The sequence below is a fragment of the Idiomarina sp. genome (assembly GCF_048265525.1).
Lineage (GTDB): Bacteria > Pseudomonadota > Gammaproteobacteria > Enterobacterales > Alteromonadaceae > Idiomarina.
In genome coordinates, this window is record NZ_JBLXBI010000001.1 from 1,093,975 (window position 1) to 1,138,219 (window position 44,245).

49 protein-coding genes and 4 tRNA genes (1 of these 53 cut by a window edge) are annotated in these 44,245 nt (G+C 46.5%); 24 read left to right on the plus strand and 29 right to left on the minus strand.

The genetic code is table 11. The annotated features are described in order from the left end of the window. Positions 1-799 carry the 5' portion of a glutamate--tRNA ligase gene (gltX, locus tag ACN0TF_RS05280; protein ID WP_417441058.1) on the minus strand. Its footprint begins 608 nt before the window's first position, so the window shows 799 of its 1,407 coding nt (coding positions 1-799); its start codon is at positions 797-799; the stop codon falls past the left edge of the window. Positions 800-992: 193 nt separating this feature from the next. Here gltX and ACN0TF_RS05285 point away from each other — a divergent pair. Together ACN0TF_RS05285 and ACN0TF_RS05290 are read left to right on the plus strand one after the other, a co-directional pair. Then, positions 993-1,068 (plus strand) — tRNA-Val (locus ACN0TF_RS05285). A 35-nt stretch (positions 1,069-1,103) separates the two neighbouring features. After that, a tRNA-Val gene (locus ACN0TF_RS05290) sits at positions 1,104-1,179 on the plus strand. Between the two features lie 36 nt (positions 1,180-1,215). Here ACN0TF_RS05290 and ACN0TF_RS05295 read toward each other — a convergent pair. After that, on the minus strand, positions 1,216-2,091 hold the full coding sequence (locus ACN0TF_RS05295) for a LysR family transcriptional regulator (protein WP_417441059.1): 876 nt from the start codon (positions 2,089-2,091) through the stop codon (positions 1,216-1,218). Between the two features lie 131 nt (positions 2,092-2,222). Here ACN0TF_RS05295 and ACN0TF_RS05300 point away from each other — a divergent pair, with 131 nt between their 5' ends. Together ACN0TF_RS05300 and fghA are read left to right on the plus strand one after the other, a co-directional pair. Next, positions 2,223-3,341, plus strand: coding sequence for an S-(hydroxymethyl)glutathione dehydrogenase/class III alcohol dehydrogenase (locus tag ACN0TF_RS05300; protein ID WP_417441060.1), 1,119 nt, complete (start codon positions 2,223-2,225; stop codon positions 3,339-3,341). An 11-nt stretch (positions 3,342-3,352) separates the two neighbouring features. Next, positions 3,353-4,189 carry an S-formylglutathione hydrolase gene (gene fghA / locus ACN0TF_RS05305; protein WP_417441061.1) on the plus strand — a complete coding sequence of 279 codons (837 nt, stop codon included), beginning with the start codon at positions 3,353-3,355 and terminating at the stop codon, positions 4,187-4,189. 64 nt (positions 4,190-4,253) lie between these two features. Here the strand turns inward: fghA and ACN0TF_RS05310 are convergent, their stop codons facing one another. Next, entirely contained in the window at positions 4,254-6,092 is a 1,839-nt protein-coding gene (locus tag ACN0TF_RS05310) for a methyl-accepting chemotaxis protein (protein ID WP_417441062.1), read from the minus strand. A 187-nt stretch (positions 6,093-6,279) separates the two neighbouring features. Between ACN0TF_RS05310 and ACN0TF_RS05315 the strand changes: the two genes are divergently transcribed. The 7 genes from ACN0TF_RS05315 (at position 6,280) to ACN0TF_RS05345 (ending at position 11,700) form a co-directional block, all read left to right on the plus strand. Beyond that, positions 6,280-7,560, plus strand: a complete 1,281-nt coding sequence (locus tag ACN0TF_RS05315; protein ID WP_417441063.1) for an acetyl-CoA hydrolase/transferase family protein — start codon at positions 6,280-6,282, stop codon at positions 7,558-7,560. Between the two features lie 87 nt (positions 7,561-7,647). Beyond that, positions 7,648-8,337, plus strand: coding sequence for an aspartate/glutamate racemase family protein (locus tag ACN0TF_RS05320; protein WP_417441064.1), 690 nt, complete (start codon positions 7,648-7,650; stop codon positions 8,335-8,337). A 13-nt stretch (positions 8,338-8,350) separates the two neighbouring features. Next, positions 8,351-9,034: a DNA-3-methyladenine glycosylase I gene (locus ACN0TF_RS05325; protein WP_417441065.1), complete on the plus strand. Its 684-nt coding sequence runs from the start codon at positions 8,351-8,353 to the stop codon at positions 9,032-9,034. Positions 9,035-9,130: 96 nt separating this feature from the next. Next, positions 9,131-9,748 (plus strand): outer membrane beta-barrel protein, encoded by a 618-nt coding sequence (locus ACN0TF_RS05330; RefSeq protein WP_417441066.1) that lies wholly within the window; start codon positions 9,131-9,133, stop codon positions 9,746-9,748. 159 nt (positions 9,749-9,907) lie between these two features. After that, positions 9,908-10,621 carry an SIMPL domain-containing protein gene (locus ACN0TF_RS05335; protein WP_417441067.1) on the plus strand — a complete coding sequence of 238 codons (714 nt, stop codon included), beginning with the start codon at positions 9,908-9,910 and terminating at the stop codon, positions 10,619-10,621. 51 nt (positions 10,622-10,672) lie between these two features. Further along, complete coding sequence (locus tag ACN0TF_RS05340) at positions 10,673-11,278, plus strand: DUF502 domain-containing protein (RefSeq protein WP_253620338.1); 606 nt, start codon at positions 10,673-10,675, stop codon at positions 11,276-11,278. 44 nt (positions 11,279-11,322) lie between these two features. Next, positions 11,323-11,700: a YchJ family protein gene (locus ACN0TF_RS05345; protein WP_417441068.1), complete on the plus strand. Its 378-nt coding sequence runs from the start codon at positions 11,323-11,325 to the stop codon at positions 11,698-11,700. On the opposite strand, the gene ACN0TF_RS05350 is transcribed toward ACN0TF_RS05345, so the two are convergent. From ACN0TF_RS05350 to ACN0TF_RS05370, 5 genes are all read right to left on the minus strand, one after another. Next, positions 11,697-13,961, minus strand: coding sequence for an EAL domain-containing protein (locus ACN0TF_RS05350; protein ID WP_417441069.1), 2,265 nt, complete (start codon positions 13,959-13,961; stop codon positions 11,697-11,699). The genes ACN0TF_RS05345 and ACN0TF_RS05350 overlap by 4 nt on opposite strands. A 72-nt stretch (positions 13,962-14,033) precedes the next feature. After that, complete coding sequence (locus ACN0TF_RS05355) at positions 14,034-14,540, minus strand: DUF2919 family protein (protein WP_417441070.1); 507 nt, start codon at positions 14,538-14,540, stop codon at positions 14,034-14,036. Next, complete coding sequence (locus tag ACN0TF_RS05360) at positions 14,470-14,688, minus strand: DUF2061 domain-containing protein (RefSeq protein WP_011235021.1); 219 nt, start codon at positions 14,686-14,688, stop codon at positions 14,470-14,472. The genes ACN0TF_RS05355 and ACN0TF_RS05360 overlap by 71 nt, the downstream gene beginning before the upstream one ends. Positions 14,689-14,787: 99 nt before the next feature. Continuing rightward, positions 14,788-16,821 (minus strand): excinuclease ABC subunit UvrB, encoded by a 2,034-nt coding sequence (uvrB, locus tag ACN0TF_RS05365; protein ID WP_417441071.1) that lies wholly within the window; start codon positions 16,819-16,821, stop codon positions 14,788-14,790. Continuing rightward, on the minus strand, positions 16,814-18,172 hold the full coding sequence (locus ACN0TF_RS05370; protein ID WP_417441072.1) for an MATE family efflux transporter: 1,359 nt from the start codon (positions 18,170-18,172) through the stop codon (positions 16,814-16,816). The genes uvrB and ACN0TF_RS05370 overlap by 8 nt, the downstream gene beginning before the upstream one ends. Before the next feature lie 133 nt (positions 18,173-18,305). On the opposite strand from ACN0TF_RS05370, the gene ACN0TF_RS05375 reads away from it, so the two are divergent. From ACN0TF_RS05375 to ACN0TF_RS05385, 3 genes are all read left to right on the plus strand, one after another. Further along, positions 18,306-19,493 (plus strand): pyridoxal phosphate-dependent aminotransferase, encoded by a 1,188-nt coding sequence (locus ACN0TF_RS05375; RefSeq protein ID WP_417441073.1) that lies wholly within the window; start codon positions 18,306-18,308, stop codon positions 19,491-19,493. Positions 19,494-20,211: 718 nt separating this feature from the next. Further along, positions 20,212-20,288 (plus strand) — tRNA-Asn (locus ACN0TF_RS05380). Between the two features lie 22 nt (positions 20,289-20,310). Next, positions 20,311-20,387: transfer RNA gene (locus ACN0TF_RS05385), tRNA-Asn, on the plus strand. 17 nt (positions 20,388-20,404) lie between these two features. On the opposite strand, the gene ACN0TF_RS05390 is transcribed toward ACN0TF_RS05385, so the two are convergent. Together ACN0TF_RS05390 and ACN0TF_RS05395 are read right to left on the minus strand one after the other, a co-directional pair. Then, positions 20,405-21,436 carry a glycosyltransferase family protein gene (locus tag ACN0TF_RS05390; RefSeq protein ID WP_417441074.1) on the minus strand — a complete coding sequence of 344 codons (1,032 nt, stop codon included), beginning with the start codon at positions 21,434-21,436 and terminating at the stop codon, positions 20,405-20,407. Beyond that, the gene (locus tag ACN0TF_RS05395) at positions 21,433-21,942 is read right to left on the minus strand and encodes a phosphatase PAP2 family protein (RefSeq protein WP_417441075.1); all 510 of its coding nucleotides are present in this window, start codon (positions 21,940-21,942) and stop codon (positions 21,433-21,435) included. The genes ACN0TF_RS05390 and ACN0TF_RS05395 overlap by 4 nt, the downstream gene beginning before the upstream one ends. A gap of 194 nt (positions 21,943-22,136) precedes the next feature. Here ACN0TF_RS05395 and rsxA point away from each other — a divergent pair, with 194 nt between their 5' ends. From rsxA to nth, 7 genes are read left to right on the plus strand one after another with little or no spacing between them, the layout of a single operon-like run. Then, a complete protein-coding gene (rsxA, locus tag ACN0TF_RS05400) occupies positions 22,137-22,718 on the plus strand; it encodes an electron transport complex subunit RsxA (protein WP_034821882.1) in 582 nt (193 codons plus the stop codon). Beyond that, entirely contained in the window at positions 22,718-23,299 is a 582-nt protein-coding gene (gene rsxB / locus ACN0TF_RS05405) for an electron transport complex subunit RsxB (RefSeq protein WP_417441076.1), read from the plus strand. The genes rsxA and rsxB overlap by 1 nt, the downstream gene beginning before the upstream one ends. Continuing rightward, complete coding sequence (gene rsxC, locus ACN0TF_RS05410) at positions 23,296-24,966, plus strand: electron transport complex subunit RsxC (protein ID WP_417441077.1); 1,671 nt, start codon at positions 23,296-23,298, stop codon at positions 24,964-24,966. Before rsxB ends, rsxC begins: the two co-directional genes overlap by 4 nt. Further along, entirely contained in the window at positions 24,963-26,015 is a 1,053-nt protein-coding gene (gene rsxD / locus ACN0TF_RS05415; RefSeq protein WP_417441078.1) for an electron transport complex subunit RsxD, read from the plus strand. The genes rsxC and rsxD overlap by 4 nt, the downstream gene beginning before the upstream one ends. Position 26,016: 1 nt before the next feature. Continuing rightward, on the plus strand, positions 26,017-26,658 hold the full coding sequence (rsxG, locus tag ACN0TF_RS05420; protein ID WP_417441079.1) for an electron transport complex subunit RsxG: 642 nt from the start codon (positions 26,017-26,019) through the stop codon (positions 26,656-26,658). Next, on the plus strand, positions 26,655-27,335 hold the full coding sequence (locus ACN0TF_RS05425; RefSeq protein WP_317498825.1) for an electron transport complex subunit E: 681 nt from the start codon (positions 26,655-26,657) through the stop codon (positions 27,333-27,335). Before rsxG ends, ACN0TF_RS05425 begins: the two co-directional genes overlap by 4 nt. 25 nt (positions 27,336-27,360) lie before the next feature. Next, on the plus strand, positions 27,361-27,996 hold the full coding sequence (nth, locus tag ACN0TF_RS05430; RefSeq protein WP_417441080.1) for an endonuclease III: 636 nt from the start codon (positions 27,361-27,363) through the stop codon (positions 27,994-27,996). A 5-nt stretch (positions 27,997-28,001) separates the two neighbouring features. Here nth and ACN0TF_RS05435 read toward each other — a convergent pair whose 3' ends face one another. Continuing rightward, on the minus strand, positions 28,002-28,898 hold the full coding sequence (locus ACN0TF_RS05435; RefSeq protein ID WP_417441081.1) for an OmpA family protein: 897 nt from the start codon (positions 28,896-28,898) through the stop codon (positions 28,002-28,004). A gap of 128 nt (positions 28,899-29,026) precedes the next feature. On the opposite strand from ACN0TF_RS05435, the gene rnt reads away from it, so the two are divergent. After that, on the plus strand, positions 29,027-29,674 hold the full coding sequence (rnt, locus tag ACN0TF_RS05440; protein ID WP_417441082.1) for a ribonuclease T: 648 nt from the start codon (positions 29,027-29,029) through the stop codon (positions 29,672-29,674). 67 nt (positions 29,675-29,741) lie between these two features. On the opposite strand, the gene ACN0TF_RS05445 is transcribed toward rnt, so the two are convergent. Then, the gene (locus ACN0TF_RS05445) at positions 29,742-30,347 is read right to left on the minus strand and encodes a peroxiredoxin (RefSeq protein ID WP_011235036.1); all 606 of its coding nucleotides are present in this window, start codon (positions 30,345-30,347) and stop codon (positions 29,742-29,744) included. A gap of 159 nt (positions 30,348-30,506) precedes the next feature. Further along, positions 30,507-30,845 carry a Grx4 family monothiol glutaredoxin gene (locus ACN0TF_RS05450; RefSeq protein WP_011235037.1) on the minus strand — a complete coding sequence of 113 codons (339 nt, stop codon included), beginning with the start codon at positions 30,843-30,845 and terminating at the stop codon, positions 30,507-30,509. A gap of 201 nt (positions 30,846-31,046) precedes the next feature. Between ACN0TF_RS05450 and ACN0TF_RS05455 the strand changes: the two genes are divergently transcribed. Beyond that, on the plus strand, positions 31,047-31,628 hold the full coding sequence (locus ACN0TF_RS05455) for a superoxide dismutase (protein ID WP_322406091.1): 582 nt from the start codon (positions 31,047-31,049) through the stop codon (positions 31,626-31,628). A 51-nt stretch (positions 31,629-31,679) separates the two neighbouring features. On the opposite strand, the gene ACN0TF_RS05460 is transcribed toward ACN0TF_RS05455, so the two are convergent. From ACN0TF_RS05460 to blaOXA, 5 genes are all read right to left on the minus strand, one after another. Continuing rightward, positions 31,680-32,675, minus strand: coding sequence for an alpha/beta fold hydrolase (locus ACN0TF_RS05460; protein ID WP_417441083.1), 996 nt, complete (start codon positions 32,673-32,675; stop codon positions 31,680-31,682). A 123-nt stretch (positions 32,676-32,798) separates the two neighbouring features. Beyond that, complete coding sequence (gene lepB, locus ACN0TF_RS05465) at positions 32,799-33,293, minus strand: signal peptidase I (protein WP_417441084.1); 495 nt, start codon at positions 33,291-33,293, stop codon at positions 32,799-32,801. A gap of 7 nt (positions 33,294-33,300) precedes the next feature. Then, entirely contained in the window at positions 33,301-34,758 is a 1,458-nt protein-coding gene (locus ACN0TF_RS05470) for a DUF6892 domain-containing protein (protein WP_417441085.1), read from the minus strand. Between the two features lie 23 nt (positions 34,759-34,781). Next, positions 34,782-35,156 (minus strand): hypothetical protein, encoded by a 375-nt coding sequence (locus ACN0TF_RS05475; RefSeq protein WP_417441086.1) that lies wholly within the window; start codon positions 35,154-35,156, stop codon positions 34,782-34,784. 47 nt (positions 35,157-35,203) lie between these two features. Further along, positions 35,204-36,007 carry a class D beta-lactamase gene (gene blaOXA / locus ACN0TF_RS05480; protein WP_417441087.1) on the minus strand — a complete coding sequence of 268 codons (804 nt, stop codon included), beginning with the start codon at positions 36,005-36,007 and terminating at the stop codon, positions 35,204-35,206. A 216-nt stretch (positions 36,008-36,223) separates the two neighbouring features. On the opposite strand from blaOXA, the gene ACN0TF_RS05485 reads away from it, so the two are divergent. Then, entirely contained in the window at positions 36,224-38,584 is a 2,361-nt protein-coding gene (locus ACN0TF_RS05485) for a DUF748 domain-containing protein (RefSeq protein ID WP_417441088.1), read from the plus strand. Between the two features lie 33 nt (positions 38,585-38,617). Here the strand turns inward: ACN0TF_RS05485 and ACN0TF_RS05490 are convergent, their stop codons facing one another. From ACN0TF_RS05490 to ACN0TF_RS05540, 11 genes are all read right to left on the minus strand, one after another. After that, positions 38,618-39,385: a zinc-dependent peptidase gene (locus ACN0TF_RS05490; RefSeq protein ID WP_417441089.1), complete on the minus strand. Its 768-nt coding sequence runs from the start codon at positions 39,383-39,385 to the stop codon at positions 38,618-38,620. A 41-nt stretch (positions 39,386-39,426) separates the two neighbouring features. Further along, entirely contained in the window at positions 39,427-39,741 is a 315-nt protein-coding gene (locus ACN0TF_RS05495; RefSeq protein ID WP_417441090.1) for a hypothetical protein, read from the minus strand. After that, on the minus strand, positions 39,738-39,974 hold the full coding sequence (locus tag ACN0TF_RS05500; protein ID WP_114981973.1) for a hypothetical protein: 237 nt from the start codon (positions 39,972-39,974) through the stop codon (positions 39,738-39,740). The genes ACN0TF_RS05495 and ACN0TF_RS05500 overlap by 4 nt, the downstream gene beginning before the upstream one ends. Beyond that, positions 39,971-40,291, minus strand: a complete 321-nt coding sequence (locus ACN0TF_RS05505; RefSeq protein ID WP_417441091.1) for a hypothetical protein — start codon at positions 40,289-40,291, stop codon at positions 39,971-39,973. The genes ACN0TF_RS05500 and ACN0TF_RS05505 overlap by 4 nt, the downstream gene beginning before the upstream one ends. A 178-nt stretch (positions 40,292-40,469) precedes the next feature. Next, complete coding sequence (locus tag ACN0TF_RS05510; protein ID WP_417441092.1) at positions 40,470-41,066, minus strand: DUF5610 domain-containing protein; 597 nt, start codon at positions 41,064-41,066, stop codon at positions 40,470-40,472. A gap of 127 nt (positions 41,067-41,193) precedes the next feature. After that, on the minus strand, positions 41,194-41,538 hold the full coding sequence (locus ACN0TF_RS05515; RefSeq protein WP_417441093.1) for a hypothetical protein: 345 nt from the start codon (positions 41,536-41,538) through the stop codon (positions 41,194-41,196). A gap of 167 nt (positions 41,539-41,705) precedes the next feature. After that, entirely contained in the window at positions 41,706-42,149 is a 444-nt protein-coding gene (locus tag ACN0TF_RS05520) for a DUF1801 domain-containing protein (protein ID WP_417441094.1), read from the minus strand. A 53-nt stretch (positions 42,150-42,202) separates the two neighbouring features. Then, positions 42,203-42,373: a ketopantoate reductase C-terminal domain-containing protein gene (locus ACN0TF_RS05525; protein ID WP_417441095.1), complete on the minus strand. Its 171-nt coding sequence runs from the start codon at positions 42,371-42,373 to the stop codon at positions 42,203-42,205. Between the two features lie 36 nt (positions 42,374-42,409). After that, positions 42,410-42,547: a hypothetical protein gene (locus ACN0TF_RS05530; RefSeq protein WP_417441096.1), complete on the minus strand. Its 138-nt coding sequence runs from the start codon at positions 42,545-42,547 to the stop codon at positions 42,410-42,412. 544 nt (positions 42,548-43,091) lie between these two features. Beyond that, the gene (locus ACN0TF_RS05535; protein WP_417441097.1) at positions 43,092-43,391 is read right to left on the minus strand and encodes a hypothetical protein; all 300 of its coding nucleotides are present in this window, start codon (positions 43,389-43,391) and stop codon (positions 43,092-43,094) included. 96 nt (positions 43,392-43,487) lie between these two features. Beyond that, entirely contained in the window at positions 43,488-43,772 is a 285-nt protein-coding gene (locus ACN0TF_RS05540; protein WP_417441098.1) for a DUF6881 domain-containing protein, read from the minus strand. Positions 43,773-44,245 lie beyond the last annotated feature (473 nt).

A 44,245-nucleotide genomic window follows, 5' to 3' on the forward strand; every position in this document is an offset into this window, starting at 1 on the left:
AGCCTAAACGTGCTAAGTAATTTACGACCGCTTCAGGTACGTAACCGTCGTCACGATATTGCATAACGCTGACTGCGCCATGACGTTTCGACAGCTTCTTACCATCATCACCTAAAATCATCGACACGTGAGCGTATTGCGGTACCGGTGCGCCCAGAGCTTTCAGAATATTAATTTGACGCGGGGTATTATTAATATGGTCTTCACCACGCACCACGTGCGTAATATCCATATCCCAGTCATCAACCACCACACAGAAATTATAAGTCGGTGTACCGTCGGTACGGGCAATGATCAAATCATCCAGTTCAGTATTGGCGAATTCAATGCGCCCGCGAATGTGATCATCAAACGCAACACTGCCTTCTTGCGGATTACGAAAACGAATGACGTACTTATCACCGCCAACATTCGGGTTGTCTCTACAATGGCCATCATAGCGAGGCTTTTCACCGGCAGCCATTTGCTCTTCACGCATTTTTTCTAAGCGCTCGGTTGAGCAATAGCATTTATAGGCTTTGTCTTCTTCCAGTAGTTTATCGATTAACTCTTTATAGCGCTCAAAACGCTGAGTCTGATAATAAGGTCCGCGATCCCAGCTTAAACCTAACCATTCCATACCCTCTAAAATGGCATCAATAGCAGGCTGAGTTGAACGTTCACGGTCAGTGTCTTCTATACGCAGTACGAACTCGCCGCCCTGCGCTTTTGCGACTAACCATGAATACAATGCCGTACGGGCACCACCAACATGCAAATACCCAGTCGGGCTGGGGGCAAAACGCGTTACCACACTCATGTTTGTTCCTTTCTTTAAAACCAGTCAATTTTATGGGCGCAAGTTTATCAAGACTGAGCGCCTGACGCATCTGCTATTCGAAATGATTAAAATGTCAGCAAACGAACACAAGTTGGCAATTTTTATTTGACAGTTTAGATCTGCGCCCTATAATGCCACCTCGCAACGACGCAGAAGTGTCACAGTGAAAAATGGTTGCTTAGCTCAGTTGGGAGAGCATCGCCCTTACAAGGCGAGGGTCACTGGTTCAAGCCCAGTAGCAACCACCACTTCTCTTCTTCCGTCAATTGCAGACCTTCAGGATGGTTGCTTAGCTCAGTTGGGAGAGCATCGCCCTTACAAGGCGAGGGTCACTGGTTCGAGCCCAGTAGCAACCACCACTTTTTTACTCCTTCAGTTCTCTATTTCTCCAATATTCAATTTTCTGATAAATTTACTGACAAATAATCCAGCAACACCCGTACTTTGGGAATCACCTGACGGTTTTCCGGATACAACGCCCATATACCGTCATCGGGTTGCCGGTAGTCCGCTAATACTTCTTCTAGCTGTCCGTTAGCTAGTGAGTTCGTTACATAATAGTCCGGTAGCATAGCCAGTCCCAGGCCTTTCATAGCAGCATCACGAAGCGCCAGACCATTATTGCAGTGCAGGTATGATTCCGGACGAACCGTTTCCAGTTTATCCTCAACCTGAAAACGCCATTGTCTGACCGTTCCGGTAAAACAGCGATGCGCATCCAGTGCGTTAATATCTTGCGGGCGACCAAACTCTTCAAAATAAGCAGGAGAGCCCACTACAAAATGTCGACGCGAGCCAAGTTTGCGGGCACGTAACCGGGGGTTACCCAACTGCCCTAATCTAATTGCAACGTCGTAGCTTCCCTCTATTAAATCGACCTGCTCGTTGGTTAACTGAAAATCCAGGCGGCATTCTGGGTAAATATGTAAAAAGTCATTCAACAAAGGTGCAATAAAGCGCTCACCATAATAAACCGGTGCCGTAATGCGAATGAGGCCCTGCGGCTGCTGTGTTCGCTGTTGAATGGCCTGGTCAGCGTCTCTTAAGCTGGCGACCAAATGCTGACAATGAGGTAAATAAAGCTTCCCTTCTTCCGTTAAACTGACACTGCGGGTTGAGCGGTACAGCAGTTGCATCTGCAACCTGTGCTCAAGCGCCGCTATATTGCGACTGACCTGTGCCACAGATAACCTGAGTTGCCGGGCTGCCGCAGTAAAGCTCTGTTGCTCAGCCACTGCCGCAAACTCACTAATTCCCTGCCATGGCTTCATTCTGCACCTATTATTTCATTTATGAAAAAGTAATTTGTAAAAACAGTAGATTACCTGCTAATGAGAAAAAGTTAAACTTACGCTACGCTTTTACCTAATAAGATGAAAATCAAAGACTATAAGGAATTATTATGGAAACCATTAAGTCACGCGCCATGGTTGCCTGGGGCCCCGGCGAACCGCTGAAAGAAGAAATTATTGATGTTGCACCACCGAAGAAAGGCGAAGTACGGGTTCGTATTATAGCAACAGGTGTTTGCCATACCGATGCTTACACACTTTCCGGTAAAGATCCTGAAGGCATTTTCCCTTCTGTGCTAGGTCACGAAGGTGGCGGTATTGTTGAATCTGTCGGTGAAGGTGTCACCTCGGTTGAAGTGGGTGATCATGTTATTCCTCTATATACCGCGGAATGTGGTGAGTGTAAATTCTGTACCTCTGGTAAAACCAATCTGTGTCAGGCCGTTCGTGCCACTCAGGGTAAAGGCTTAATGCCCGATGGCACCAGCCGCTTTTCAAAAGACGGCGAAACCATTTATCACTATATGGGCACGTCAACCTTCTCTGAATACACCGTTCTACCAGAAATTTCACTGGCTAAAATTCCGAAAGACGCTCCTTTAGAAAAGGTATGCCTATTAGGTTGTGGTGTTACCACCGGCATGGGCGCGGTTAAAAACACCGCCAAAGTCCAGGAAGGTGACACAGTTGCTGTATTTGGTTTAGGTGGTATTGGTCTGGCCGTTATTATTGGTGCCGTACAAGCCAAAGCTTCACGCATTATCGCCATTGACGTAAACGACGACAAGCAAACGATCGCCAAAGAGTTAGGCGCAACCGACTTCGTTAACCCAACCGAACACGACAAGCCTATTCAGGAAGTTATTGTCGATATGACTGACGGTGGTGTGGACTTTTCATTTGAATGTATTGGTAACGTTGACGTTATGCGCGCCGCGTTAGAGTGCTGCCATAAAGGCTGGGGCGAATCCGTAATTATTGGTGTTGCCGGCGCTGGCGAAGAAATCTCGACCCGCCCTTTCCAGCTGGTTACTGGCCGTGTATGGCGTGGTAGCGCCTTTGGTGGGGTTAAGGGCCGTACCGAACTGCCTGACTATGTAAAACAATACATGGATGGTAAGTTTGATTTAGACACCTTTATAACTCATACCATGCCGTTAGAAGAGATTAACGAAGCGTTCGACTTAATGCATGAAGGTAAGTCGATTCGTTCAGTTATTCATTATTAATGGAGTCTGTAATGAAACAAGTTAGCGAAACCCGCTGTTTCGGCGGACGCCAGTTACGCTTTGAACATGACTCTGAAGTACTGAACTGCGCTATGCAGTTCAGTGTCTTTTTGCCATTACGCGCAGAAAAAGCAGAAGTTCCGGCGGTTTATTTTTTATCGGGCTTAACCTGCACTGACGAAAACTTTTCCACTAAAGCCGGTGCGCAACGGGTAGCAACGGAACTCGGTATTGCCTTAATTGTACCGGATACCAGCCCGCGTGGAGATAACGTAGCTGATGACCCGGACGGGGCTTACGACTTAGGCTTAGGCGCCGGTTTTTACGTCAACGCCACTCAGGAGCCATGGAAAAACCATTATCAGATGTATGACTACATCGTTAAGGAGCTTCCTGGACTGGTCGAAGCGGAATTACCAATTAACGATAAGCGCGCTATAGCAGGTCATTCCATGGGTGGCCATGGTGCCTTGGTTATTGGTTTACGTAACAGCGACCGCTACAGCAGTATCTCTGCTTTTTCGCCTATTACTAACCCAACACAGTGCCCCTGGGGTGAAAAAGCCTTTAGCGCTTATTTAGGCGATGATCGCGACCAATGGAAGCAATACGACGCTGTTGAGATTATTAAATCGAAAGGTCAGACATTGCCAATTCGAGTAGATCAAGGTTTAGCTGATGGCTTTTTAGAGGAACAGCTGAAACCTGAAAACCTGAAAGAAGCCATTGCTGAAGTAGAGGGTGGTGGCACCGTTCACCTACACGACGGTTACGACCACAGCTACTACTTTATATCCTCGTTTATAGAAGCCCAGCTTCGCTTCCATGCGAAGTATTTAAACGCGTAACACGCCGCCGACGTAGCCTGACATTTATGTCAGGTGAGATATCTCCCCTGATGTGAACATCAGGCTACACGCGGAATTTGATAACCGCCTGACGCAATTGCTCGGTTTGTTTACGAACCTGGGCAACTGCGTCGGCATTTGACTGCGCATCATTCGCGGCTTCCACACCGGCGTCCCGCACACGGGTAATATTTCTGGCCGTTTCATCCACAACCGCCGATTGTTCTTCAACTGCCGTTGCGATAGATGCAGAACGGTCGTTAATTTTTAAAAGCTCCATATGGATGCGATTAAATAACTCATCCGACTCCGATGAATGCTGAGCACTCTCTTCACCCAGTTCATTACACTCCTGCAAGGTCTTCACTATTACCTGTGTCTGCTGGTTCAACTGGCTGGTAATAGATTCAATTTCACCAATGGATTTTTGCGTGCGTGATGCCAGCGTACGGACTTCATCAGCAACAACCGCGAAGCCACGCCCCTGCTCTCCGGCTCGGGCAGCCTCAATAGCCGCGTTAAGTGCCAGTAAATTCGTTTGTTCCGCAATCCCGTTAATGACGGTGACAATTTGAGTAATAGACGCACTGCGTTCTGCTAAGGTATTCGCTTCGCTCACACTGCTGTTTAAACGCTCCGCAAGATAACGAACCTTTTCAACACCGGCCTGTACTGAAGTACTACCATGCTTAGCCTGGTCGGACAAACTGTTCACCTGCTCTGCAGTGTCTTCCGCATCATTGGCAATAGTATGAGCCGTGCTCCCCATCTCGTTGATAGCGGCTGCCACCTGGTCAACTTCATGCGACTGCATATCCAGGTTTTCAGACGTGTGAGTGACGGTATCCGACACCTGCTGGGTTAACCCGTTAACCGTCTCGACTGACTCATTAATTTGCTTAATGACGTTACGGAAGTATCTCAGAAGTTCATTAAAGCTATCGACTAAATCACCCAGCTCGTCACTACGGAATTTTTCTGATACCAGAGTTAAGTCATTGCTACCTTGGACTTTTTTCATGTCCTCACGTAGCTGAGTTAACGGCTGATTAATTGAGCGAATAACCCAGAACAGCATAGCAACGACGATAAATGCAATTGCAGCAAAGACCACAATAGGAACCCATTTCATGGTTGCCTGACGTGACTGAAGCAACTCATTGAGATTCTCATCTAACTCAGCTAACGAACTCTCCATATTACTGGCAATAGTTCTGACTTCACCTTTAATGCCGGACTCTTCATCCAAACCAATTTCTTTCGACAAGCTGGCGTAACGGCCAAAGTCACGACGATAAGCGTCAACTTTGGAAGCCAGATTCGGCGATGCCGATAGCTCGGCTTTCAGCTCATCCAGTAAATTGTTAACTCGGCCCAGGTACTTGTCGTCAAAACGCAGCATAAAGTCTTTTTCGCTACGGCGTATCTGCAACAAAGTTACCAACAATTCAGTTCGGTCGGCTGTATCAATAGCTTGTTCCAGCTCATGCGTTGCCGTTCGCAGCGCGCCATAGGCTCCACTATTCTCGTCCAGCCCCCGCTGCTTAAACGCAACAACTAAACGATTAAAGTTTTCTTCATATTGCGATATCTGCTCACCAAGACCATCAATGAGTCGCGTAGAGCCCTCATCAGCGACTAACTGGTTAAGTTGTTCTAACCTTTCAATCGTTATACTAACTTCTTGCTGTAGTTTATCCGCGTAACTTTCATCCATTCGCAACAGGAAATCTTTTTCGGCACGACGCACTTGTAATAAACCGTTATGCACAGATTCCCGCAATTCACTGGCGCGATGCAGCTGACTAATTTGAGACTGAAAAAACATCATCAGCATTAGTAGTATGATAAAAGCAGCCGTTGTTACCGCACCGACAGAAAGAAGTTTATTGCGAATTGACATAAGGTAAGCCCATGTTTAGAAACTGGCGAAATAATAGTCATTGAACAAATGTTCTGCAATGATCTATTTTGTTAACAACTTTAGCTAAGTGACACGCTATGTCAAAGTAAGAGGTATCACTTACTAGGTAAATACCCTTATTTCAGAACCAGTTATAATCGCGCCAAGCTCAAAACAGGATGCAGTAATGAAAGTTAATTCGGCAATACAAGCGTTATCAGTTCTCAACGATGGAGATGTTATTTGGTGTCAGTCGATGGCGGCAACTCCCTACAAATTATTAGAGGGTCTAAAGGAAGTAGCCAAACAGCGTGTAAACTTAACGCTATTGCAATTGCATACGGAATACAGCGAAGCTTTAGGTGACCCGGAATTAAACGGGCATCTCAGACAACGAGCATTTTTTGTCGGAGCATCAACCCGCCAGGCTGTTAATCAGGGACTGGCCGACTACGTTCCCATTTTCCTGTCCGAAATTCCGAAGTTATTTCGCTCAGGCGAACAACCGCTGGACGCAGCCATTATTCAGGTATCGCCGCCAGATAAACACGGTAACTGCAGTTTAGGTATTTCGGTAGAAGCAACGCGAGCCGCCCTGCAAGTTGCAAAGAAGGTTATAGCCTGGATAAATCCGAATATGCCACGCACCCATGGCGATGCACTGGTTCAACTTAAGCGCTTCGATCGCTATTTTGAAGAAGCGGCACCTATTCCCGAGCATAAACAACCGCAACAAAACCCTATTACACAAAAAATAGGTGAACAAGTTGCCGGACTCATTAACGACGGTGACTGCTTACAAATGGGCATTGGAGCGATACCCGATGCGACTCTGGCTTGTCTGCATCATCATAAAGACTTAGGTATTCATACCGAGATGTTTTCAGACGGTGTGCTGCCCTTAGTTGAGCGCGGCGTTATTAATAACAGTCGCAAGCGTAAACACCGAGGACGCATTGTCACCACCTTTGCGATGGGATCTCAGGCATTATATGACTTTGTGGATGACAACCCGGAAGTGTTCTTCCTTGATGTTGAATACACTAACGACACTTCGGTTATTCGTCAGAACAAACAGGTTATGTCGATTAACAGCGCACTGCAGGTTGATTTAAGCGGTCAGGTTTGTGCTGACTCAATTGGCACTCGCATTTATTCCGGCGTTGGTGGGCAAATGGATTTCGTTCGCGGCGCCAGCTTATCCGAAGGCGGTCGCTCAGTTATTGCGCTGCCGTCAACGGCTTGTGGCGGAAGCGTATCGCGCATTAGTTCACTGCTAGCACCGGGAGCCGGAGTCGTAACAACTCGCGCGCACGTCCATTACATTGTGACCGAGCACGGTATCGCGAATTTACGAGCGAAAAGCATGAGTGAACGCGCACGGGAGCTTATCCACATAGCCGACCCTAAATTCCGTGAAGAACTGGCTAAAGCGGCCTACGACGACTGGGGACTGAACATAAGCTAGACTGTTTTCATCTAATATCAGCGTTAACTTAACGCCCAAACTGCGCTAGGCTATTTTTAAACAGCCTATTGCGGAACGGAGGTCTGAATGAAAACAGTCGGTATTATTGGTGGTATGAGCTGGGAATCAACCAGTACTTACTACCGACGCCTGAATCAGCTAATCAACGAACGGCTTGGTGGTCTGCACAGCGCAGAGCTCTTGCTTGCCAGCGTTGACTTTGCGCCTATTGAAAGAATGCAAAGTCAGGGCGACTGGGATGCAGCCGCGCAGGCTCTTATCGGTAAAGCCAGACAACTTGAGTCCGCGGGTGCCGAATGCATTGTTATAGCGACAAATACAATGCATAAAGTGGCACCTCAGATTGAAGCCGCCGTAAACATACCCTTACTGCACATTGTTGACGCGGTAGCCGCTCATCTCAAACAAAATAGTGTCCATAACGTTGGACTGCTTGGTACCCGTTTCACCATGCAGCAACCTTTCTATAAAGAGCGCCTGGAACAAAACAATGTACAAGTTCTGGTGCCAGAGGAAGAGGACAGCATTACCGTCGACAGCATCATTTTTAAAGAACTTTGTCACGGTCAGTTTACTGAAAAAGCCCGGGAGCACTACCTTCGCATTATTGATTCGTTAGCCGAACGAGGCGCGCAAGGTGTTATTCTGGGATGTACGGAAATAGGTTTACTGGTTCAGCAAGAGCATTCGGCTTTGCCATTGTTCGATACCACGGAACTTCACTGCCGTGCTATTGCCGACTGGATGTTGAAATAACAGCAGGTTAACCATGACAAACCTAACCACAGACTTTTCTCAATTTTATGAGCGCGCTTGCCAGCGTAAAGGCGACGAAAGCGCTATGCTCGCACGCATGCCCAAAATAACGCCTGTAAGCGAGCTGAAACAGCTGGATGACCGGGTCATTTTATCAACCATTACCCGTTGTATTTTCCGCGCCGGTTTTGTCTGGCGCATTATTGAAGCAAAATGGCCGGGCTTTGAAGAAGCCTTTAAAGGCTTTGTACCTCTTTACTGGCAACAAGTGCCACCAGAAGTCTTAGAAGAACTTTCAAAAGATGAACGTATTGTCCGCAACCAGCAAAAGATAAACACCGTGCCCGCTAACGCACGCATGATTGTGGAAGTATCTGAGGAATACGGCAGTTTTGGTCAGTTTCTGGCGCAATGGCCATCGAGCCAGCAAGCCGGGTTGCTGCATTATCTTAAAAAGAACGGTTCACGCTTAGGCGGCGTTACCCCACAGTATGTTTTGCGCGAGCTTGGCTGGGATGGTTTTATTCTTTCTAATGACGTTGTCACCGCATTGACCAACTACAAGCTAATAGACGCTTCCCCCACCAGTCAAAAGGGAATAAAACAAGCCCAGAGCGCATTCAACCGCTGGCACGAACAAACCCAACTACCTTACAGTCATTTGTCACGAATTCTGTCTTACAGTATCGGAGATTAGACGTCGGTCAATCTTCAGATAGGTTAAATATAAACAAATTGAAGCACTTAGCTATTAAAGGTATATTGCCCGCTTTTCTCAACCAAGGAGCGATTTATGAGAAAAACTGTAATTGCATTGGCAATGCTGACCTTACCTGGCGCTGTTCTAGCTGAGTCCCCTAACTGGAATAAAGTTGATGCGTCCTATCTTGATACCGATGTTGGCGTTGACGGAGCTGGTGATCTTTCTTTTGACGGATTCCGAGTCGGCGGTTCGGCCGCTATTAACCCGGATCTGGTCGTTTTAGATAACCTTTTCGTATTTGCAGATTTCGACTCTGTCTCCAATGATGACTCAGGTTTCGATTTAGACATCGATTTTCTGTCCGCAGGTATTGGCTCGTACAAACACTTAACGGAAACGACAGATTTATACGCGACGGCGTCTTTTGAACGTGTTGAGAGCGAGGCTTCAGCTTTTGGACTTTCAGAGTCTGGCTCTGACAAAACCTGGGGTGTAGGCATTGGACTTCGTTCTATGCTGACTCCGAACGTTGAAGTTGACGCAAAACTTGATTATGTAGCGTTTGACGAAGAACTTGTTCGCTTTAACCTTTCCGCTTTCTATCACGTTACGGAAAACTTCTCTTTCGGTCTTGGCTATGAAACTCATAGAGAAACTCAGGACCTGGATGTTGACAGCTTAAGCGCAACTGTCCGCTATTCATTCTAATTCGCTGAACGGTTCTTCCCCCCCCCCGTTGCTTAACAGCAGCGGGGGGCAAATTCCCACTGGATAAATCGCCGCCTATCACCTATAAATAGATGGGCGAATAGTCGTATGGCAGTCCGTTATCGCAAGCCAATTTTTTCAAACACTCTGGGGATTTTGATGAGCTCAACCAAAAATACTCTGATATTAGGCATCTCGCTAATCATTAGCTTTATCGTTATTGGCATCATCGGCTCAAATGCCGTGCTTGAGCATAAATCGATGGAGCGCAGTGTGACCGTAAAAGGCTTGTCTGAACGAGAATACCTTGCCGACACCGTTATCTGGCCTATTCAATTTACCGCGGCCAGCAACGATTTATCAGAAATTTATGAAACCATGGAAGCATCCAATAAAAAGGTCATCGCCTTCTTACGGGAAAAAGGCATTGAGCCGGATGAAATATCTTCGTCAGCCCCTTCCATTACCGATAAATCAGCCCAGCGTTACGGTTCATCTCAACCGGCAGAATTCCGTTATACCGCCGCACAGGCCATTACGGTTTACTCCAATAAGGTTGAGCAGGTTCGCAGCGTTATGGGAGACCTTGCCGACCTGGGTAAAGAAGGTATTGTCCTCAGCAGCGACGATTATCAGGCGCAACCAGAGTACTTATTTACCCGTTTGAATGAGGTAAAGCCTGAAATGATAGAAGAGGCCACCAAGAAAGCCCGGGAAGTAGCAGAGAAGTTCGCTATAGACTCGAACTCTCAACTGGGAAAAATCAAACAAGCGCGTCAGGGGCAGTTTAGTATCAGCGCACGCGACCGACATAACCCTCACCTGAAAAATGTACGGGTTGTATCCACCATAGAATATTACTTGTCCGATTGATCTATTCGTTTCACAATGCGGCTAACTCTATGCCAAAAGGCTTGTTAGATAATGAAAAGAACGCTGCAGTATTTGTTTAAAGGGTTAGCCATTTTACTGCCCATTGTTGTGACCTTTGCGTTACTGCAATGGCTGTTAGTTACCATCGAAACCTGGCTTAAACCAATATGGATAACCTTACTGGGGGAGTCTTCATATTTTCCGGGGCTCGCCTTTATTAGCTTTTTAGGTATAGCCCTGCTTATTGGTTTTAGCTCCCGCTGGAATTTCATTGATTCTCTCTGGCAACTTCCCGGAAAGCTCATCAACAGGCTGCCTCTGCTGCGCAGTCTTTACGGTACCATTAACGATGTATTTGAAATGATGTCGGGCAAAAACTTCGCTGAAGAATCTGTGGTATTAGTCACACTGCCCGGCAGCAAACTGCGGCTTATTGGTATTGTCACCAAGAAAAGCGGTATTAAGGGTGACCGCCTGTCGGAATTGATGGAAGGCGACCAGGTGGCGGTATTTTTGCCCATGAGTTATAACGTCGGCGGCTATATGGTCATTGTGCCGGCGGATTGTATTGAGTCACTGACTATGAAACCTGCCGATGCCCTGCAGCTGACAATAAGTGGTGGCTTGGGTAAGAACCACTCCGGCAAAATAGATTAAAAATTGCAGTTGAAATCAGTGCGCGTGCTGGTAAAGTTCGCGCTATGAAACTATCTGACCCCTGCCCTTGCGGCTTCGATAAAACCTATCAAAATTGTTGCTATCCATATCATAATGGAGAATCGCTTGCGTCATCACCTGAAGCCTTAATGCGTTCACGGTACAGTGCCTTTGTCGGACATTTAGCAGGCTACTTAGAAGCAACATGGCATAGCAGCTACCGTCCAGCCTTTCTCGATTTAAGCGACTCACCAAACTGGCTTAAACTGCAGGTTATTTCTTCCAGCGTAGAGCAAAATAAAGGACAAGTGCATTTCCGCGCATTTTATCGTGACGGAGATGATATTGCTTTTATGGAAGAAAAATCTGACTTTATCTTCGAGGATGGCAAGTGGTATTACTTAACTGGCCAGACAAATTAAGACAGTCGCTGACCAGTTTTATCTAAAAAGACCAGACCGTGGGTTTTAACATGCTTTTCATAGCGACTTACCGTTAACGGCTTAGAAAAGTAAAACCCCTGAAACTCTGAAAAGCCAATTTCGGTTAACCTCGTTAACTGAGACTTTTCTTCTACACCTTCAACGACACATTTAATTTTCAATTCAGAGCAAATATTAAAAATCCCCTTAACTAAGCTGTATTGTCGCCCGGATGTCTTTATGCCGCGAAGCAGTGCTCTGTCCAGTTTTAATTTATCAATGGGATAATAAGCTAAGCGGGTAACACTGGAATAACCGACTCCAAAGTCATCAACCGATACCTTAAAGCCCCAGGACTTCAATTCATTCATAAGCTCTAAGGAGTTGACCCGGTCCGACTCCAGACAGGTTTCTGTTAACTCCAGCTCTATCTGTGAAGGTTTAACCGAAAAATCGGCCAGATATTTGACCAGCTTCGAAATAAAATCGGGCTGAGAAAAGTCCAGCAGCGAAATGTTAATGGCTATGGGCAACAGCGGGAAATCATTTTTCTTCCATAGCGATATTTGAGCACAAACTTTCTGAACAATTAAGTCGGTTAAACGACTTATCATTCGGTACTCTTCTGCAATTGGTATAAAAATAGCCGGAGAAATGGAACCCAGTACAGGACTGTCCCAACGGGCCAGGGCTTCAAGCCCGACACAAGTGCCGTCGGCAGTCACCTTCGGTTGAAAACAAACATCCAATTCATCGTTCTGTATGGCTTCATCCAAAAGAATTGAGATTTCATGGCGTTCCATAAACTCTTCTGAATTTTCAGTATCATAAAGATGATAAAACTGGTTCACAGAAACGAATTTTTTTGCTTCCAACGCACGGGAAACAACAACGTCGGCGGTTTCACCATGCTTAGGAAACCTGGCCACACCAAACTGAAAAGACTGCTGACATTTAATACCCTGAAAGGTGTATTCTTTATCGAGAGAGTTTTTAATATCCAGTAAAACGTCTTTCAATTCATTTTCTACCGTTTTTGGCAAAATAAACACCAGCTTATTTAACGCAATAGTCGCAGTTAAACGCGGCTGCTGTCTGTGCTTCTTCAACCGACTGTAAGAGGACGCTAAAAGCTTTCTGATAACACTCTCACCATACTTTAATCTGAGGTAGTCTTCGCTTTCACTTTGTGCGACAACCACAAAGAATTCACGATCTGACTTAGAAATTAATTTATTGCATTGCAACTCAAACCAGTCACTGTTCGGTAAGTTTGTCTGAGTATCCAGATAACGCAAACGGCGGTTTTCCTGCTCTAAAAACGTCAGGTTACTCTCCAGCGTTTTCTCTTGTGTACAATCAACAAACTCATAAACATAAGAGCTGGCTTCCGGAACTTCTAATCTGACAACCTGTTGGTATGTATGCTCATGCCGAATAATCTTGCCACCCGTGGGTAATTTGGCATGGTTTATATCAGGAAACCAGTTAGAAATAGACTGACAACCACTTCTCGTGGACTCATCTAAACCGAAAATATCACCGGCCTGTTTATTAAAGTCTGTAATTAATCCGCCTTCATTAACAATAACTTTGGGTCTTCTGGACTCGGCAAAAAACACCCGGTAAAGCGAGTTCTTGCCTTTTAAGTAATCATTGGATTTTTGCGTTTCCTTATTCAGACGTTTTGCGGCGACTATGGTACGAGCCACGGCCAGAGGAATGCAGATGTTAAAGAATAGAAACATATTTCCTGCGATATACCATGCAGCGTCAGGAAACAGCACATTGGGTTCAGCGAAGAAAGACAAATTAACGTTGTTAAAAACAATATAAAAAGGCGCGATATTCAATACGGCATAAAATATCGCAGCTCTACCGCCAAGAAGCATTAAAGCAATTAGGGGGCAAGCATACATATACATCGAACCTATTTTTGCAAGATTCATATCATCCAGGAACAAATTACAGGAGACACTTGCTGCAATAATAGTAATCTGCAAAAAGTTGGCACAAAAATAATAGTAATTCTTGCTTAACCAAAGTAAGCCTAACATGCTAACTAAGAAAGCGGATGTAATTGCAATAATATGGGGAAGTTGAGCTTCTAAAGCGTCATCGAAGCTGTGTAAAAACACAACCAGACACAGAAGCATTCCGGAGAAAAGAATAATTCTTAGTGCGCTGACTCGCCAATTAGGAACACCATTTTCTGACGTTCCTTCGTCTTTAAGCAGAAAAAAGTTATTTAAGAAGTTCATGCTGGCCCGAATCAGTTCTCAGACCGTCATTAAAGAACGTTAAACCTTAAAAATCAACTACCTTTACTCTAGTTATTCTATATTAATCAGATGCTGTCGATAAAAACGCCAATGTCTCGACTTTATTAAATACCAGGCACAAATAAACCAACCAAAAACAATTGCGGCTCGTCCAAATGAAAAAGCACCATGTTGCTCAATGAATAACCAAAAAATAAGTACGGCATCAAAAACCAAAGAAAGTAATAACAGAGGTTGCGCAAAACGCATTAACCTATTTGCCCAGTTAGGTTTATCTTCGCCGACAAAGGTGGTTGCCAGCAAAACAATTAAAGCAGGTAGGCCAATCAGTAGCATCAGTCCAAACTGCTCTGAACTGGTGTAGAAGAGTTTCAATAATCGCGTTCGGTCTTCAGAAAAGGTCAGAGATATAATGGCAGCGACATAGCCACGCATTTCAAATAAAAGCATCAGCAAGAGCGAGAGCGGGATACTCGCCCTGCCCTCTTTATCCAGGTATCGTGCTCTCTCTACCAATCGCTGCCCGGCGCTTGTCGCCTCGCTGCCAGATTTTTTCATGGAAATAATAACCTACTGTATTCACTAAAGGTTCAATCAGAGCAATAGCACCGCCAAGCACAACATCGCCTGTCATTAACCAGACTACGCCAAAGGCGATAGTAAAATGCATGATACCAAATGATACTGTCTTTACTGCGTCTTTCATAACAATCTCCCGCGTCGACTTTTGTTGATTATTGCCGATTAAGATTGTTACAGCCAATTGATAAAAGCGATAGCCCTGTTCGTTGCAGGGGATTTATCTTTAAACCGCTCGTTTAAGTTGTTCACGCAGTTCTGCGACTTCATCGCGCAGTTTACCCGCTTGTTCAAACTCAAGATTCTGCGCCGCTTTGTACATCTCTTTCTCTTTAGCGTCGATTTCTTTCATGACCGCTTTCGCGTCTTTGACAACCACAGTGCGGGCATCATACCCGGAGGCCACTTCAGCCAGCGCTTTTTCAGCCTTACTCTGACGAGCTTTAGCTGAACCCTGTCCCAAGTCCATCACGTCGGTAATGTCTTTATTCAGTCCCTGCGGGGTAATACCGTGCTCTTTGTTGTAAGCAATTTGTTTCTCGCGACGACGATCCGTTTCGTCCATGGCTCGTTGCATCGAGCCAGTAATGCGATCCGCGTATAAAATAGCACGCCCATTCACGTTACGTGCAGCACGACCAATCGTCTGAATCAACGAGCGGTCGGAGCGCAAGAAACCTTCTTTATCTGCGTCTAATATCGCGACCAGCGACACTTCCGGCATATCCAGACCTTCCCTCAGCAAGTTAATACCCACCAGTACATCGAACTTACCCAGACGTAAATCACGAATAATCTCCATACGTTCAACGGTATCAATGTCCGAGTGCAGATAACGCACCTTTATGCCGTGTTCATCCAGATAGTCTGCTAAATCTTCCGACATTTTCTTAGTCAAAGTTGTCGCCAGCACCCGCTCGCCGACCTCTGTCCGCAAGCGGATTTCAGACATTAAATCATCCACCTGGGTGGCAACCGGACGCACTTCTATCTGCGGGTCAATCAATCCTGTCGGCCTGACAACCTGCTCAACCACTTCATTACCACTGCGCTCTAATTCATACTTGCCCGGTGTCGCTGACACATATAGGGTTTGTGGCGCTATAGCCTCAAACTCATCAAATTTAAGCGGCCGATTATCCAGTGCTGACGGTAAACGGAAACCGTATTCAACCAGGTTTTCTTTGCGCGATCGGTCACCTTTGTACATAGCGCCAATCTGCGACACCGTCACATGGGACTCATCAATGATAAGCAGAGCATTATCCGGCAAATAATCCATTAACGTTGGCGGCGGCTCGCCGGGCGCACGACGCGACAGATAACGGGAGTAGTTTTCAATGCCCGAGCAATAGCCAAGCTCCAGCATCATTTCAATATCAAACTGCGTACGCTGATTAATCCGCTGCTCTTCTATGAGTTTATTTTGCTTAAGCAGAATATCGCGGCGATCTTTCAGTTCATCTTTTATCTTTTCAATGGCTTTAACCAGCACTTCCCGTGGCGTTACATAGTGCGTTTTCGGATAAATAGTGGCGCGCGCAACATCTTTTTCCGTAACCTGCCCAGTTAAAGGCTCAAAAAAGCTAATGCGATCAACTTCGCTGTCAAACAGTTCCAGACGCACCGCTATTTCCTCTGACTCGGCCGGGAAAATATCAATCACGTCACCACGGACCCGGTAAGTACCCCGCTCAAAAGCGGCATCGTTACGTTTGTACTGAAGCTGAGCCAGACGTCGTAAAACATCTCGCTGGTCAATAATGTCGCCACGACGCAAGTGCAGCATCATTTTCATATACGATTCAGGGTCGCCCAGGCCATAAATAGCGGAAACCGAGGCAACCAGAACCACATCTCTCCGTTCCATTAACGCCTTTGTGGCAGACAAACGCATTTGCTCAATATGAGAATTAATTGAAGCATCTTTCTCAATGAAAGTATCAGTGGTAGGAACGTAAGCTTCTGGCTGATAATAATCATAGTAAGAAACAAAATATTCCACCGCGTTATTGGGGAAATACTCTTTCATCTCACCATAAAGCTGCGCTGCCAGAGTTTTATTGTGTGCCAGTATCAACGTAGGGCGCTGCGAGCGTTCAATGACATTCGCCATGGTAAAGGTTTTACCTGAACCAGTTACACCCAACAGCACCTGATGCGCCAAACCGGCGTCCAGATTGTCGAGCAGTGACTCAATGGCTTTGGGCTGGTCACCCGCCGGCTTGTATTTAGAAACCAGTTCAAATTTCTTAGCCACGTTCTCTCCTCAACTCGCGTGAAAACCACCAATACGCAATGACAGCAGTAAACAGATTAGCGACCACCCCGCCAATGAATAAACCGGTTAAGTCAGCGAGTACACTCCCCAAATAAGAGAGCGGTACGAATAAAACAAATAAACGAATGATACTTAACCACAGCGCGTTCATCGGCCGGTGCACAGCATTAAAGCTGGAATTGGTCAGTATGATAATGCCCTGCAACCCGTAACCCAACGGCATAATATAAATAAAGAGCTTAACAATGTCGGCAACCGCTTGCTCTTCAGCAAATACCTGAGCTATCCAGTGTGCGGTTACCAACATCAGTAAATAAATGACCGCCTGAATGGCCAGCACGGCTTTTAACGCAGTCCGGTAGGCTTCTTTCACCCGATCAATACGATCCGCACCGTAGTTCTGGCTAATTAATGGCGGCAACGACATGGACAACGCCAGTATAATGACGCTGGCCAGTGACTCCAGTCGGGACCCGACACCGAACGCTGCCACGGCTGGAGCTCCATAAGATGCGACAATAGCAGTCATCACTGACATAGCTAATGGAGTCAGCATATTGGCGCTGGCTGCCGGCATACCTATTTTTAAAATACCGCGGGCTGACTTAATCCATGCCTGAAAAAAAGGCCGTCCGGCAGGCGGTTTAGAAGAAATCAGCTTATTTCTGCGCAGCAACCAAAACACTAAAAAGACACCACTAAACCAGGAAATAACACTGGCAAGAGCGGCGCCCTCAATACCCATGGCAGGAATAGGCCCTAGCCCAAAAATTAAAATGGGATCGAAAATGGCGTTCGCCAACCCACCGGAAGCCATAATAAGCGATGGTGTTCGTGTGTCACCGGCAGCCCTCAGAACCGCATTCCCAACCATAGGCGTAACCAACATCACGCAGCCCAGATACCAGAGCGTCATATACTCCCGTATCAACGGCATTAGCCGTTCCTGTGCCTGCAATAAACTGAAAACCGGGTCCATCAGCAGATAGCCAATGAGTGCCAACGCAGCAACTAGTATGGCGGATACTGAAAGCGCAGAAAAACCATCAAAATGAGCTTCTTCCGGCCTGTCTGAGCCGTATTTACGGGCAATAACAGCGGAAGTTCCTATACCTAAACCTATGGCCAGGCTTATAACGGTGAAAGTAACGGGAAAGGTAAAGCTGACAGCCGCAAGAGGGTCTGTTCCGAGCATACTGATAAAGAAGGTATCGACAACATTGAAGCTAATGAGAGTAGCCACACCGAAAATAACCGGCCAGGTCATTTCCCAGAGTTTTTGTCCTACCGGCGCGCTGATAAGACTTCTTGATGCGTCGGCAGCTGCCATTCAATCCCTCCTCAGTTCGATAGCCGAATAGTGTACATGAGACTGTGCTTTGTGGCTACGGAGAATAGACTTTAGCCATTGCGATCCGTATAGTAATGGGCATTTCAACCCTTGCGAAAAACAGGATCTGAACGTGGATTATCAACTCTCTGATCGTATCAATGCGATTCAACCTTCGCCGACTCTGGCGGTTACTCAAAAAGCCAATGAATTACGCCAACAAGGCAAAGATGTTATTGGTCTGGGCGTCGGCGAGCCAGATTTTGATACACCAGATTTTATCAAAGAAGCGGCTATTCAGGCGATTCGCGATGGTAAAACAAAATATACTGCAGTTGATGGCATCGACGAGCTAAAAGATGCGGTCATTAAAAAGCTGGAGCGAGACAATAACCTGAGCTATGAGCGCAAAGAAATTATTGTCTCTGCCGGCGGCAAACACAGCATTTTTAATTTGCTCAGTGCCTGGTTAAACCCGGGTGATGAAGTCATTATCCCCGCGCCTTATTGGGTTTCTTATCCGGATATGACCAAACTGGTTGGCGCAGAGCCCGTTATTGTTAAAGCCGGTATTGATCAGCGTTTTAAGATCACACCAGAGCAACTGCGCGAAGCACTAACCGATAAAACCCGGTTAATGTTTATTAATAGCCCGTCTAACCCAGCGGGAACCGCATACACGGCTGACGAACTGAAAGCTCTGGCTGAAGTACTGCGTGACTATCCAAAGGTACTTATCGCCACTGATGATATGTATGAACATATCCTCTGGAGTGATTCCGCTTTTGCCAACTTCCCTATGGTAGCTCCGGATCTTAAAGATCGCACCGTTATCCTGACCGGAGTATCCAAAGCTTATGCAATGACAGGCTGGCGTATCGGTTATGCTGCCGGGCCTAAACCTATTATTGCAGCCATGAAAAAAATGCAGTCACAAAGTACTTCAAACCCAACCAGCATCAGTCAGTATGCGGCGGCGGCAGCATTAAATGGTGACCAGAGCTGCATTGATACCATGGTAAGTGCATTTAAAGAGCGTCACGACTACCTGGTAGACGCCTTAAATAGTATCGACGGCGTTAACTGTGTACCCGGTGACGGCACCTTCTACGCGTTCGCACAGGTTGACGAACTAATGGCTAAAGCTAAGGTCAGCAGTGACGTTGAACTTTGCGAAAAACTACTCACCGAAGCAAACGTAGCCTTAGTGCCGGGCTCGGCTTTCGGTACCGATGGATATTGCCGTCTGTCCTTTGCGACTAGCATGGATGTATTAAAAGAAGCGGTTAAGAGAATTAAAGACTTCTCAGAAAGTTTATAAAATAAAGGTTTTGGCGCCATTTTCCTGAATGAGCGCCAAAACCCTATTAATTGAACAGTCATTCCAGCTTAAATCACGCCAATATTGCCCTTTTCTATTTTGATAGTTTTATTACAAATTACTAAAAGTCCAACTCAGATAAAGTCAATTAGATCCCGATCAATTTAATCAATGTCAAGACCGATCAACCTATTTTCAGAAAGATTTTTTGGCGCGTTTTTTAGTCAAATCCACTAAGAAATACACAAGTTGCTGATTCTTCAGGCATTGGTTGGTGACGGAATCACCAACATGAGTGTTTATTCATCAAAATAACATAACCTATTGTATTTTATAGGAATTAAATCACTGCGTTATTTTTTAACCAGGCCTAAAAATGCCTTCAAACCCGCATCACTCTTACGACTTAACAGAGTTAAACACAAGGTTATCCACAGATTCCGTGGATAAGATCATGTAGCCGTTATCTACTGCGACATTCAGATATCTGTGGATAATGAGATCAGCGATAAACATAGTACTTATGTTATGCCTGAATATTTTACAGTTACTTGACATTGTCATCGATAACGATTGGCGCCTGTTTTAGCGCTGATATGATTAAAAAAGCTATTTTGTCGACTTTTTCGACAACCGAATCGTTTTCCTTTAAAAACCTTCGCAGAATAGTTGACACCCCTGCGTATGAGCTTTAATATTCGCAGCCGTTGAATGTTGTTCCCCAGTAGCTCAGTTGGTTAGAGCGGTGGACTGTTAATCCATGTGTCGTTGGTTCGAATCCAACCTGGGGAGCCAAACAACATCCAACCTATTCAATTCCCCAGTAGCTCAGTTGGTTAGAGCGGTGGACTGTTAATCCATGTGTCGTTGGTTCGAATCCAACCTGGGGAGCCACATTTAGAGAGAACCGCCTATACGGCGGTTTTTTCGTTTCTGGACCACAGCCCTGCACTCAGTTCAGCAACAGGCTGCTGAGCGCCTTTAGATATCCACTGCGCTAATTCATCTGCAACATTAGGCCAATATAACCGTTGCGGATTACGTTGGGTTAACCAACTATCAATTGATACGCTGTCGATTCGCTTAAGGACATGCGCTAACCCCTGCTCCTGCAGTATCTGCGCATTCCATTTTTGCTCAAACTGACCGGTTAAAGGCTTTACTGCAAGCGCTTTGCCCTGACTCAGCGCCTCGCAACTGGTTTCAAACCCCGCGTTAGACAAAATAGCCGAGGCCTTATTGAAGTGAGCGGCAAACTCCGCTCTTGAAGGTGGGTAACACTCAATATGACCTAAAGACTCGCGCTTAGCCAAAGGATGAAAAAAAGAGAACTCGTAATTATCTAAAGGCTGCAATTGTTCAATTACATGCCGAGGGTCTTCAAAGGGTAAATACACAACCACACGTTGCATTAAGCCGCCACAGTTATTTTCTTCATGCCTGACCACGGGGGGAATCGCATTTCCGGTTGAAAGCCAGTGCATACCGACAGGCTCTGAACAGGGCGCAAATGAAGATATCAGCTTTTTCTGCCACCAGGACAAGCGTCGGAACAATTCCGGCTCCTGAAACGCATACTGACGACCTAAACCAATACAACGCACTCCGGCTTTCTTAGCCGCCCAGGCAGTTACGGGCTCATAATCTGTGATCACTAAGTCGTAATTTTTTACCGGTAACTTTTTTACATCCTGCCAAAATTGACTCCAGTCGTTGTTCAACAACGTCTTACGTCTTCGTAACCGCCCTTTTTCAGTGACAAAAGACAGACCCTGCTGCCACTGATAATCGCCGAAAACGTCCATATCGAATAAACCGGCAACATCACGCCCCGATATCAGGTAATCAATATCAACATTATATTTTGCAAGAGACTTTGCCATGGTGTGACAGCGACTCAGGTGACCATTACCCGTGCCCTGTATACCATAAAGAATTTTCATATAACGAACTCCGATACGACAATAGCCAGCGAAGCGCCGGCAACAATATCGCTGGGGTAATGGACGCCAACCACAACTCGGGAGGCACCAATAGCGGCAGCCCAGCCAAAACAGACTAAGCCAAGATTTGGGTAATACTGATAGGTTACTGTAGAAAACAGAACCGCAGCGGCGGTATGGCCGGAAGGAAAACTGAATTTATCACTAGCGACAACCAAAGCAGCAAAGGATAAATTTAACTCACTGGGTCGCTGGCGCCGAAAACTGTTTTTCATTATCCAGTAAACCGGTAGCTCAAGTGCAAAGGCAAGTAACAGGTGGGCAAAATAGTCGTCGCCGGATTCGTCCAGAAGCCAGGCCATCAATGCAATAACCAGGTAACCGTAACCGTCACCACTGCGCGACGTCAGCAGTGCAATTTGTCCGGGCAAATCCTTAGCCCGCAAACCAGAAAATAGACAATAACAATAGCGATCAAAACGTTGTAAATAACTGATTATTACCATGTGGTTTAGAACCCATTTTGGCTTCAGTTGTAGCTACCTTGCCAAGCCTTTATGACACTAAATGAGCAGTTTCGTGAAGAAAGTATGACAATGCACAAATTTTCTCCAAAACACATGCCCTCTGTCTGTTGTTTATGGCGGCCAAAACACCGATAATATGCGGTCTTTGTTAAACACAGTATCCGGAAAGGTAAATGACCGATTACTTACTGCTACTGATAGGCACCGTGCTGGTTAATAACTTTGTACTGGTGAAGTTCCTGGGGTTGTGCCCCTTTATGGGCGTTTCCGGCAAGCTGGACACGGCAATAGGCATGTCAGCAGCGACCACCTTTGTGTTGACTCTGGCCTCGGTCTGTAGCTATCTGGTAAATCAATACCTGCTTGAGCCGCTCGACTTAATGTCGCTGCAAACGCTCAGTTTTATCCTGGTTATTGCAGTGGTCGTACAATTTACAGAAATGGTGGTACACAAAACCAGCCCAACGCTGTATCGGTTACTGGGTATTTTCCTGCCACTTATTACCACCAACTGCGCTGTATTAGGTGTGGCTTTACTTAACGTCAACGAGCAACACAACTTTGTGCAGTCTATTGTTTATGGCTTAGGAGCCGCTATTGGTTTCTCGCTGGTACTTATTTTATTCTCAGCTCTGCGTGAGCGCTTAGCTGCCGCCGACGTGCCGGTAGCGTTTAAAGGTTCAGCTATTGCGATGATAACCGCAGGGCTTATGTCTCTTGCCTTTATGGGCTTTAGCGGATTGGTGAGCAGTTAATGAGTTTATTCGGAGCAGTTATCGCGCTGGGTATATTAGCGCTGATATTCGGAGTGATTCTTGGCTTTGCCGCGGTTAAGTTCCGCGTCGAGAGCGATCCTATTGTCGACCAGATTGATGAAATTCTGCCACAAACGCAATGTGGCCAATGCGGTTACCCCGGTTGCCGCCCCTACGCGCAAGCCATCGCCGACGGCGACGACATTAACAAATGCCCGCCGGGCGGCGAAGCGACCATAAAACAGTTAGCCAATTTAATGGGCGTAGAAGCCAAGCCGCTGGATGATGCCCATGGCGAAGAAGACGTTAAAAAAGTTGCGGTTATCCGCGAGGACGAGTGCATTGGTTGCACTAAATGTATTCAAGCCTGCCCGGTCGATGCCATTTTAGGCGCAGCAAAACAAATGCACACGGTTATCGAACATGAATGTACCGGCTGCGACCTTTGTGTTGAACCTTGTCCGGTCGACTGTATCGACATGGTAAAAGTAAAAGCAAAACCCGAAACCTGGCAGTGGGATTTGGATACCGTGAAAGAAAACATCAAAGCCAATAGCATTCCGGTTAAGGTGGTGGAATGAGCGACGTGCAGGCAAAAAAACATGACTTAAACGCCAATGTGATAGGCCACTTCCCAGGCGGCGTTCATCCTCCTGAGCGCAAGCAGCCGGCCAGCAGCCAGCCCATTCGCAAGCTTACATTACCGCACGAGCTAATTTTGCCCGTACGCCAGCACATTGGGCCTTCTGGTAAGGTTTTGGTTAAGGTCGGCGAGCGCGTTGATAAAGGTCAGCGTTTAACTGAAGCCGGGTTAAGCCAAGGGTTACCCTTGCACGCTCCAACGTCTGGCACCATTGCCGCCATTGAAGAGCGCCCTACGGCACATGCATCGGGCTTGCCGGAACAGGCTATTGTCATTCACCCGGACGGCGAAGACCGCTGGGGCAATAAGCACGCACTGCCCGATTACCATGACGTTGAAATTTCACGCTTACTGGAACTGATTCAGGAAGCTGGTATTGCTGGTTTAGGTGGTGCAGGTTTTCCTACCGCTCAAAAGCTGGCACAACAAAAGCCTTTGAAACACCTTATTATAAACGGTGTTGAGTGCGAACCTTACATTGCCGCAGACGATCGCTTAATGCAGGAACATGCCGATGACATTGTTGCCGGCATTCGCATTTTACAGTACATCACCCGTTGCGATTCGGTTCTGCTCGCTATCGAAGATAATAAGCCCGAGGCCATAAAGGCCATGGCAGAAGCCATTGACGACAACCCGCAAATACAGCTTAAAATAGTACCCACCAAATACCCTTCGGGTGGAGAAAAGCAACTGATTGAACTGCTTACCGGGCATCAGGTACCGAGTGGCAAGTTGCCGATGGATATCGGTTTATTGATGCAAAACGTCGGCACAGCTTATGCGGTCAAGCGAGCGATTATTCATGGTGAGCCGTTGTTAGAACGCGTGGTTACGCTGACCGGTGAGTCTCTTAAACAGCGGGGAAACGTGTGGGCCTTATTAGGGACGCCAATTCAACACTTGCTGGATGAGTCAGGTTTTACCCCGGAGAAAAAGCAACGCATTATTATGGGCGGGCCAATGATGGGCTTCACCCTGCCCATTACAGAAGTGCCGGTCATAAAAACCACGAACTGTGTTCTGGCTCCTACGGAGAAGGAACTGCCCTCTCCCGGACCTGAACTGGCCTGTATCCGTTGCGGCGCCTGCGCCGACGCCTGCCCGGCAACATTACAGCCGCAGCAGTTGCAATGGTTGGCCAAGGCCAAAGACTACGAGTCACTGGAAAAACACAACTTGTTCGACTGCATTGAATGCGGTGCCTGCGCTTATGTCTGCCCCAGCGAGATACCGCTGGTGCACTATTACCGGAAAGCCAAAGCCGAAGTGCGCAATATCGCCCGCGAAAAAGCTAAGGCGGAACAAGCCCGTAAACGTTTCGAAGCAAGGCAGGAACGCCTGGAGCGTGAAAAAGAAGAGCGCTTAGAGCGTCACAGAAAAGCCGCCGAAGAACGCCAAAAAATGCAGCAGGAAATGCAACAAGAAGCGCAGCAGAAAAACAGCGACGAACCGGGAAGAAAATCGGAAGAAGCCACTGAGAAACCGACTGGTAAATCAGCGGCGGTTGCTGCCGCTATTGCCCGCGCTAAAGCTAAAAAGGCCGCTCAGGCTGCTAAAGAAAGCCCGGAAGAAAGCAACTCAGCCAAAGGAAATGAGTCATGAGTTTCAGAATTGCATCGTCACCCCATGGGCATAACCAGCGCAGCACCAGCGAGATGATGCGCTGGGTTTGTTATGCACTGGTTCCCGGCGTACTGCTGCACAGCTACTTTTTTGGTTCCGGTATCTGGTTTCAAATTCTTCTGGCCGTGGTTACTGCAGTTGCCGCCGAAATGGCCTGCACCGTAGCCCGGGAGCGTCCGGCATTTTCAGCCTTGCGCGACAATACGGCCATAGTTACCGCCGTTTTACTGGCAATTAGCATTCCTTCATTAGCGCCCTGGTGGATCATCGTTATAGGGACATTATTCGCCATTGTGGTAGTCAAACATGTTTATGGCGGCATGGGGCAAAACTTATTTAACCCGGCTATGGCCGGCTACGTTCTTCTGTTGGTGTCATTCCCGGTACAAATGACCAACTGGTTACCAGTTTCAGCCATTAGTGAGCACTCGCTTAACTTATGGCAAACGTTGCACACCATATTGTTTGAGTACACGCCAGCAGGCTATAGCGTTGAGCAACTGCGCTCGGGTATCGATGGCGTCACCATGGCAACCCCTCTCGACAGTATAAAAACCGGACTGACTCAGGGTTACACACTAACTGAAATTTATCAGCGCCCAGAATTCAGTTACTTTGCCGGTGCCGGCTGGCAGTGGATAAATCTGGGCTTTTTCGTCGGTGGTTTACTCTTAATTCAGCAACGCATTATCAGTTGGCACATTCCACTCGGCTTTCTTGGTGGTCTTTGTATACCCGCATTTATCGCGCATATATTTGCCCCGGATCTGATGCCCGGACCAATCGTTCACGCCTTAAGCGGAGCAACAATGTTAGGTGCCTTCTTTATAGCCACCGACCCGGTATCTGCCGCTACCTCGAATCGTGGACGGGTTATATTTGGCTTACTTATTGGCTTCTTAATTTTTGTTATTCGCAGCTGGGGCGGCTACCCGGACGCAGTCGCCTTTGCAGTGTTGCTTGCCAATATGTGCGTACCGTTTATAGACCGTTACACGCGGCCTGTTGTTTACGGACACGGAGACTGATATGACACTGAACAGTATGCAAAAAAACGGTTTGTTGTTGGCGGCATTCGCAGTTGTTGCCACGTCTCTGGTTATTGGTGTGCAGGTGCTGACCGAAGACAAAATTGCCATGCAGCAGCAGCGGCAGGTATTGCGCACATTGAACCAACTGATACCGCCAACCATGCACGACAACGACTTATATCAGTCCTGCCGTTTACTGGAAAACCCGGCCTTAGGCAGCAGAAAGCCGCAACCCTTATATCGTGCATGGGTTAACGAAGAGCCAACCGCGCTGGCAGCGGAAGTCATTGCACCTGACGGCTACTCCGGTGCTATTCGTTTGTTAGTGGCTATTAAACCCGACGGTGAAGTCCTGGGCGTAAGAACTCTGCGCCATCAGGAAACCCCCGGTTTAGGCGACAAAATTGAAGTTGAAAAAAGCGACTGGATAAAAAGCTTTGCTGAGAAGCAAGTTCGCGGCGCAGACGATGACCGCTGGGCGGTGCAACGCGACGGCGGCATGTTTGATCAGTTTACCGGCGCCACCATTACGCCTCGCGCCGTGGTTTCGGCAGTAAAACGTGCGACTTTAGAACTTCAACAACAGGCTGACGTTTTATTTAATGCCGACTTACCTCACTGTCAGGAGGTTCAGGAATGAATGAATACAAACATTTAACCAAGCAAGGCTTATGGGACAACAACCCTGCGTTAGTTCAGCTACTAGGGTTATGCCCTTTATTAGCGGTTACCGCTTCGGTAACCAATGCCCTGGGTCTTGGACTGGCCACCTTGTTCGTTCTGGTTGGCTCTAACATTACCGTGTCTCTGGTACGCGAATTTGTGCCATCGGAAATTCGTATTCCGGTCTTTGTTATGGTTATTGCCACCTTTGTCACCATTATTCAATTACTGATGAACGCCTACGTATTTCAGCTGTACCAGTCGCTGGGCATCTTCATTCCGCTCATTGTGACCAACTGTGCCATTATTGGCCGTGCAGAAGCTTACGCCTCGAAAAACCCATGGCAACGCGCCGCCTTCGACGGACTGGCAATGGGCGCAGGCTTTGCCTTAGTGCTCGTGGTATTGGGCGCAATGCGCGAAATTATCGGTAACGGCACGCTGTTTAATGGCGCAGAACTTTTGCTAGGTGACTGGGCCGCACAATTGCGAATTGAGCTATTCACGGTAAATTACCCATTATTGCTGGCGATACTGCCCCCCGGAGCCTTTATTGGAATGGGCTTTATTATTGCGTTGAAAAATAAAATAGATTCAGTACGCAGCGCCCGCGCCGAGAAGAAAACCGTTACCCGCGCACGGGTCACTGCCTGAAAAACATAACAACAAATGACTTATTATGAATAAAACCAAGCGTTACGAAATTTTAAGCCGGCTACGGGACAACAACCCAAACCCAACCACGGAACTGGAATATGACTCACCCTTTCAGTTACTGATTGCGGTCTTGTTATCCGCACAAGCTACCGACGTTGGGGTTAATAAAGCCACTCGTAAACTCTTTCCTGTAGCACCCACCGCAGAAACAATGCTGGCTCTGGGTGTAGATGGCATAAAAGAATACATAAAAACCATCGGCCTGTTTAATTCCAAAGCCGAGAACGCTTACAAAACCTGCAAAATTCTGGTTGAAGAATATGACGGCGAAGTCCCAGAAGACAGAGCGGCACTGGAAGCCCTGCCCGGTGTTGGTCGTAAAACTGCAAACGTGGTGTTAAATACCGCCTTCGGCTGGCCGACTATTGCCGTAGACACGCACATATTCCGCGTGTCTAACCGCACCAAACTGGCACCGGGGAAAAACGTCAAAGAAGTAGAAGAAAAGCTAATAAAAGTGGTGCCGGCGGAGTTTAAAGTCGATGTGCACCACTGGTTAATTTTGCATGGCCGTTACACCTGCATAGCCCGCAAGCCAAGGTGTGGTTCCTGCGTTATTGAAGACTTGTGTGAGTTTAAAGAAAAAACCAGCGATTGAGCTTATTACAGCTCAATCGACGATGGTTTAGTCAGTTGTACAATAACGCGGCGGTTAATCTGACGGTTTATCTCATTGTCGTTGGATTTAACCGGACGATCTTCACCATGAGCGACGGTTTTAATCCGCTCGGCGTCTATGCCACGCTCAACAAAAAACTGCTGAATTTCTTTCGCACGCTGTTCGGTTAATTCCTGGTTTGGCCCGCGCGCTCCAAGCGAATCGGTATACGCATCTACCAGAACCAGTTCCAGTTCATTATCCACCTGAAGATAGTCGCTAATCTGTTTAAGCTTTCGTTGTGAAGCCATCGTCAGTTTTTCGCTGTCGGCTTCATGGTTAAGCACCGTGTATGCAATATCGTCAAAGCTAAACGGCAATAACGCATTTACACAGCTCATAAAGTCATCATAAGTACGGCGAAAGTTCACCGACGACAAAGACACTGCCACCTGATCACGGTTGTTGTACCAGTCATCGTAGAAAAACGTAGGATACCGACCTTTATCCAGCTCACTTAACAAGGTCCATGCAAGCTGCTTACGTAACTCACCGTCAAATTGCTTATACAGCTGCATACTGCCAATGCGGTAACTGGACTCACCCGGCTGCCAGCGCGGCGGCACCGACTCGATAGCAGACACACCATAGCTGTCCGGTAACTTCCGCATCTCCATTTTCATGCGCAAATTGAGCTCTTTGCTCGCTTCACTATGAAAACGAACCTTACCGTAACGCGGAATTTCATGTTCCATCTCGCAGGCTAAGCGGTTTTTTTCACTAATCTGCCAGGCGGAGTTATCCAGGTTTGCACTGTAGTGCCTGACTGAGTTTGCTTGTGCCTGCCCGCTTAATAGCAGCAGCGAGGCTGAAACAGCAGTCAACATCGGCCAATTTTTCATAAGCGCCCCTGATTTATTTCTGATACGTCTGTTATCGGCAAGCATTGCGGTTGCTTTAGTATTTCTGCAAGCAGAACTCGGTTATCTTTGGCATAATGGCGTTATGTTTTATTCACTACGGAAATTCTATGTCAGACAGCTCTAACTCGCTTATGAAACAACGCTTTCGCGGCTACATGCCGGTAGTCGTCGATGTCGAAACAGCGGGGTTTAACGCAAAAACCGATGCGTTACTGGAAATAGCTGCAGTCTTGCTGGATTTCGATAACGACGGAATACTAAAGCCGGTCGACTCGGTTCATTACCACGTAAAGCCCTTCGAAGGCGCCAACATTGAACAGGCAGCTATCGACTTTAACGGCATTGATCCGCACTGCCCCTTGCGCGGCGCCGTAGAGGAAGGTGAAGCGCTGCGTGAGCTTTTCAAGCCTATACGAAAAGCACAGAAAGCCGCAGGTTGTCAGCGTAGTGTTTTAGTGGGACATAATTCAAACTTTGATCACGGTTTTGTGATGGCCGCCGCTGAGCGTGCCAATTTAAAACGTAATCCGTTTCATCCTTTTGTCAGTTTTGATACAACATCGCTTGCGGCAATGACCTTAGGGCAAACCGTACTGATTAAAGCCTGCCAGGCCGCCGGTATTGAGTTTGACAGCAAACAAGCACACTCAGCCTTATATGACACCGAACGCACCGCAGAGCTCTATTGCTGGATGATTAACCGCTGGAAGGAACTCGGTGGCTGGCCGCCGGAATCACGTCAGGATAAAAGTTAACTTTACACACGAAATTCGGACATAAAAAAGCCGCTCAAACGAGCGGCTTTCTCAATTCAGTAAACGCTTACAGTTTGTCAGCGTTTTTAGACAAGTAAGAAGCAACGCCTTCTGCGTTTTCTTTCATGCCTTCTTTACCTTCTTCCCAGCCTGCTGGGCAAACTTCACCGTGCTTCTCGTGGAAGTTCAGTGCGTCAACCATACGCAGCATCTCGTCGATGTTACGGCCTAATGGCAAGTCGTTAACGACCTGGTGACGAACCATGCCTTCTTCATCAATTAAGAATGAACCACGGAACGCAACGCCAGCTTGTGGGTGTTCAACGTCATACGCTTTACAAATGCTGTGACGAACGTCAGCAACCAACGGATATTTCACCTGACCAATACCACCAGCGTCGGTTGACGTATTACGCCATGCGCTGTGAGTAAACTGAGAGTCAATTGATACACCGATGACTTCTACGCCACGTTTTTTGAATTCGTCTAAACGTTTATCAAATGCGATTAGCTCTGAAGGACATACGAAAGTGAAGTCCAACGGATAGAAGAAAACCACTGCTTTTTTACCTTTGATGGCATCTGACAGTTTGAAATCTTCAACAATTTCACCTGAACCTAATACTGCTGCTGCAGTAAAATCAGGTGCCTTACGACCTACTAATACAGACATCGATTCTCTCCATTTAATGTTGAGTGTGTTAAATCTTCACCTGTAGTGATGGGGATGCCTCAATGAAAAAACAAGGTCACTCTCGACATTCACTACAGACTGTCTACTATTTGCTTAAATTCTATTCAGCTGAAGGCTACTTACCCCGCTGAAGGCTCTTTATTCAGCCGAAGGCTCCGGATGACGCTCTGCAACTTCAGAAACCAATTCTTGCAGTTCGCCGTTCTGGAACATTTCCATAATAATATCACAACCGCCGACCAGTTCACCCTCAACCCAAAGCTGCGGGAAAGTTGGCCAGTTTGCGTACTTAGGCAGTTCTGCACGGATATCCGGATTTTGCAGGATATCGACGTAAGCAAATGCCTGCCCACAGCCCATTAAGGCTTGTGATGCTTGTGAAGAGAAACCACAGCTAGGCAACTTCGGAGAGCCTTTCATGTACAACAGGATTGGGTTTTCTTCGATTTGCTGCTTAATTCTGTCAACCGTTTCCATAACACCTCTGCTTAATATAATGGTTGATTAAAACACTCAGGTATTTTAACACAGCCTATAAAGTTTTGTCCTAAATTGGAAGATTTCCTTGAAAAGCAATCCAGTCAGCCCTATATATCGTAAGGTATAACAAGAAAGAACCTGCACAAGTTAACGTGCAGGTCGCACATTTGCACTCATAAAGAACGGAGAGAAAAAATTATGGCATTTGAACTACCGGCTCTTCCATACGAGAAAAACGCTCTGGCACCGCACATTTCAGAAGAAACTCTGGAATACCATTATGGTAAGCATCACGCAACTTACGTGAGCAAACTGAACGACGCCGTTAAAGGTACCGACCTTGAAAGCAAGTCTCTGGAAGACATTATTAAGTCTGAAAAAGGCGGCCTGTTCAACAACGCTGCACAGGTATGGAACCACACTTTCTACTGGAACTGCCTAAGCCCGAACGGCGGTGGCGAACCAACAGGCGCGATTGCTGATGCAATTAACGCTAAATTCGGTTCTTTCGACAAATTCAAAGAAGAGTTCAACGCAAGCGCTGCCGGCAACTTCGGTTCTGGCTGGACATGGCTTGTGAAAAAATCTGACGGTTCTGTCGATTTACTGAACACTGACGACGCAGATACCCCTGTCGCTCACGACGGCGTAGAAGCTCTGCTGACCGTTGATGTTTGGGAACACGCCTACTACATCGACTACCGTAACTCTCGTCCTAACTACTTAGAAGCTTTCTGGAAGCTGGTAAACTGGGACTTCGTGAACAAGAACTTTGCCTAAAGCAAACTTGTGAATGATTAAGGAAGGCGCCGAAAGGCGCCTTTTTTGTTACTAAAAAATCATGTCCAACTGCTCACGATAACGGTCAAACGCTTCAAACTGCGGCATATGACCAAGGCCTTCCAGCTCATACAAATGACCATCAGGAATTTGCTCAACCACTATTTCGCCTAGTTGGTCGTAGCGGCCCAGCTGATAATCAACGCCTTCTTTTTTCCAGCCACGGCCGGGGCCGGTGGTGTCCCGGGTTCCCAGAATTAGATGCGTTGGTACCGTTAATTGGTCAAACTCGTTAGATACATTACCGGTAAAAATCATGTCGTACGTCAGCGCGTTATTCCAGGCTACCAGATCCCAGTCATCGCCGTTTATCCAGCCTTCGTGAATTTTAATTAACGCTTCGTAATCCTCTGACCATTTACCGTCATAGTAATTTTTCTTCTGGTAGGCCCGAACTTTATCAATGGTTTTGCCCTGCTCGTTCTTATAAAAGAAGGCGGGGTCTTTGTATTGCACATAACGCAAATAGTCTTCCAGGCCAACAGGGTTAACCAACACCAGCTTCTCGACATTGTCGGCATGGTTCAGAGCATAGCGGGTAGCCAGCATGCCGCCCATGGAATGACCCATAACAACAAGCTTATCGATTCCAAGCGACTCTACTAACGCCTTCGAGTTATTGGCCAGAGCTTCGAAGGAAAACTGATAATGCTCAGGTTTGGAGGACTTACCAAAACCGATTTGGTCCGGCATAAGCACCCCGTAGCCTTTTTCGTGAAGATAGTTAGCGGTTTCTTCCCAGTAGTCTGCCGCGAAATTTTTTCCATGCAGCAACAAGACCGTTGGCTGTTCGTCTTTCGCCGGTAAGTGCATATAAGCCATTTCCAGTTTCTGTCGCTGGCTGTCAAATTCAAAGGTATGAACTTCAAAAGGGTAAGAATAACCACTCAAGCGAGCGTCGTATTTCGGGGCGTGGTCGTCAGCAGAAGTCGACGCTGTCAGCCCAAATAGAAAAGCGGTAAACACGGTATAAATCCAGGTACGCATGTGCAAGTCCTTAGTTTAACTTTTAATCGTTACTGTTTCGGTAAGCATTTAGACACGATAGTTCCTTTCGACGACATCTGCAAAATTCGAGAGTACACCCCAGGCTAGCGGAATAGGTTGGTATCAGAGATCACCCTCAACTTTATTGAGTATCAAGCTGCGATGAATAATACCAAGTTCAAAGCGGCTATCGTTGGCATTAACCGTGTTATCACCAAGAAGGAAATATTCTTCTTCGCCTGTTGTATATAAGCTATTAGAATATTTTTTATCTTTTATCACTGCAGATGCCGGCAAATACTGCACTCCAGACTCAATCAGCTTTTCTGGTAGCTTTACTTTCTCATCATTTATATAGACACCATCTTCTTCGAGCTGAATCGTTTCATTAGGAAGACCTACAATTCTGAAAACCAAAAGATTAAATTGCTGAGGATTTTTCACAGCAACCACATCCCAGCGGCTGGGTTCATAGCCCAAAGACGAAAGAATCCCTATTTCAACTGTCTGCCCGGCTTTTATTGTCGGCTCCATTGAAGAGCCATTTTGAACAAATTCGCGGCTAAAAGCAGATACACTGAACAATATCGTAATTATTAAAAAGACATTTCTTCTCATCTTTAAGCTACTTAATAACTGTTATATTTTTGCTTTCAATAACTGGTGAAAATGACTCAACCAGCTGTTCGTTGAAACCTTCTATTTTCTGAATATTTTCCAACTTATCTAAGTCGCTTAACGACGACACCTCAAAACGGTCATCTTCACCATCCCAGAAAGGTACTAGCTGACCGTAAATTTCTCTTGAAGCGTCATAACTTAAATGAGTAATACGGGACAGTAGCTCCTTCGGAATAGCCAGCCCCCTCATGTAATCCAGAGCCTCCGGTATGCTTTCATAACCGGAAACTGAAATTTCTCTGGCGTCATAGGCTTTAGCGAAGTCTCTTAAATTAAATTCAGGAGACAACAACTTATGAATGTACATGAGCTCATCAATAACCATTAATTTAAAATTCAAATCTTCGAACTGAGCTTCACCGCCGGTAGGAAGCTTGTATGCCGGACTCAAATCCAGCGCCAGCAAACTCGATAACTGCGTAGCAGCACGACCATGGCCATTGGACGCCAGTAATTTCGCCAGCTTCCCGACCCCTTTTGAGCGAGTGAGTAATTTTTTAACCGAGTCATTTTCGTCCTGCTCAGGAGCAAATAGACAATTAATTGCGTGCTCGTTTTGCTCATCAGTCCACTGTCTGACTTTAGGCTCCAGATAAACGATTATTTGATTTAGCTGCTGAGCCGGGTATTCCTCAGAGTCGAATAAGTCAAAGAAAAGCCGCCAGGCCAGGCCACCATCGTTTTCATCAACCATAGAGGTTATATATAAATCAATGAGCCGAGCTGCAACCTGACGGTGCTCATCGGAGCGTTGCAATACAGACAGAATCAAGCCATTACCGAAGCTGATGTCTCTTTCGACACAGCTAAGCACCCATAACTCATAATTGGAGGGGCAGTTGTCTGAATGATAAAAACAGGTCGTTAAAAAGGTTTCGACGAGCTTGTAACCCGGCTGAAGGCCTGATTTATCAACCAGCAAACCTTCGGCATTAGAAACCGCTGATATTTTCTCGTAGATTTCGCTGAGAATAGGTTGCGACTCATCAAATACTTTTACCAGCTCACGCGGGCTCCGTGCGCTTCCATCGCTCTGGTTTAGTAGCAGTAACCATTGATACGCAGCCTGACACTCTTCTTTCTTGTTATAGTCCAGATAAAGCAGTCGGCCAGACCACTCGTTAAATATAAATTTCGCACTCTCTGCCGATTTAGCCGCTTTTAAAAAGTACGTTCCAATAGCCGCAATAAGCTGACCACTTTTCTTGTCACGAAGATCAATATTGGCTGCCAACGAGAACAACTGGCGTACGAGTGTATGCTTTGCTTCATCATCATAAGCATTAACGTTCTGCGAGAGCTTACCAATAATGCCTAATGTTTTTTTGCTACCGGACTTAATGGCAAAGTTTAAGTCTCGGTCAGGGCCTTCAACTGCCTCAAGAAAGTTTTCGAATACCATTAAGTGCAAGCCTCAAAGGGTTGTTATTCATGTTTGAGAATTTCATTAAATGCTTCATCGCTCAGTATCAACGGAGCCATAAAGTCCCGTACATACTCTTCTCGTTCCTGGAGAGCGGCCTCGCCCCACCAACCTGAGTCAGCTATATGCTTAAGAAGTAACTTTGTTTCCAGTCGGTTCCTGTCGGCGCGTTGCCACTCGAGCCAGTCTTGAGCTCGTTTTTTCTGGCCTTCGTCAAAACTGGATGAAACGAGCAAATCGAACACCTTAAAAGCCAGACTTGCCGTCAAAGGGCTACCTTGCGCGTCTTTGAGAGAAGAGTATTCGTCGAACTTAACGGCCATTAGCGTCTTATGTAAGGCCAACAACTCATAGTAACTTTCAATTTCAATGTTCATATTTCATTTCTTATACTTTTTCTGTTGCGCCACTTCAACGACGTTGACTATTTCTTTTCAGCTGTACGGCCCGGTGAGGCATCAATAGAAGTCAAAATCTCACGGGTAATTTTTTCACGTTTGCCAAGATCAGCCATCCGGTTCGGCGTGTCGATATTCAATGCGAAAAACACCGGGCCCTCAGGCCATTCCACCCAGCCTACCCACCAGCCAAAGCGACCTTCCCAACCGGTTTTTGCTCGTAAAATCCACTTCCGGTCAGCTTCAACAATCATCAGATCTTTTATTAGCCGCTGATGTTCTACCGCAAAAGGCAGTTCGTTACGGTAGAGCCTTTGCAAAAAGGCGATATGTTCATTGGCAGAAATAGCCAACTTCCCATCTAGCCAATAATTACGGACATCGTCAGACGGAGCTGCATTCCCATAATCAATACGCTTTAAATAGCCTTTCGCTTTTTCGGATCCCATATCTTCTGCGAACTGCTGATAAACCCAAACAGTTGAGTTACGTATAGCCGAGCGCAGGTTCTGGTCACTATTATGTCCGGCAAAACTTCGCTCTACTCCGTCCCACTTAAACACCTCAAACTCGTCCTGAACGACGCCAGCATCAAGGGCAAAAAGTGTGTGTGGAATTTTAAATGTTGAAGCGGGTGAGAACCGTTTTGCAGCTCTTTCTTTATCAAACACAAATGTCGTCTGATCATTTTTACGTCCATCGACTACGACAATAGTGCCCTGGACTTCATATTTTTCGAATACGCTTCCCCAATCAGAGCGCTCCTGAGTCTCCGCACAAACGGGAACGGCAAAGCTCAATATAAAAAGCGTAAATAAGCTAAGTTTCATGTTGTCTCCAAAAGGTCTGGCGCTACGTTTTTATTCTATGGCTTACTTAACTGGCATCTGTGGAAATGGTGCTTCGACAGTCCTTAGGTTCCACAACTATTTACTACACCATAGCCAGCAAGAGTACCGCAATAAAATTTACGTTACACGAAAGTGACGCTGGCCGCTCGGGCGGCTACACTGTGCATTATTACTCGCTTTAACGGAGGCTCTATTATGCACGGCAGCTCACTTGGTCAATTCGGCAACTATCTGCGAGAAAAATGGGTCTCCCCGCGTCGCGTTCGGTTCTGGCTATTGGTACTGGTTATTCTCTACACCTTAGTGGGCTTTTTTGCCTTGCCCTGGATAATCCAGTACGTTGCGGTGAATACCGCTAAAGAAGATTTTGGCCGTGAGTTGCGCATAGAGTCGGTGCACACTAACCCGTATACACTAACGCTTAGAATGAACGGCGTTACGCTAAATGACAAAGATGATCGGCAGTTACTTGGCTGGGGCAATCTGTTCGTCAACCTGGAATGGTCGAGCATTATTGACCAAACCTGGACTTTCGAAGCAATTCGCATAGACAAGCTAATGATTCAGGAAGAACGCTTTGCCTCGGGTGAAACGCGCTTATCCCGTCTCGCCGCCGAAAGCTCTGGCCCAGAATCGGAGAAAAAAGAACCCGGGAAAGAAGAATCGGCGGAAATGCCTGCCTTACGCATCAAAGACTTTAAGTTGGAGAACGGGATTCTGCGTTTTGCTGACAACTTAAAAAACGTGACGACTAATGATGATACCGAACCCAAACAGGTGTCACTGGCTCTGCAGAATATCGGCCTCTCGGTAAAGGATTTCACCCTACGAAATGACGCCAGCTTCCCGCTGCGCCTGAATGGTCAGCTTACAAAGGGCGGTAAACTCGCCTTCGACGGAACCTTTCAATTATTGCCGAGCCCAGCTCTGGAAGGAAATGCCGAAATTAGTGAGCTGGCGCTTAAGCAGGCAGCCCCTTACCTACAGCAGTTTATGAACGTGCAGCTCGAAAACGGAACACTGACCCTGAATGGGAAAATGAGTACCAATGCACAACAACCTTTTGCTTTTAAAGGCACTGCCGACATTAACACGCTGAATATCAAAGAAGCCTCTAACGACGAGACTCTCCTTGGATGGGATAGCCTTAAAACCGAACAGCTGGATTTGAACATAGCAAACAAAGAGATTGAAACAGCGCCCATTGTCGTTAAAGGTTTGTCCGGCCGGGTGGTCATTAACCAGGACAAAACCACTAACTTCGGAAAACTTATCGTTGATGCGCCAGCCGACACAAAAAACGATACGAGTAAAAGCGAGGAAGGCGAACCGTTCAGTATCACTATCGAAAGTGTTGAGCTGTCTGACGGAGACGTTCAGTTTGCCGATAAATCTCTGCCGCTGCCCTTCTCTACAAGTATTCATACGCTAAGCGGAGAAGTGTCTACTTTGAGTTCCGGTTCGTCTGAGCCGGCACGGGTGAAGCTTGAAGGTGAGGTAGCAGAATATGGCCTGGCACAGGTAAACGGCACCGTTCACGCCTGGCATCCAATGCGACAGACTACTATTAATGTCAGATTCCGTAACCTTCAGATCCCGGAATACTCTCCTTACACCGTGAACTTCGCCGGCCGAAAAATAGCAAACGGCACGATGGATCTTGATCTCGATTACACCGTTAATGAGGAAAAGCTAGACGGACAAAATAACTTGGTGCTACATGACCTGAAACTGGGCGAAAAAATGGAATCCAGCGACGCTATGGATCTACCGCTGGACCTCGCCATTGCATTGCTGCAGGACAGCGACGGTGTCATTGACCTAAATCTGCCGGTGAGTGGAGATGTTGGCAACCCGCAGTTCGACTTTGGCAAAGTTATCCAACAGGCTGTGGGAGACGCTATTAAGTCTGTCGTTACCGCACCTTTCAGCTTTTTAGCTAACCTTGTGGGCGCGGACTCAGAAGAAATGGGTAAAGTTGAATTTCCGGAGGGACGTACCCATTTGCTCCCTCCCCAGCGTGAACGCATTGCTAAGCTTCGCGAAGCACTCAACAAGCGCCCCGCTCTGGCTCTGGAGCTAGCAGGTCCATTCAACCAGGCTTTCGATGCTCCTGCTCTGAAAGAAGATAAAGCGGTGAAAGTTTTACAACAACGTCTGGCGGAAGAAGGAAGCGAGGTAGAGGAGCCCAGCCTGACAAGCGAGTCGAATCAGGCTGCTATGGAGGCAATATTCTCCTCTCATTACCCGGACACAGAACTCGAAACCGTAAAAGATCGCTTCACTGAAAAACCAAGTGAAGCATCCAATGAAGCGAAGTTCGATGCGTTGGCCTATCGCAACCACTTAGCTGAAAAGGTTATAGCCGCGCAGTCGATTACAAATGAGGAGCTCAAAGCCATTGCAAATGCACGTGCAGAGGCAGTGCGCGACGCTTTGGTCAACAATTCGGATAGCGGTATATCTGCTGACCGGGTGCGTATTACAGCGCCTCAGGAGGTTGATTCAGTAGAAGCCGAACGGATTGCCATGGAACTTGCTGTTACAACGGATTAAACCGCCCACGCGGTTGGAGCACAGCAATATTCGTCAGCAAGGACGCTGTCGATAGAACTGACATAATAACCGGTAAACCTCGGGCATGTGCTCTTTCATGTTCTGTGGGTCTTCAAAAAAGGTTTCGCTGCATACCGCGAAAAATTCAGCCGGGCTGGTTAACGAATAGCCATCAAGCGGTAACGGCCTATGATGGATAGAATCGCTCTGCAACCTTTCCCAGGCCGCCGAAAAAATATCGTGCCATTCGCCGGGCTTCATATCCGGATGCATCGGCGGCGCACCGTTAGCACCATCGCGCAACATATCAAGCTTGTGGGCAAACTCATGAATAACAACATTACTGGCTTTTCCATGACGAGCATGAGGCCCGGTTTGACATACCGACTGCCAGGAGAGAATTAACGGACCGCGCAGCCATGCTTCACCGCTTAACCCAGGGCTTTGAGGGTGAACAACGCCGTCGTCGCTACGATACGGACGATTAGGAACAAAGTCCCCTTCATAAAGAATAATGCTATATAAATGGTCGTACCAATCTAACCCAAGGTGCAGAACAGGTACGCAGCCCATGGTCGCTATTTTTAAACACATCGCATCGGTGAACTGAAAACCCCCGCCTGATGCAAAGTTTTTACGAACCAGAAAACGGAAGCTCATATCTCGCAGAGCATCACGCTCCGCCCCTTGATAACGCGCCATTACCGGCCAGTCTGCTACCGCTGACTCCCACTCACTTATCGTGAAACCCATTTTTCTAATGCGTCTATTCTCAAACCAATTGCGTAATCGCTTAAACATGGCATTCTCGGCGTTGAACAGAGACGCAATAGTGAAATTGATTAACTACTTGGTTTCGCAAGGGTTTGCACTCCTTTCCCTGAAAATACCCAGCCGCTTAAACCATCCTGGTTAATCTGAATGGCCATAAAGTCTTTGCCGTATCGTATACGTTTAACGTCATGGTCAGTTCCGGCCGAAACATCGAATACAACGCTGCAACCCGGTTTATTGGAGTAACCACATTCCCAATTGCTGTATGCCGAGACAGCTTCCGTAATTTTTACTTTATTGCCACGATCTCTAGCAATATCGGCAGCCCATAGACCTAATACCACAAGGCAAATAGCGATGATTATTCCAATACCCAGTTTCATTCCCAACCCAGCTCTTTATATGTTTTTTTATCCTGCTCCGGGAAGCCACTTTTGTATTCTCCCCAGCCCATATACTCGTAATATTTAGTCATAGCTTCAAAGTAAGATGAAGCTTCGCAGGTCCAGGCTAGTTTCGCTCCAGGCCCTAACAAACCCCGGGCACTATCACCCCGAGGGCCGGAAAGACAAAACGTCTGTGATTTTTCACCTTCAGTCCATAGTTCGTGTTTCATAACCCGTTCTTCAACTCAGCAACAAACTCATCGAGAGATCTACCCATATCGAAAACACCAAAGTCAAAATCAACATAGTAGACAGTACCAACAGAATTTGTAAAAAGCACGTTATCGCCTAAGGTGACGGCAAAAGGGCTGAGCTCCATGCCGTTAAGGTAGGGTTTGTAGGCATTCGCAATCTGCTCTTTGTCTTTCTGGGGAATCTGTTCAATAATTTCCAGATTTTCATCCGGTATTGTCTTTGCAAGCTCCCGATACAAAGACACATCAATAAACTTTCCTACAATATCTGTGTTGTGATCAGGGGGAGCCAACAGTTTGTCCTTTGTATTCCATAGGGTATTGAGGAGACTATACTACCTTTTGAAATTAAAACATTACCAGCACCTTTACTTAACTTGATGACTCTTTATATCAACAATTCAAGGGTTAGATGCTGAACTTATCGAAAGTACTTAGGCAGAGGTGTATTCGGGGAGCAAAGCGCTGAGGTTAGTCCTCAGCACTATTTTCAGACTCTTCTGATTCGGCTGCCAGTTCCAGCATTTTTTCACGGAAACTGTCCAGGCCTTTCATGACTAAATCATAGGTTTTGTCGACACCACTTTCGACTTCACCTTCATAGGCTTGCAAGCCTGTCAGAATATTTTTGGCGTCATCAAAGCCTTTTTCAATACCGCCAGTAATAGCTTCCATGAAATTATTCAGAGTGTCTTCTTCCGATTCGCCCGGGTTCATTTCCTTGTAGCGACCATAAAAATTGGTGGCAAAAGAAACAATGCGATCTGCCGTGGCCTCGGGAGAAGTATCAACGCCGGAATCGTAAATTTTCTGCGTGGCATTTTTGCCCATTACTGGTTCCAGCTCGGCGTTAATGCCTTCCAGCGCCGTTTTGTACAATAAGCTGAGCGAATCATTATTACTGTTCAGCGATACCCGCTCATGAGCGCGCAAAATGCCGGCATTGTTTGCCTGCTTAGACTGCGCCGCCATCTCTTTCATACTGTTGCGGTTGTCGTCGGTTTTTGCCGGACTGTTCTGCTTGCCAGAACCCGTTACGGAGGTGCTATTACCTGTAGTAATTGACATAATATTGCTCCTGAAAAGTTCGGCTATAGCTTGATTTTAGTATAGCCCGTAACTTGTTAACGGCAGCTACTGGTTAAAGTTTAATCTTTTTCCACAGCAGCATTGACCAGCCCAAGTATGCTCATTACTAGCTATTGATAACCACTTTCTCAGCATTTGGGAATAACGAGCCAGCTCGGTTAAACACCACGTCGGTATGCTTTTTCGAGAGAGTGATATCAATTGCATTTGAGCTCTGATTGAAAACAGTCACAATTCTGTCAGCTTTCTGAATACGAGCTACCTTGTGTTTGTTAATGAGTTTCCCCAGCGAAGGCGCGACCCTGGCCAAAGGAGTATGAAGAATCCGTACAGAATCTCCCGTTTCTTGCAAAACATGTTCGGGATTATTTAAACGCGATGAGCGAAGCATAAAAAGAACAACAACTAATGAAAGCGGCCCTAATAAGCTTAGTAAGTAAAAATACTCCATTCGATACTCCTTTTCTTTTTGTAGCTCTCATCAGACAAGGTATCAGCTACAGATTGAAAAAACGAGGCTAAGCAGATGGCGCTTACAGCTTCAAGATCCTTCTCTTCCATTTTCCTGACAATCACCGAAACCTCCGGAAGTTTAATACTGCTGCGAGTGTCACCAACTCAAGCTCCAAGTAATGGAAGATGCTTCAAGCTATGGTACTTCAGCGCCATCTGGAGGCAATGACTTAATGGTCCGCTCGCGGGATACGCACTTAAGGGAATAACAATAGCTCTTTTTCCTTCGTACTGGAATTCATCCGGGTAGACCTCTTTAAAGGTTTCTACCAAGACAGTCTGACAATGAAAGTAAACCCTAATGACATCGGGATCTTTGGGCTTCCAGTCCATTCGAATGGTACTGCCGCCCTTCACTAGATAGCTAGGCTCACCCCACTTGAGAGTTTCTTCAACAGTACCCAAAGCATTTTCCTCGGCTACTGAAAAAATTAGGTTGCGAACATTTTCAAGCTGCCTTTGTGCCTCTACCGGGTAGGAAGCAAATTTGGCTTGTATCTCCTCGCAAGCGTTTGATATTTTCAAGTGTGTTTCATCTATTTCTGACATTGCCCGCCTCCATTCGTGAAGTCAGTGCTTAGTTCGGTTGTTCATTGGCGAGCTCAGCCTTTTTTTAAAGTCAAAGCTCCTAGCGTGCGAGTTAAAGAAAGATCCGTTTGCATCTTCATTTCTTCGGCCAGCCGACAGATTTCCATATTAAAGTAATTCATCTCTGTTTCGCGGTGCGCTCTAACATCCTGAAGAGTCGAAATCAAATATACCGTTATCCGCATCCAGTAGCAGAAAAATTGAATTCAACACTGTATTGATTATGCCTTTTTCCAAATTTCATATCGAATATCAGGCTCATTATAAAAACGCAACGCTTCAGTATTGATAGTGCCTGCAATGTCAGCCGTTTTCTCGCCAGTACCTTCGAGCAAACCAATAGGCGACGGTTTAACCATACGGGCGGTGTAAGAAGACTCTTGTACTTTTTCCGCAGTGATATAACAACGCAGCGCGATACGCTACGAAAACCTTTATTCATAAAAGGGCATTCTGCAGCCCTAGCCTGCTTGCTACAGCGCATTGTTAACTATTTACGTAAGATCACGAATCCTGCGTGCCAGTGCCTCGAATTGGCTCTTTGTCATGCCGGTTAGTATTGGCTTCTCCCAATCGAAGAACCTTTCGTCATGAACCGCCTCAAAAATGAGGCTATATATTGCCTCTAATTCCGAAGTTGTAAACGCGCCTTCCTCGTACATACCTTCGTAAGTATGACGAAAGGACGAAATTAGCCCATCCACTATGCGAGATATAATCGGCGTTGTAATGACAATATCCCCTCTCATTTCTAGTTCTCTTAGACAATTTTCGATCGAGACCTGAAGTTGACTCATAATCTGGTTACTCTTTGATATTTAACGCCCCAAGCAGAGGCTTATTTCCCGTTTTGGAGCAAAGCGACAGCAAAATAAGTCCTGCTGGCTTGGCTTGTTAAGTGTTTTACACAGTACATATTTCTGTCTTTGTTTGCTCAGGTACATTAACCCAAGCTGTGGAATTTGACAGCTTTAGAGTAATGCCCAATCCAGAAGCTGCAACACTGACAATTTGCTTATACCAGTCTGTGTGAGTCCATTTTCTTGATACGGGAGCTTTGAAACCATTTGCTTCATTATCCCAATAAACCTCAGCTGCCTCTCGATAAATATATTGATACATAGGCTTGCCGCCGCTAGCTAGCAAGACAAACATTTCACCGTTTTCTAATATCTCAATTTTGGATATTTCTTCGATTTCCATAGTGACACTTAACGCCTGCAACAAGCGGCCGAAAAAACCGCCAGTTTTTTGAGGTTCAGCCGTCCGCTCAACGGACGGCGATGCTTGATGGCCTTGTTATGAGCTGCTTGGCAAATACTTCTGCCAAAGCAACTCAAATTCGTTTTTGTTTATTTCACAGCCCTCGAACTCTTGCTGTGAAGTGATTTCTTCTATGCTTGGGACTTCTACGATTCCCACACGAGTGCCAGCTACTTCAATTGACTTGCTGGCTACTCCGACCTTCCCATTGCGAAAGAACTCCAACTTCCTTCTTTCAAAGTTATCAGGGCCGATCTCAGATACCAGGCGGATAGGCTCTTCTTCATAATCATGAATCCATCGCACATCTATGTATCGCACGAGACCTCCTTACAGTGACTCACGCTCTTGTTTAGCGGCGCACCAGGGCGTCCGGTAGAGGCCGCAGGCCGGAACAAACTACAACAACTTGTTATGCCAGCTTGGCTCTGAATTCGAAATTTCTTTCCACATAAAAGTCTCGATCTTTCGCTGTAGAAAAATCTTTTGAATAGCTCACTGGGTAAGGCTACCCTCTTGCTTTAGCCTGCGGTCGTAGGCCCTGTACTGACTATAATTCGAGATGAATGTTTCCATAGGTATTCAGGCCTAACGCTGGTGGTAATGGGCGGCAACGGAACGCAGCGTAGTTGGCGTCCCGTTGACCACATTGTTAGCCGCCCATCGTCAGTCGAAACCACTCTTTTCCCACAGGATCATCAACGCAAAAGTCATCAAACACTTGCTGTAATGGGAAAACGAGGTGGCCATTTATCTCCTGCAAGTGCTTACACTTGCAAAAGTATATGGTGTCG

Coding starts and splice junctions, on each gene's coding strand:
- ACN0TF_RS05370 (WP_417441072.1), bottom strand. CDS start 18,172: ATGGCAGCTGCCGACGCATCAAGAAGTCTTATCAGCGCGCCGGTAGGA.
- ACN0TF_RS05350 (WP_417441069.1), bottom strand. CDS start 13,961: ATGAACTTCTTAAATAACTTTTTTCTGCTTAAAGACGAAGGAACGTCA.
- ACN0TF_RS05340 (WP_253620338.1), top strand. CDS start 10,673: ATGAAAAGAACGCTGCAGTATTTGTTTAAAGGGTTAGCCATTTTACTG.
- ACN0TF_RS05530 (WP_417441096.1), bottom strand. CDS start 42,547: ATGGTTAAACCGTCGCCTATTGGTTTGCTCGAAGGTACTGGCGAGAAA.
- blaOXA (WP_417441087.1), bottom strand. CDS start 36,007: ATGAAACTTAGCTTATTTACGCTTTTTATATTGAGCTTTGCCGTTCCC.
- ACN0TF_RS05320 (WP_417441064.1), top strand. CDS start 7,648: ATGAAAACAGTCGGTATTATTGGTGGTATGAGCTGGGAATCAACCAGT.
- ACN0TF_RS05390 (WP_417441074.1), bottom strand. CDS start 21,436: ATGAAAATTCTTTATGGTATACAGGGCACGGGTAATGGTCACCTGAGT.
- ACN0TF_RS05470 (WP_417441085.1), bottom strand. CDS start 34,758: ATGGTATTCGAAAACTTTCTTGAGGCAGTTGAAGGCCCTGACCGAGAC.
- ACN0TF_RS05525 (WP_417441095.1), bottom strand. CDS start 42,373: ATGCGGATAACGGTATATTTGATTTCGACTCTTCAGGATGTTAGAGCG.
- rsxA (WP_034821882.1), top strand. CDS start 22,137: ATGACCGATTACTTACTGCTACTGATAGGCACCGTGCTGGTTAATAAC.
- ACN0TF_RS05435 (WP_417441081.1), bottom strand. CDS start 28,898: ATGAAAAATTGGCCGATGTTGACTGCTGTTTCAGCCTCGCTGCTGCTA.
- lepB (WP_417441084.1), bottom strand. CDS start 33,293: ATGAGAAGAAATGTCTTTTTAATAATTACGATATTGTTCAGTGTATCT.
- rsxD (WP_417441078.1), top strand. CDS start 24,963: ATGAGTTTCAGAATTGCATCGTCACCCCATGGGCATAACCAGCGCAGC.
- ACN0TF_RS05460 (WP_417441083.1), bottom strand. CDS start 32,675: ATGCGTACCTGGATTTATACCGTGTTTACCGCTTTTCTATTTGGGCTG.
- ACN0TF_RS05300 (WP_417441060.1), top strand. CDS start 2,223: ATGGAAACCATTAAGTCACGCGCCATGGTTGCCTGGGGCCCCGGCGAA.
- ACN0TF_RS05445 (WP_011235036.1), bottom strand. CDS start 30,347: ATGTCTGTATTAGTAGGTCGTAAGGCACCTGATTTTACTGCAGCAGCA.
- rsxG (WP_417441079.1), top strand. CDS start 26,017: ATGACACTGAACAGTATGCAAAAAAACGGTTTGTTGTTGGCGGCATTC.
- ACN0TF_RS05490 (WP_417441089.1), bottom strand. CDS start 39,385: ATGTTTAAGCGATTACGCAATTGGTTTGAGAATAGACGCATTAGAAAA.
- ACN0TF_RS05330 (WP_417441066.1), top strand. CDS start 9,131: ATGAGAAAAACTGTAATTGCATTGGCAATGCTGACCTTACCTGGCGCT.
- nth (WP_417441080.1), top strand. CDS start 27,361: ATGAATAAAACCAAGCGTTACGAAATTTTAAGCCGGCTACGGGACAAC.
- ACN0TF_RS05500 (WP_114981973.1), bottom strand. CDS start 39,974: ATGAAACACGAACTATGGACTGAAGGTGAAAAATCACAGACGTTTTGT.
- ACN0TF_RS05355 (WP_417441070.1), bottom strand. CDS start 14,540: ATGAAAAAATCTGGCAGCGAGGCGACAAGCGCCGGGCAGCGATTGGTA.
- ACN0TF_RS05455 (WP_322406091.1), top strand. CDS start 31,047: ATGGCATTTGAACTACCGGCTCTTCCATACGAGAAAAACGCTCTGGCA.
- ACN0TF_RS05395 (WP_417441075.1), bottom strand. CDS start 21,942: ATGGTAATAATCAGTTATTTACAACGTTTTGATCGCTATTGTTATTGT.
- ACN0TF_RS05495 (WP_417441090.1), bottom strand. CDS start 39,741: ATGAAACTGGGTATTGGAATAATCATCGCTATTTGCCTTGTGGTATTA.
- ACN0TF_RS05535 (WP_417441097.1), bottom strand. CDS start 43,391: ATGGAAATCGAAGAAATATCCAAAATTGAGATATTAGAAAACGGTGAA.
- rnt (WP_417441082.1), top strand. CDS start 29,027: ATGTCAGACAGCTCTAACTCGCTTATGAAACAACGCTTTCGCGGCTAC.
- ACN0TF_RS05485 (WP_417441088.1), top strand. CDS start 36,224: ATGCACGGCAGCTCACTTGGTCAATTCGGCAACTATCTGCGAGAAAAA.
- ACN0TF_RS05315 (WP_417441063.1), top strand. CDS start 6,280: ATGAAAGTTAATTCGGCAATACAAGCGTTATCAGTTCTCAACGATGGA.
- ACN0TF_RS05345 (WP_417441068.1), top strand. CDS start 11,323: ATGAAACTATCTGACCCCTGCCCTTGCGGCTTCGATAAAACCTATCAA.
- ACN0TF_RS05310 (WP_417441062.1), bottom strand. CDS start 6,092: ATGTCAATTCGCAATAAACTTCTTTCTGTCGGTGCGGTAACAACGGCT.
- fghA (WP_417441061.1), top strand. CDS start 3,353: ATGAAACAAGTTAGCGAAACCCGCTGTTTCGGCGGACGCCAGTTACGC.
- ACN0TF_RS05510 (WP_417441092.1), bottom strand. CDS start 41,066: ATGTCAATTACTACAGGTAATAGCACCTCCGTAACGGGTTCTGGCAAG.
- ACN0TF_RS05335 (WP_417441067.1), top strand. CDS start 9,908: ATGAGCTCAACCAAAAATACTCTGATATTAGGCATCTCGCTAATCATT.
- ACN0TF_RS05475 (WP_417441086.1), bottom strand. CDS start 35,156: ATGAACATTGAAATTGAAAGTTACTATGAGTTGTTGGCCTTACATAAG.
- rsxB (WP_417441076.1), top strand. CDS start 22,718: ATGAGTTTATTCGGAGCAGTTATCGCGCTGGGTATATTAGCGCTGATA.
- ACN0TF_RS05325 (WP_417441065.1), top strand. CDS start 8,351: ATGACAAACCTAACCACAGACTTTTCTCAATTTTATGAGCGCGCTTGC.
- rsxC (WP_417441077.1), top strand. CDS start 23,296: ATGAGCGACGTGCAGGCAAAAAAACATGACTTAAACGCCAATGTGATA.
- ACN0TF_RS05360 (WP_011235021.1), bottom strand. CDS start 14,688: ATGAAAGACGCAGTAAAGACAGTATCATTTGGTATCATGCATTTTACT.
- ACN0TF_RS05515 (WP_417441093.1), bottom strand. CDS start 41,538: ATGGAGTATTTTTACTTACTAAGCTTATTAGGGCCGCTTTCATTAGTT.
- ACN0TF_RS05295 (WP_417441059.1), bottom strand. CDS start 2,091: ATGAAGCCATGGCAGGGAATTAGTGAGTTTGCGGCAGTGGCTGAGCAA.
- ACN0TF_RS05520 (WP_417441094.1), bottom strand. CDS start 42,149: ATGTCAGAAATAGATGAAACACACTTGAAAATATCAAACGCTTGCGAG.
- ACN0TF_RS05450 (WP_011235037.1), bottom strand. CDS start 30,845: ATGGAAACGGTTGACAGAATTAAGCAGCAAATCGAAGAAAACCCAATC.
- ACN0TF_RS05425 (WP_317498825.1), top strand. CDS start 26,655: ATGAATGAATACAAACATTTAACCAAGCAAGGCTTATGGGACAACAAC.